Origin of the sequence: Micromonospora sp. L31 (assembly GCF_052068075.1) — a bacterium.
In the GTDB taxonomy this organism is placed as follows: Bacteria; Actinomycetota; Actinomycetes; order Mycobacteriales; family Micromonosporaceae; genus Micromonospora; species Micromonospora purpureochromogenes.
In genome coordinates, this window is record NZ_JBQHDC010000010.1 from 1 (window position 1) to 56,086 (window position 56,086).

General features: G+C 73.2%; 53 protein-coding genes and 1 pseudogene (1 of these 54 cut by a window edge). 37 read left to right on the forward strand and 17 right to left on the reverse strand.

Features of this window, described 5'->3' with window-relative positions; genetic code table 11:
• The 4 genes and pseudogenes from ACTMS9_RS23900 to ACTMS9_RS23915 form a co-directional block, all read left to right on the forward strand.
• Positions 1–282, forward strand: a pseudogene (locus ACTMS9_RS23900) (hypothetical protein); the annotation flags it as partial.
• Between the two features lie 616 nt (positions 283–898).
• Positions 899–1,828: a hypothetical protein gene (locus ACTMS9_RS23905; protein WP_441166068.1), complete on the forward strand. Its 930-nt coding sequence runs from the start codon at positions 899–901 to the stop codon at positions 1,826–1,828.
• Between the two features lie 225 nt (positions 1,829–2,053).
• Positions 2,054–3,025 carry a pirin family protein gene (locus ACTMS9_RS23910; RefSeq protein ID WP_280837675.1) on the forward strand — a complete coding sequence of 324 codons (972 nt, stop codon included), beginning with the start codon at positions 2,054–2,056 and terminating at the stop codon, positions 3,023–3,025.
• 41 nt (positions 3,026–3,066) lie between these two features.
• A complete protein-coding gene (locus ACTMS9_RS23915) occupies positions 3,067–3,756 on the forward strand; it encodes a hypothetical protein (RefSeq protein ID WP_441166069.1) in 690 nt (229 codons plus the stop codon).
• Between the two features lie 229 nt (positions 3,757–3,985).
• On the opposite strand, the gene ACTMS9_RS23920 is transcribed toward ACTMS9_RS23915, so the two are convergent.
• Positions 3,986–4,639, reverse strand: a complete 654-nt coding sequence (locus ACTMS9_RS23920; RefSeq protein ID WP_280837673.1) for a DUF1345 domain-containing protein — start codon at positions 4,637–4,639, stop codon at positions 3,986–3,988.
• A gap of 49 nt (positions 4,640–4,688) precedes the next feature.
• Positions 4,689–4,958: a DUF2795 domain-containing protein gene (locus tag ACTMS9_RS23925; RefSeq protein WP_210777755.1), complete on the reverse strand. Its 270-nt coding sequence runs from the start codon at positions 4,956–4,958 to the stop codon at positions 4,689–4,691.
• Between the two features lie 154 nt (positions 4,959–5,112).
• Between ACTMS9_RS23925 and ACTMS9_RS23930 the strand changes: the two genes are divergently transcribed.
• Complete coding sequence (locus tag ACTMS9_RS23930) at positions 5,113–5,526, forward strand: DUF2267 domain-containing protein (RefSeq protein WP_441148265.1); 414 nt, start codon at positions 5,113–5,115, stop codon at positions 5,524–5,526.
• 18 nt (positions 5,527–5,544) lie between these two features.
• On the opposite strand, the gene ACTMS9_RS23935 is transcribed toward ACTMS9_RS23930, so the two are convergent.
• The gene (locus tag ACTMS9_RS23935; protein WP_441166070.1) at positions 5,545–6,711 is read right to left on the reverse strand and encodes a CaiB/BaiF CoA transferase family protein; all 1,167 of its coding nucleotides are present in this window, start codon (positions 6,709–6,711) and stop codon (positions 5,545–5,547) included.
• 261 nt (positions 6,712–6,972) lie between these two features.
• Here ACTMS9_RS23935 and ACTMS9_RS23940 point away from each other — a divergent pair, with 261 nt between their 5' ends.
• The 5 genes from ACTMS9_RS23940 (at position 6,973) to ACTMS9_RS23960 (ending at position 10,309) form a co-directional block, all read left to right on the forward strand.
• Positions 6,973–7,992, forward strand: a complete 1,020-nt coding sequence (locus tag ACTMS9_RS23940) for a TerC/Alx family metal homeostasis membrane protein (protein ID WP_441166071.1) — start codon at positions 6,973–6,975, stop codon at positions 7,990–7,992.
• 79 nt (positions 7,993–8,071) lie between these two features.
• Positions 8,072–8,662, forward strand: a complete 591-nt coding sequence (locus ACTMS9_RS23945) for a sulfite oxidase-like oxidoreductase (RefSeq protein WP_441166152.1) — start codon at positions 8,072–8,074, stop codon at positions 8,660–8,662.
• On the forward strand, positions 8,659–9,393 hold the full coding sequence (locus ACTMS9_RS23950) for a ferredoxin reductase (protein WP_441148262.1): 735 nt from the start codon (positions 8,659–8,661) through the stop codon (positions 9,391–9,393). The genes ACTMS9_RS23945 and ACTMS9_RS23950 overlap by 4 nt, the downstream gene beginning before the upstream one ends.
• A gap of 17 nt (positions 9,394–9,410) precedes the next feature.
• Positions 9,411–9,704, forward strand: coding sequence for a DUF6510 family protein (locus tag ACTMS9_RS23955; protein ID WP_357614762.1), 294 nt, complete (start codon positions 9,411–9,413; stop codon positions 9,702–9,704).
• A gap of 83 nt (positions 9,705–9,787) precedes the next feature.
• Complete coding sequence (locus tag ACTMS9_RS23960; RefSeq protein ID WP_441166072.1) at positions 9,788–10,309, forward strand: GNAT family N-acetyltransferase; 522 nt, start codon at positions 9,788–9,790, stop codon at positions 10,307–10,309.
• Between the two features lie 94 nt (positions 10,310–10,403).
• Here ACTMS9_RS23960 and ACTMS9_RS23965 read toward each other — a convergent pair whose 3' ends face one another.
• Positions 10,404–11,849, reverse strand: a complete 1,446-nt coding sequence (locus ACTMS9_RS23965) for a M20/M25/M40 family metallo-hydrolase (RefSeq protein WP_441166073.1) — start codon at positions 11,847–11,849, stop codon at positions 10,404–10,406.
• A 114-nt stretch (positions 11,850–11,963) separates the two neighbouring features.
• Between ACTMS9_RS23965 and ACTMS9_RS23970 the strand changes: the two genes are divergently transcribed.
• Together ACTMS9_RS23970 and ACTMS9_RS23975 are read left to right on the forward strand one after the other, a co-directional pair.
• Positions 11,964–14,111, forward strand: a complete 2,148-nt coding sequence (locus ACTMS9_RS23970; protein WP_441148259.1) for an amylo-alpha-1,6-glucosidase — start codon at positions 11,964–11,966, stop codon at positions 14,109–14,111.
• A gap of 151 nt (positions 14,112–14,262) precedes the next feature.
• A complete protein-coding gene (locus ACTMS9_RS23975) occupies positions 14,263–15,561 on the forward strand; it encodes an NAD(P)/FAD-dependent oxidoreductase (protein WP_441166074.1) in 1,299 nt (432 codons plus the stop codon).
• A gap of 21 nt (positions 15,562–15,582) precedes the next feature.
• On the opposite strand, the gene ACTMS9_RS23980 is transcribed toward ACTMS9_RS23975, so the two are convergent.
• The 3 genes from ACTMS9_RS23980 to ACTMS9_RS23990 form a co-directional block, all read right to left on the reverse strand.
• Positions 15,583–16,665 carry an AI-2E family transporter gene (locus ACTMS9_RS23980; RefSeq protein ID WP_441148257.1) on the reverse strand — a complete coding sequence of 361 codons (1,083 nt, stop codon included), beginning with the start codon at positions 16,663–16,665 and terminating at the stop codon, positions 15,583–15,585.
• A gap of 9 nt (positions 16,666–16,674) precedes the next feature.
• Positions 16,675–17,481: a spermidine synthase gene (locus ACTMS9_RS23985; RefSeq protein ID WP_441166075.1), complete on the reverse strand. Its 807-nt coding sequence runs from the start codon at positions 17,479–17,481 to the stop codon at positions 16,675–16,677.
• 163 nt (positions 17,482–17,644) lie between these two features.
• A complete protein-coding gene (locus ACTMS9_RS23990; RefSeq protein WP_441148255.1) occupies positions 17,645–18,613 on the reverse strand; it encodes a DUF2267 domain-containing protein in 969 nt (322 codons plus the stop codon).
• Between the two features lie 185 nt (positions 18,614–18,798).
• Between ACTMS9_RS23990 and ACTMS9_RS23995 the strand changes: the two genes are divergently transcribed.
• Positions 18,799–19,113, forward strand: coding sequence for a hypothetical protein (locus tag ACTMS9_RS23995; protein ID WP_441166076.1), 315 nt, complete (start codon positions 18,799–18,801; stop codon positions 19,111–19,113).
• A 65-nt stretch (positions 19,114–19,178) separates the two neighbouring features.
• Here ACTMS9_RS23995 and ACTMS9_RS24000 read toward each other — a convergent pair whose 3' ends face one another.
• Positions 19,179–19,514, reverse strand: coding sequence for an STAS domain-containing protein (locus tag ACTMS9_RS24000; protein WP_441148254.1), 336 nt, complete (start codon positions 19,512–19,514; stop codon positions 19,179–19,181).
• Positions 19,515–19,572: 58 nt separating this feature from the next.
• Positions 19,573–19,971 (reverse strand): STAS domain-containing protein, encoded by a 399-nt coding sequence (locus tag ACTMS9_RS24005; protein ID WP_441148253.1) that lies wholly within the window; start codon positions 19,969–19,971, stop codon positions 19,573–19,575.
• A gap of 218 nt (positions 19,972–20,189) precedes the next feature.
• Between ACTMS9_RS24005 and ACTMS9_RS24010 the strand changes: the two genes are divergently transcribed.
• The 5 genes from ACTMS9_RS24010 (at position 20,190) to ACTMS9_RS24030 (ending at position 24,623) form a co-directional block, all read left to right on the forward strand.
• Positions 20,190–21,956 carry a SpoIIE family protein phosphatase gene (locus tag ACTMS9_RS24010; protein WP_441166077.1) on the forward strand — a complete coding sequence of 589 codons (1,767 nt, stop codon included), beginning with the start codon at positions 20,190–20,192 and terminating at the stop codon, positions 21,954–21,956.
• Positions 21,953–23,002 (forward strand): cobalamin B12-binding domain-containing protein, encoded by a 1,050-nt coding sequence (locus tag ACTMS9_RS24015; protein ID WP_441148251.1) that lies wholly within the window; start codon positions 21,953–21,955, stop codon positions 23,000–23,002. Before ACTMS9_RS24010 ends, ACTMS9_RS24015 begins: the two co-directional genes overlap by 4 nt.
• A gap of 120 nt (positions 23,003–23,122) precedes the next feature.
• Positions 23,123–23,428 (forward strand): STAS domain-containing protein, encoded by a 306-nt coding sequence (locus ACTMS9_RS24020; protein ID WP_441148250.1) that lies wholly within the window; start codon positions 23,123–23,125, stop codon positions 23,426–23,428.
• A 67-nt stretch (positions 23,429–23,495) separates the two neighbouring features.
• Positions 23,496–23,942, forward strand: coding sequence for a response regulator (locus ACTMS9_RS24025; protein WP_154937697.1), 447 nt, complete (start codon positions 23,496–23,498; stop codon positions 23,940–23,942).
• A gap of 132 nt (positions 23,943–24,074) precedes the next feature.
• Positions 24,075–24,623, forward strand: coding sequence for an ATPase (locus ACTMS9_RS24030; protein ID WP_441148249.1), 549 nt, complete (start codon positions 24,075–24,077; stop codon positions 24,621–24,623).
• A 15-nt stretch (positions 24,624–24,638) separates the two neighbouring features.
• Here ACTMS9_RS24030 and ACTMS9_RS24035 read toward each other — a convergent pair whose 3' ends face one another.
• The gene (locus ACTMS9_RS24035) at positions 24,639–25,490 is read right to left on the reverse strand and encodes a hypothetical protein (RefSeq protein ID WP_441166078.1); all 852 of its coding nucleotides are present in this window, start codon (positions 25,488–25,490) and stop codon (positions 24,639–24,641) included.
• 329 nt (positions 25,491–25,819) lie between these two features.
• On the opposite strand from ACTMS9_RS24035, the gene ACTMS9_RS24040 reads away from it, so the two are divergent.
• Complete coding sequence (locus ACTMS9_RS24040; RefSeq protein ID WP_441166079.1) at positions 25,820–26,770, forward strand: endonuclease/exonuclease/phosphatase family protein; 951 nt, start codon at positions 25,820–25,822, stop codon at positions 26,768–26,770.
• A 1-nt stretch (position 26,771) separates the two neighbouring features.
• Here ACTMS9_RS24040 and ACTMS9_RS24045 read toward each other — a convergent pair whose 3' ends face one another.
• Together ACTMS9_RS24045 and ACTMS9_RS24050 are read right to left on the reverse strand one after the other, a co-directional pair.
• On the reverse strand, positions 26,772–27,194 hold the full coding sequence (locus ACTMS9_RS24045; RefSeq protein WP_088962435.1) for an OsmC family protein: 423 nt from the start codon (positions 27,192–27,194) through the stop codon (positions 26,772–26,774).
• Between the two features lie 59 nt (positions 27,195–27,253).
• A complete protein-coding gene (locus ACTMS9_RS24050; RefSeq protein ID WP_154937691.1) occupies positions 27,254–28,204 on the reverse strand; it encodes a serine/threonine-protein kinase in 951 nt (316 codons plus the stop codon).
• Between the two features lie 227 nt (positions 28,205–28,431).
• Here ACTMS9_RS24050 and ACTMS9_RS24055 point away from each other — a divergent pair, with 227 nt between their 5' ends.
• On the forward strand, positions 28,432–28,665 hold the full coding sequence (locus tag ACTMS9_RS24055) for a hypothetical protein (protein ID WP_441166080.1): 234 nt from the start codon (positions 28,432–28,434) through the stop codon (positions 28,663–28,665).
• Between the two features lie 166 nt (positions 28,666–28,831).
• On the opposite strand, the gene ACTMS9_RS24060 is transcribed toward ACTMS9_RS24055, so the two are convergent.
• Positions 28,832–29,062 (reverse strand): hypothetical protein, encoded by a 231-nt coding sequence (locus ACTMS9_RS24060; RefSeq protein ID WP_441166081.1) that lies wholly within the window; start codon positions 29,060–29,062, stop codon positions 28,832–28,834.
• Positions 29,063–29,282: 220 nt separating this feature from the next.
• On the opposite strand from ACTMS9_RS24060, the gene ACTMS9_RS24065 reads away from it, so the two are divergent.
• Together ACTMS9_RS24065 and ACTMS9_RS24070 are read left to right on the forward strand one after the other, a co-directional pair.
• Entirely contained in the window at positions 29,283–30,023 is a 741-nt protein-coding gene (locus tag ACTMS9_RS24065) for a response regulator transcription factor (protein ID WP_441166153.1), read from the forward strand.
• Positions 30,001–31,503 (forward strand): HAMP domain-containing sensor histidine kinase, encoded by a 1,503-nt coding sequence (locus ACTMS9_RS24070; RefSeq protein ID WP_441166082.1) that lies wholly within the window; start codon positions 30,001–30,003, stop codon positions 31,501–31,503. The genes ACTMS9_RS24065 and ACTMS9_RS24070 overlap by 23 nt, the downstream gene beginning before the upstream one ends.
• Positions 31,504–31,604: 101 nt before the next feature.
• On the opposite strand, the gene ACTMS9_RS24075 is transcribed toward ACTMS9_RS24070, so the two are convergent.
• Positions 31,605–32,456 carry an arginase family protein gene (locus ACTMS9_RS24075; protein WP_441166083.1) on the reverse strand — a complete coding sequence of 284 codons (852 nt, stop codon included), beginning with the start codon at positions 32,454–32,456 and terminating at the stop codon, positions 31,605–31,607.
• A gap of 37 nt (positions 32,457–32,493) precedes the next feature.
• Here ACTMS9_RS24075 and ACTMS9_RS24080 point away from each other — a divergent pair, with 37 nt between their 5' ends.
• Positions 32,494–33,174 (forward strand): helix-turn-helix domain-containing protein, encoded by a 681-nt coding sequence (locus ACTMS9_RS24080; protein WP_441148243.1) that lies wholly within the window; start codon positions 32,494–32,496, stop codon positions 33,172–33,174.
• Positions 33,175–33,245: 71 nt separating this feature from the next.
• Here the strand turns inward: ACTMS9_RS24080 and ACTMS9_RS24085 are convergent, their stop codons facing one another.
• Complete coding sequence (locus tag ACTMS9_RS24085; protein WP_280837645.1) at positions 33,246–33,641, reverse strand: VOC family protein; 396 nt, start codon at positions 33,639–33,641, stop codon at positions 33,246–33,248.
• Positions 33,642–33,836: 195 nt separating this feature from the next.
• Here ACTMS9_RS24085 and ACTMS9_RS24090 point away from each other — a divergent pair, with 195 nt between their 5' ends.
• The 4 genes from ACTMS9_RS24090 (at position 33,837) to ACTMS9_RS24105 (ending at position 38,934) form a co-directional block, all read left to right on the forward strand.
• Positions 33,837–33,986, forward strand: coding sequence for a hypothetical protein (locus ACTMS9_RS24090; RefSeq protein ID WP_170285311.1), 150 nt, complete (start codon positions 33,837–33,839; stop codon positions 33,984–33,986).
• Between the two features lie 16 nt (positions 33,987–34,002).
• Positions 34,003–35,415 (forward strand): class I SAM-dependent methyltransferase, encoded by a 1,413-nt coding sequence (locus ACTMS9_RS24095; RefSeq protein WP_441148242.1) that lies wholly within the window; start codon positions 34,003–34,005, stop codon positions 35,413–35,415.
• Positions 35,408–37,465 (forward strand): sulfatase-like hydrolase/transferase, encoded by a 2,058-nt coding sequence (locus ACTMS9_RS24100; RefSeq protein ID WP_441148241.1) that lies wholly within the window; start codon positions 35,408–35,410, stop codon positions 37,463–37,465. The genes ACTMS9_RS24095 and ACTMS9_RS24100 overlap by 8 nt, the downstream gene beginning before the upstream one ends.
• A gap of 185 nt (positions 37,466–37,650) precedes the next feature.
• Positions 37,651–38,934, forward strand: a complete 1,284-nt coding sequence (locus tag ACTMS9_RS24105) for a citrate synthase (RefSeq protein WP_441148240.1) — start codon at positions 37,651–37,653, stop codon at positions 38,932–38,934.
• Between the two features lie 132 nt (positions 38,935–39,066).
• Here ACTMS9_RS24105 and ACTMS9_RS24110 read toward each other — a convergent pair whose 3' ends face one another.
• The gene (locus ACTMS9_RS24110; RefSeq protein WP_441166084.1) at positions 39,067–40,473 is read right to left on the reverse strand and encodes a glycosyltransferase family 4 protein; all 1,407 of its coding nucleotides are present in this window, start codon (positions 40,471–40,473) and stop codon (positions 39,067–39,069) included.
• Positions 40,474–40,788: 315 nt separating this feature from the next.
• On the opposite strand from ACTMS9_RS24110, the gene glgX reads away from it, so the two are divergent.
• From glgX to ACTMS9_RS24145, 7 genes are all read left to right on the forward strand, one after another.
• Positions 40,789–42,906: a glycogen debranching protein GlgX gene (glgX, locus tag ACTMS9_RS24115; RefSeq protein WP_441166085.1), complete on the forward strand. Its 2,118-nt coding sequence runs from the start codon at positions 40,789–40,791 to the stop codon at positions 42,904–42,906.
• Positions 42,907–42,908: 2 nt separating this feature from the next.
• Positions 42,909–45,245 (forward strand): malto-oligosyltrehalose synthase, encoded by a 2,337-nt coding sequence (gene treY, locus ACTMS9_RS24120; RefSeq protein WP_441166086.1) that lies wholly within the window; start codon positions 42,909–42,911, stop codon positions 45,243–45,245.
• On the forward strand, positions 45,242–46,975 hold the full coding sequence (gene treZ / locus ACTMS9_RS24125) for a malto-oligosyltrehalose trehalohydrolase (RefSeq protein ID WP_441166087.1): 1,734 nt from the start codon (positions 45,242–45,244) through the stop codon (positions 46,973–46,975). The genes treY and treZ overlap by 4 nt, the downstream gene beginning before the upstream one ends.
• Before the next feature lie 714 nt (positions 46,976–47,689).
• Positions 47,690–48,037: an immunity 8 family protein gene (locus ACTMS9_RS24130; RefSeq protein WP_441166088.1), complete on the forward strand. Its 348-nt coding sequence runs from the start codon at positions 47,690–47,692 to the stop codon at positions 48,035–48,037.
• A gap of 483 nt (positions 48,038–48,520) precedes the next feature.
• Positions 48,521–49,072, forward strand: coding sequence for a matrixin family metalloprotease (locus tag ACTMS9_RS24135; protein WP_441148234.1), 552 nt, complete (start codon positions 48,521–48,523; stop codon positions 49,070–49,072).
• The gene (locus ACTMS9_RS24140; protein ID WP_441148233.1) at positions 49,015–49,587 is read left to right on the forward strand and encodes a hypothetical protein; all 573 of its coding nucleotides are present in this window, start codon (positions 49,015–49,017) and stop codon (positions 49,585–49,587) included. The genes ACTMS9_RS24135 and ACTMS9_RS24140 overlap by 58 nt, the downstream gene beginning before the upstream one ends.
• 556 nt (positions 49,588–50,143) lie before the next feature.
• Positions 50,144–50,710 (forward strand): NUDIX hydrolase, encoded by a 567-nt coding sequence (locus ACTMS9_RS24145; protein ID WP_441148365.1) that lies wholly within the window; start codon positions 50,144–50,146, stop codon positions 50,708–50,710.
• Between the two features lie 3 nt (positions 50,711–50,713).
• Here the strand turns inward: ACTMS9_RS24145 and ACTMS9_RS24150 are convergent, their stop codons facing one another.
• Positions 50,714–52,135 (reverse strand): helix-turn-helix domain-containing protein, encoded by a 1,422-nt coding sequence (locus ACTMS9_RS24150; RefSeq protein WP_441166089.1) that lies wholly within the window; start codon positions 52,133–52,135, stop codon positions 50,714–50,716.
• 420 nt (positions 52,136–52,555) lie between these two features.
• On the opposite strand from ACTMS9_RS24150, the gene ACTMS9_RS24155 reads away from it, so the two are divergent.
• From ACTMS9_RS24155 to ACTMS9_RS24165, 3 genes are all read left to right on the forward strand, one after another.
• A complete protein-coding gene (locus ACTMS9_RS24155; RefSeq protein ID WP_441166090.1) occupies positions 52,556–52,735 on the forward strand; it encodes a hypothetical protein in 180 nt (59 codons plus the stop codon).
• A gap of 211 nt (positions 52,736–52,946) precedes the next feature.
• Positions 52,947–53,120, forward strand: a complete 174-nt coding sequence (locus ACTMS9_RS24160; RefSeq protein ID WP_441166091.1) for a hypothetical protein — start codon at positions 52,947–52,949, stop codon at positions 53,118–53,120.
• Between the two features lie 220 nt (positions 53,121–53,340).
• On the forward strand, positions 53,341–56,086 hold the 5' portion of the coding sequence (locus ACTMS9_RS24165; protein WP_441166154.1) for a BTAD domain-containing putative transcriptional regulator. 398 nt of this gene lie beyond the right edge of the window; 2,746 of the gene's 3,144 nt are visible here — the first part of the coding sequence; its start codon is at positions 53,341–53,343; its stop codon lies beyond the right edge, outside the window.

Genomic DNA, 56,086 nt, shown 5'->3' on the forward strand with positions numbered 1-56,086 from the left:
GAGTCGAAGCTGGAGAACCTGGGTCACCTGGGTGAGCGCAACGACCACGACTCGCAGGGCCTGTTCCAGCAGCGCCCCTCCAGCGGTTGGGGCACGGTTGAGCAGATCACCGACCCGGAGTACTCGACGATGGCGTTCCTGAAGGGTCTGAAGCAGGTCGACGGTTGGCAGGACATGCCGCTGACCAAGGCCGCGCAGACCGTGCAGGTCTCGGCCTACCCGGACCACTACGCCCAGTGGGAGAAGCAGGCCGCCGACCTGGTCGCCAAGCACTGGAACTGAGCGCGCTTCAACGACTGCTGATCGCATCTGAACGACACGCTGGCCGGCACCCCGAGCGGGGTGCCGGCCAGCGGCATATCGGCCCGGGAACCAGCCCCCTGTCCGAGCGAATCTTGGACACTTACCGTTCCGTCGGAACGACAACTGTCCAAGATCGCCCCGGACCAGACCCGACCACCCCTGTTGATCATGAGGTTGGCAGCGGTGAAGGAGATCCACTCCGCTGCCAACTTCATGATCAACGCATCTCGGTCGGGGGAGCGCGGCGCGGTCGGCGACGGCGGGCCCAGGGAGGGGTGTGGGGGCGCGAGGCCCGCGCGGAGGCTGTCGACGGCGGGGTGTGGCCCGCCGTGACCGGCGCAGGGATCAAGCCTGACCGCCCGGAGCCGGGCACGGCGGGCCACACCCCACCCACCGACCACCGCAACGCACGGGGCAGCGAGCGACACCGGCAACCGTTGCCTTCAAACGGCCAGCCCCAACCCAACGAGCCCCACCCGAAGAACGAGCCGCAAGCACCCGGCCAGCAGAAAGAGCAGGCTCGCACCCCCGGAGCGGTGATCCGTTCCGACCCGGGTTACGTACTGCCCGGCGGGGACCGTGAAAGGGGAGCACCATGGCGGAGCCGGACCGGCACGACCATCCGACGACAGAGGTCACGGGGGAGGGCCGGGAGCCGGTCGTCGTGGTGACCGGTGGGCCGCCGCCGGACGGTCCGTCCTGGCCGCGCGGCGCCCGCCTGCTGACCGCCGCCGCGATCGTGGTGCTGGCGCTGGGCGCGCTCGCGGTGACAGTCACCCTGGCCAACCCGGACCGGCTCGGCGTGGCCTTCTCCGGTGGACGGGGTGCCGCGCCGTCGGTCACCGTCGCCGCCGAGCCGGGCGGCGCGGGCGCGGTTGAGGCCGCACAGGCGGCGGAGGAGGCGCAGGCGGCCGCCGAGGAGAGCCTGACCGCGCCGGTGGCCGGCCGCCGTCGGGCGACGTTCGAGCTGGTCGACGGGGTGAGCGCGTTCCGGCTGCGTACCGCGGAACTCGGCGACGAGCTCTACCGGATCAGCAGCCCCGGTGACTCCGGGGTGGTGCCGCGGCCCGAGCTACTCGGGGACCGGGTCCGGTTGCGCCTTACCGCCAGCGGTCGGTCCGGGGCGGGATCGGTCGACGTGGTGCTCAACTCGCGGCTGGTGTGGCGGCTCCGCCTGGTGGGCGGGGTCAGCGCACACCAGCTCGACCTGGGGGAGGCCCGGCTGGCCGGGGTGGACCTGGTCGGCGGGGCGTCGCGCATCGACCTGAGTCTGCCGCCCACCGTCGGCACCCTGACGGTGCGGATGACCGGCGGCGTCAGCCAGTTCACGCTCCGGGCGCCGGGCGCGCCGCCGGTCCGGGTCCGCGCCGCCTCCGGCGCCGGCGGCGTCACCGTGTACGACGATCGGCACGACGGCCTCGCCGTCGGGGAGACGGTCAGCTCGCCGAACTGGGACCGCTCGGTCGACCGGATCTACGTCGACCTGGTGGGTGGCGCCAACCGGGTCACGATCGGCGCCGAGTAGGGGCGCGGGCCACCGACAGCGCCAACGCGATCAAGCGGCGCACCTGGAAGCGGCTGTGCTCCCCGGTCGAGAGCGCCGAAGCCGACGTTGATGCGCGCGGACCGGGATCACCGTACGGCCGGGCGAGCCGGGACGATGGCAGGGCGGCAGCGACGACGGTGGAGTGGACCACGGGAACCGGGCCACCCTCGGTGCGCGAGCCCACCGTCGGCATAGAGTCGGGCGGTGGACCGTACCGAATCGTTGCCGGCACAGACCCGACCGCCCGGCGTGGCCCCGGTCGATCCGGGCAGCGTGCTGCTGCCCGGCCACGACGTGCCGCTGGGGCGTTACACGACCGTGCGGCGGCTGCTGCCGCAGCGTCAGCGCCGGCTGGTCGGCGCGTGGTGCTTCGTCGACCACTTCGGCCCGGACGACGTCGCCGAGCGGCCCGGGATGGAGGTGCCGCCGCACCCGCACACCGGCCTGCAGACGGTCACCTGGCTGCTGGAGGGCGAGATCGTGCACCGGGACAGCCTCGGCAGCGTCCAGCCGATCCGCCCCGGCCAGCTCAACGTGATGACCTCGGGGCACGGCATCGCGCACTCCGAGCGGTCGCCCGCCACGCACCCGCCGGTGATGCACGGCGTGCAGCTGTGGGTGGCGCTGCCGGACCCGGCGCGGGCCGGCGCCGCCGACTTCGCCCACCACGCCGAGCTGCCCCGCTGGCGCGACGGCGAGCTCGACCTCACCCTGCTCGTCGGCGAGCTGCGCGGCGAACGTTCGCCGGCCGTGGTGCACACCCCGCTGCTCGGCGTCGAGCTCGAGGCCCGCGACGCGGCGACGGCGACGCTGCCGCTGCGACCCGATTTCGAGTACGGCCTGTTGGCGATGTCCGGCGCGGCGCAGGTCGACGGCCTGGACCTCGCCCCCGGCGCGCTGCTCTACCTGGGCGCCGGCCGGGACCGGCTGGACCTGCGGGCCGACGCGGGCAGCCGGCTGATGCTGCTCGGCGGTGAGCCGTTCGACGAGCCCCTGGTCATGTGGTGGAACTTCGTCGGCCGGTCGCACGAGGAGGTGGCCGCCGCCCGGGAGGACTGGATGGCCGGCCGGCGGTTCGGGGTCGTCGCCGACGACGCTGCCCCGCCGCTGCCCGCCCCGGAGATGCCGACCACCCGGCTCAAGGCGCGCGACCGGCGCGGCGACGTCCGGGGCTGACCGGCAGGCGTGTCCTGCGTCGGGGCGGGTAGTCGCGGGGCATGACCCGCAGTGTGATGACCGAGGACAGGAAGACCGAGGACAGGAAGACCGAGGACAGGAAGCGGCTGGTACGTCGGCTCGCCGGCGCCGGCCGTGGTTTCGCCGAGCAGTACGGCTTCCGGGTGACCAACAACCCGTCGAGTCTGTTCCAGCTGCTCTGCCTGGCCGTGCTGCTGGCCCGCCGGGGTGACTTCCGGCGTGCCCTGGACAGTGCCCACGCCCTGCCTGACAACGGCTGGGACAGCGCCGCCCGGCTGGCCCGCTCGCTGCACGCCGACCGGACCCGCGTGCTGCGCGAGGCCGGTCAGCGCGGCGACGTCGACGAGCTGGCGAATCTCCTGGGCGACCTGGCCCGTACCGTCGTCGAGCGGTACCGGGGCGACCTGCGCCGGTTGCGCGCGTCGGCCGGGCACGACCCGGGTCGGGAGCGGGCGCTGCTCACCGAACTGCCCGGAGTGGACGACACGGTCGCCGACCTGTTCCTGCGCGAGACGCAGGCGCTGTGGCGGGAGGTCGCGCCGGTGGCGGACAAGCGGGCGTTGACCGCCGCCCGCCGGCTGGGGCTCGGGCGTTCCGCCGACGACCTGGCCGAGCTGGCCGGCAGCGGCGAGTCGGAGCGGTTGGCGTGGCTGGTCGGCGCGCTGGCCCGGGTCGACCTGGAGCAGCGGTACGCCGAGGTGACCCGCTGAGCCACGGGTGCCGTGGCCCACAGTCTTGGCAAAATCAGCCGTACGGGTGATGTCGTATCGTATGATGATCGTGGCAGCGATGCCCGCCCGGTTCGGGCGAACATCCACCGCTTGGCGGTACGCGACCCGGTTCGGGCGTGGACCCGCCAGGGACAGGTACGCGTGGCGCCCCAGGTCGCGGTTCGTGACCCGGGGCGCCCGCCTGTTTCCCCTCGCCGAGCCTCGGACTTCACCGGGCCAACGTGGCCAGCAGGTTCACCGTCGCGGCGATGATGATCGCCCCGAACAGGTACGACAGCAGCGCGTGCCCCAGCACCGTCCGGCGCATCTCGTGGCTGGTCAGGTTGGTGTCGGAGACCTGGAACGTGGCCCCGATGGTGAACGCCACGTACGCGAAGTCGAGATAGCAGGGCTTGCCGGGCTGGTGGAAGTCCACCCCACCGTCCGGGCCGGTGTAGTAGATCCGCGCGTACCGGGCGGTGTAGACGGTGTGCACCACGCACCAGGACAGCAGCACGCTGGCCATGGCGAGCGCGCCCGAGGCGTCCCGGTACACGCCCGGCTGCGCGGTACGCGCGTTGGTCAGCACCAGCGCGACCGCCAGCAGACTGGCCAGGCAGGCGATCAGCAGCAGGACGTCCCGGACGGCCCGGTTGGGGTCCTCGTACACGGCCAGCGCCGCGGTGCGCCCGGCGTCCAGCGGCCAGAGCGTCCGCCAGACCAGCAGCAGCCAGCACAACGCTGCGGCGTCCCAGCCCACCAGCGGAGCCAGGCCGGGGGAGACCAGCGCGGCGAACAGCCCGCCGGCGCACAACCCGACCACGCCCATCACGGTGAGCTGGACGGCGGCCGGGGTGTGCCCGTGCGGCGTCCGACCGGTCACGGGTGGTACCTCGGCGGCCCGGTGGCTGCCCGCACCGCGCGCCGGCGGTTCAGATGCGGCGCAGGTGCTGCGAGACCCGCGTGTGGCGCTCCCGCTCCTGCGCGGCCCGCTGCGAGGGGCTCAGCTCCGGGGCGGCGTCGATGGCGGCGGAACGGGCCACCTCGTTGCCGTTGGCGTAGTCCACCGGCGGCAGCGCGCGCAACGCCTTGAGCACCTCCGGCGGGGCGCCCTCCCGTTCCGCCTCGCGCACCACGTCGTCCTTCTCCGCCGGGTAGTCCAGGCTGGACAGGTACTGCAGGACGTCGGTGTAACTCGCCATGGCGTGAGCTCCCTCGCCGCCTCGATCCGGTCACGACCGGCGGCGGTTACCCGTCCGGCCCCGGGTCACGCGCCGACCGGCCAGGAAATCGGCGCCGTTTCCGACGCCGCGGGCCGGGTACCCGACCCGTCCGACCCGAAGGGAGCGCGCCCCGATGAACTACGACACCTTCGTCGACCAGGTCGCCCGGCGGACCCGGACCGGCTCCGAGCAGGCCGTGCGGCTGACCCGCGCGACGCTGGAGACCCTCGCCGAGCGGCTCACCGGCGGGGAGGTGCTCGACCTCGCCAGCCAGTTGCCCGCGCCGTTGCAGCTGGTCCTCAAGCCCGGCCCGAGCATCGAGGCGGCCCAGCGGTTCGGCGCCGCCGAGTTCGTCGCCCGGGTCGCGCAACGGGCCGAGATCGACGAGACCGCCGCCCGGGAGGCCGTCCGGGCGGTCTTCACCACCCTGCGGGAGGCGCTCACCGGCGGCGAGTTCGACGACGTGGTGACCCAGCTGCCGCGCGACTACCGGCAGATGGTGGAGCCGGCGCTCACCCCCGGCGGGAGCGTGCTGCGCCGCGCCTGAGCCGGGGGACGGGACGGCTCAGGCCACCGCGCCGGCGGCCCGCAGGGCGGCGACCCGCTCGGCGTCGAAGCCGGCCTCGGCCAGCAGTTCGTCGGTGTGCTCACCGGGTCGGGGCGGGGGCCGGCGGACGGAGGTCGGGGTCGCGGAGAACCGGGGCGCCGGTGCCGGCTGGGTCACCCCGGCGTGTTCCACGAACGTGCCCCGCGCCCGCAGGTGCGGGTGCTCCGGCGCCTCGCGCCAGTCCAGCACCGGCGCCGCGCAGGCGTCCGAGCCGGCCAGCAGCTCGGCCCACTCGTCCCGGGTACGGGTGCGGAACAGCCGCGCCCACGCCTCGCGCAGCGCCGGCCAGTTGGCCGGGTCGTTCCGGTCGGGGGCCTCGTCGCCGGCGAGCGGGAAGCCGGTGAGCCGGACCAGTTCGTCGTAGAAGCGCGGCTCCAGGGCCCCGACGGCGAGGTGCCGCCCGTCGGCGCACTCGTACGTGTCGTAGAACGGCGCGCCGCCGTCGAGCAGGTTGACCCCGCGCGGGTCCTGCCACATGCCGAGCTGGCGCAGCGCGTGGATCTGGGTGCTGAGCACCGACACGCCGTCCACGATGGCGGCGTCGACCACCTGGCCGGGGGCGCCGGCCCGGACGGCGTAGAGGGCGGCCACGATGCCGAGGGCCAGCATCATCCCGCCGCCGCCGAAGTCGCCGAGCAGGTTCATCGGCGGCACCGGGCCCTCCCCGGCCCGGCCGATGCCGTGCAGCGCCCCGGTCAGCGCCAGGTAGTCGATGTCGTGGCCGGCGGTGTGCGCGTACGGGCCGTCCTGGCCCCAGCCGGTCATCCGCCCGTACACCAGGCGAGGGTTGACCGCGAGGCACTCCCGCGGGCCCAGGCCCAGGCGTTCGGTCACCCCGGGCCGGTACCCCTCGATCAGGGCGTCCGCGCCGCGCACCAGGGCCAGCACCACCTCGCGCCCGGCGTCGGACTTCAGGTCCACCGCGACCGAGCGGCGGTTGCGGTTGAGCAGGTCCTCCGGGGGGCTGAGCAGGTCGGCCGGGGTGGTGCGGTCGACCCGGACCACGTCGGCGCCGAGGTCGGCGAGCATCATCGCGGTGAACGGGCCGGGGCCGATGCCGGCCAGCTCGACCACGCGTACGCCGGTGAGGGGGCCGACCCGGGCAGTGGGGGCGTCGTCGGTCATCGCGTCACCATAGGCCCACCGGCTTCCCACGTCCCACCCCCGACCCCGCCGATCGCCCGACATCCAGCGGTTGACCAGGGCAACCAGGGCCGGCCGGACTTGGCGTACGCAGTGAGCCCGGCCTAACCTTGGCGCACGAGGGGAGTACTTCCCACGAACCATTCCGGTCAGTACGGCGGGCCCGGGCTCGCCTCGGGTGGTTGCCCGCGAAAGCGCGGGTGAAGGAGACCTCGAACATGGCACCGTGTTCGAGGAGGCTCCATGAGCGGATCGTCGTATCTGTCTGCCGCCGAGTTGTCGTCGGTGGGCTCGCCTACCCTCTGGGCGGTCACCATTGTCGGCGTGCTGGTCCTGCTGGTGCTGGACTTCCTGGTCACCCGGCGCCCGCACGAGGTGTCCATGCGGGAGGCGCTGGGCTGGTCGGCGTTCTACATCGCGCTGCCGTTGGCCTTCGGCGCCTGGATCTGGTCGCGGTTCGGCTCCCAGCAGGGCGTGGAGTACCTCACCGGTTACCTGGTCGAGAAGTCCCTCTCGGTCGACAACCTGTTCGTCTTCATGCTGCTGCTGGCCGCGTTCGCGGTGCCCGCGGCGCTGGCCCAGCGGGTGCTGCTCTACGGCATCGCCGGCGCGCTGGTGCTGCGCGCGGTCTTCATCGCCCTCGGCGCCGCCGCCCTGCAGACCCTGGACTTCGCCTTCCTGCTCTTCGGCCTCATCCTGCTCGTCACCGCGATCAAGCTGCTGCGCGACGCCCTCTCCGGGCACGAGCAGGAGGTCGACATCAACAAGATGCGGTCGGTCCGGCTGCTGCGCAAGGTGATGCCGGTGGTCGACGACTACCACGGCACCCGGATGACCATCCGGCAGCAGGGCCGCCGGGCGCTCACCCCGTTCGCCCTGGTCGTGGTCGCGGTGCTGGCCACCGACATCGTCTTCGCCGTCGACTCGGTGCCGGCCGTCTACGGCATCACCGAGGACCCGTACCTGGTCTTCGCCACCAACGCCTTCGCCCTGCTCGGCCTGCGCGCGCTCTACTTCGTCCTGCACGCCGCGCTGAGCCGGCTGGTGCACCTCAGCTACGGCCTGGCGATCATCCTCGCCTTCATCGGTGTGAAGCTCGGCCTGCACTGGGCACACGGCATCTGGTCCGGCGTACCGGAGATCCCGACGCTGGCCTCCCTGGGCGTGATCATCGGCGTGCTGATCGTCGTCACCGTCACCAGCCTGCGCGCCACCCGCGACCAGGTCCCCGGCGAGCCGGAAGTCGTCTCCGAGCGGCGCTGACCCCTTCAGCCGGGGCGGGGGTACGGCCGAACGCCCCCGGCGGGGGCGCCGCCAGTGGTACGACTGAGGGGTGGGAATCGTGTCACCGGGCTTCCAGGGCCGGCGCCGCTCGAGCGGGCCGGCCCTGCCGCCCGGGCAGTACCTGACGGAGGACTTCCCGGTGCTCTCGGCGGGTCCGACGCCGCGGGTGCCGGTGGACACCTGGGAGTTCGTGCTCAGCACCGAGACCGGCACCGAGTTCCGCTGGACCTGGGACGAGATGGCCGGGTTGCCGCAGGAGAACCTGACGGTCGACATCCACTGCGTCACCCACTGGACCAAGCTCGGCACCAGCTGGCAGGGCGTGTCGCTGGACACCCTGCTCGACGGCCTCGACACCACCGCCCGGTACGCGCTGGCCCACTCCTACGGCGGCTACACCACCAACCTGCCCCTGGACGACCTGCGCGGCGGGCGGGCCTGGCTGGTGCACACGTACGAGGGCGGGCCGCTGCCGGCCGAGCACGGCGGTCCGGCCCGGCTGCTCGTGCCGCACCTCTATTTCTGGAAGTCGGCGAAGTGGGTGCGCGGCATCCGCCTGCTGGTCGACGACCACCCCGGCTTCTGGGAGACCGCGGGGTACCACGACTACGGCGACCCGTGGCGCGAGCAGCGCTACGCCGGCGATTGAGCGCCCCGCTTTCCTGGCGGGTGGCCCGGCTGGTGGAGCGCCGGGTCGAGACCCCGTCCGCGCACACCCTGGTCCTGGAGGCGCCGGGCTGGCCCGCGCACGTCGCCGGGCAGCACGTCGACATCCGGCTGACCGCCGAGGACGGCTACCAGGCGGCCCGGTCGTACTCGCTGGCGGCGCCGGCCGACGGCGACCGGATCGCGCTGACCGTGCAGCGGGTGGACGACGGCGAGGTGTCGCCGTACCTGCTCGACACCTACGCCGAGGGCGACCCGATCGAGGTGCGCGGCCCGCTCGGCGGGTACTTCGTCTGGCGCCCCGACGAGACCGCGCCGGTGCTGCTGGTCGGCGGGGGCTCCGGGGTGGTGCCGCTGATGGCCATGGTCCGGGCCCGGCGCGCCGCCGGCAGCCGGACGCCGTTCCGGCTGATCTACTCCGTCCGCACCCCGGCCGACGTGCTGTACGCCGACGAACTGCGCACCCGGGCCCGCGACGACCAGGGCCTGGACGTGGCGTACGTGTACACCCGGGAGGCGCCCGACGGGTGGCGGGGCGCGCCGCACCGGATCGGCCTGGCCGACGTGAACACCCACGGCTGGCCGCCCGACCTCGAACCGCTCTGCTACGTCTGCGGCTCCACCGGCTTCGTGGAGACCGTGGCGGACCTGCTGGTGGGGCTGGGTCACCAGAGCCGGCGGGTGCGTACCGAACGGTTCGGCCCCACCGCGTGAACGCCCGAGGAGGCCCGATGACCGATATGTCCTACGTGGACGGCAACATGCTCGACGGTCCGCTGCGCGAGTTGTTCGCCGTCGACCTGAGCCCCGCGACCTCACGTTGCCAGTCGTGCGGGTCGCTCGGCCCGCTGGCCGGGCTGCACGTCTTCTCCCACGCGCCCGGGCTGGTCGGCCGCTGCCCGGTCTGCTCCGGGGTGATCCTGCGGCTGGTCCGGGCGCCCGACCGGGCCTGGCTGGACCTGCGGGGCGCCACCTTCCTCGAGGTGCCGATGCCGGCCGAGCCCACCTACCACCGCCCGGGCTGAGGCCGGGGGCGGTCGGCGCGTTCCGCTCGGGACCCCGGATTCCGGTTGGACAAGACCCGCCGTCGGGACCAGAGTCGTCGGGCGTGAGATACCTGCGCAGCGCCGGCCCGGTCGGCATCCGACGCCCGCGTCCCGCCGACGAGGCCGAGTTCGTCGCCGCGGCCCGCCGCAGCCGCGACCTGCACCACCCCTGGCTGACCGCCCCCGACACCGCCGAGAAGTTCGCCGCGTACCTGGCCAAGGCACGCCGCCGCGACCAGCAGAGCTTCCTCATCTGCGACCGGCCCGGCGGCGGGATCGCCGGCTACGTCAACATCAGCGGCATCATCATGGGTCCGCTGCGCGGCGGCTTCCTGGGTTACGCCGCGTTCCTGCCCTACAGCGGGACCGGGCACGCCTCGGCCGGCATCGGGCTGGTGCTGGCGCACGCCTTCGACACGTTGGGTCTGCACCGGGTGGAGGCGAACATCCAGCCGGGCAACGAGCCGTCCCGGCGGGTGGCCCGCAAGCTGGGCTTCCGGCTGGAGGGCTTCTCGCCGGACTACCTCTTCATCGACGGGGCGTGGCGCGACCACGAGCGCTGGGCGGTCACCGCCCGGGCCTGACCGGTGCCCGGTCGGGAGGTTGCCACTGCGGCGACGCGGCGCCTGCGGGGCCGGCGTGCTGGTACGCCGGCCCCGCGAAGCGTGACAGAACCCGTCAGCTCCCCGGCCGGGGGAACGCCACCGGGCTGCGGTGGCCGTCCCGGTCGACGGCCCGCACGCCGAAGAAGACGTTGTCCTTGGACAGGTCCACGGTCACCTCGGTGACGTCGCCGACCGGGATCACCCGCTGCCACTCGGCGGCGGTGGTCTCCCGCCACACCACCTCGTACCCGGCCAGGTCCGGCTCGTCGCCGCGCTGCCAGCGCAGCGTGGTGTCGTTGGTGAGGTTGGTCGTCACGATGGTGGCGCCCTTCGGGGTGCCCGGCGCCTGGGCGAGCGACCAGAGCACCGCGCCGTTGACCAGGGCGACCCGGGTGATGTAGTCGAAGTCGCAGAACTCCGGCAGGTCCCCGTACTGCACGCCGTCGACCAGCCGGACGTCCTGGTGCTGGTGGGCGAAGTCCTCGTTGGGCTCGGTGAACCGGCCGGCCGGCCAGCCCTCGCGCAGGAACGAGATGTGGTCGCTGCCGCGCAGGTAGCGGTCCCGCCGGTAGATCACCCGTACCCGCATCCCGGTGGCGCCGTTCTCGGCGACGTCGCTGACGAACCGGGCGAGCTGCCGCGACGGGGAGTCGTTCTCCCCGCCGACCGACTGCCGGGTGCTCGCCTCCGCCGGGGTCTCCGCGGTCGGCACCCCTTCGGCGAAGAGCCGGACGGCGCGCGGGTCGCGGGTGCCGTCGTCGGCCGTGCTGGACCCGATGATGTCGTTGCTGAACATCCCCTGCACGTCGACGCCGGCGGCCTTGAGCTGCTTCGCCAGGTACGCCGAGCCGTACAGGCCCTGCTCCTCGCCGGCAACGGCGGCCAGGACGATGGTCGCCTCGCTGCGTCGGGTGGCCAGCACCCGGGCCAGCTCCATCAGCACCGCCACGCCGGAGGCGTCGTCGTCCGCGCCCGGGGCGTCGCTGACCGCGTCCATGACGTCGGTGGCGCGCGAGTCGTAGTGACCGGTGATGACGTAGACCCGGTTGGGGCTGACATCGCCGCGCAGGGTGGCGACCACGTTGGTGATCCGGGTGGCGACCGGGATGCGCGGGGCCGGCTCCTGCACGTAGGACTGGAGTTCCACGGTCATCCGGCCGCCGGAGGCGGCGGCGTACCCGGAGAGCTGCTCGAAGATCCAGTCCCGGGCGGCCCCGATGCCCCGGACCGGGTCGTCCTGGCGGGAGAGGGTGTGCCGGGTGCCGAAGGCGGCGAGCCGGCGGACGATGGCCTCGATCCGGTCGCGGTCCACCTCCCGCAGCAGGGCGCGCAGCTCGCGGTCCGGGGTCTGGGGTCGGGCCGGGTGGCCGGGCCCGGCGGGCCCGGCGGCCTGCGCCGCGGTCGGCCCGATGGTCAGCGGTACGGCGACGGTGGCGGCGGTCGCGACGGCGGAGGCGGACAGGAAGGTGCGGCGGGTGGACCTCGTGGGCCGGCCGCCGGTGCTCTCGTGTGCTCCCATGACGGCATCCTCGTCACCGGATGGGTGATCTGTCCATATCTATCGTCGTGGATCGTTCGGATTCACCCGGTGCGGGTGATGCCGGCCCACCTCGGCGTTCTTACGGTGGATGACATGCCTGCCGTGCGACCCACCCCGGCCGACCCCACCCCCGGTGTGCGCACCGAGGCCCGGGAGGCCGGCAACCAGCGGGCCATGCCGCCCGAACTCGGCCCCGGCTCGCTCGCGGTGCTCAGCGGGCCCACCTTCATGTACTCCGACCAGAGCGGTGACGTGCCGCCGGGCAGCATCGGTGGCCTGGTGCACCTGGACACCCGACTGCTCAGCGGATGGGTGCTCACCGTCAACGGCGCCCGGCTGCTGGTGCTGCGCGCCGAGACCATCGACCACTACTCGGCGCAGTACGTGCTGACCAACCCCGAGCTGCCCGGCCTGCCCCCGGACAGCATGGGCATCCGGCGGCTGCGCTACGTCGGCGACGGCTTCCACGAGCGGGTGGAGATGTTCTCCTTCCGGCCGGAACCGGTCCGGGTGCAGCTGCGGCTGGCGGTCGCCGCGGACTTCGCCGACCTGTTCGAGGTGAAGTCAGTCGTGCGGGACCGCTCCGCGCGCATCACCCGCGACCACCAGCCCGGCGAGCTGTGCTTCTCCTACGCCGGAGACGGGTTCGGCGCGGAGACCCGCGTCCGGTGCTCGGTGCCCGCCGACCGGCTCGAGGGCGACGAGCTGGTGTGGGACTTCACGCTGCCGTCGCGCGAGGGCTGGAAGGTCGACCTGCACGTGCCCCTGCCGCCGGGGCTCGGCGTGGTGGAGCCGGTCCGGGGCGACATCGCCGACGTCATCCACCGGCGGGCGGACGACCCGCTGCGCCGGTGGACGGTCGAGCGGGCGGTGCTGACCAGCGACAACCCGGCGTTGGAACGGACCGCCCGGCGCTCCCGGGACGATGTGTCGGCGCTCCGACTCGACCTGGAGGTCAAGGGACAGCGGATCATGCTGCCCGGCGCCGGGCTGCCCTGGTTCCTCACCGTCTTCGGCCGGGACACCCTGATCACCGCTTACCAGACCCTGGTCGCCGGCCCGGCCCTGGCCAAGGGGGCACTGCTCGGGTTGGCTCGGCTGCAGGGGAACGAGTGCGACGACTTCACCGACGAGGAACCCGGCAAGATCCTGCACGAGGTGCGCAGCGGCGAGCTGACCCGCACCGGCACGAAGCCGTACGGGCCCTACTACGGCACGGCCGACGCCACCCAGCTCTGGCTGATCCTGCTCTCCGAGTACTGGCGGTGGACGCGCGACGACGAGACCGTCCGGATGCTGCGCGAGAACGCGCTGGCCGCGCTGCGCTGGATCGACGAGTACGGCGACCGGGACGGCGACGGCTACGTCGAGTACGCCACCCGCTCGCCGGAGGGGCTGGGCAACCAGTGCTGGCGGGACTCGCCGGACGGGGTCTGTTTCGCCGACGGGCGGATCCCCGTGCTGCCGGTGGCCACCTGCGACCTGCAGGGCTACACGTACGACGCCAAGATGCGGCTCGCGGAGCTGGCCGACTGGCCGTTGGCCGACCGGGGCCTGGCCCGTCGGCTGCGCGCCGACGCGGCGGACCTGTACGAGCGGTTCAACCGCGACTTCTGGATCCCGGAGCGGGGCGGCTACTACGCGGTCGGCCTGGACGGCGACAAGAACCGGATCGACTCCAAGACCTCGAACATGGGGCATCTGCTGTGGAGCGGCATCGTCCCGCCCGATCGCGCGGAGGCGGTGGTCCGCCAGCTGATGTCCGACGACATGTTCTCCGGCTGGGGCATCCGTACCCTGTCCCGGGAGGAGCGGCTCTACAACGCCCTCGGGTACCACCTCGGCACGGTCTGGCCGCACGACAACTCCCTGGCCGCGCTCGGCCTGGTCCGCTACGGCTACCGCGAGGAGGCCAACCGGATCTGTGTGGCCCTGATCGAGGCCGCCGAGCAGTTCGACTACCGGCTGCCCGAGGCGATGAGCGGGTTCGACCGCGAGCGCCTGCTCTTCGCCGTGCCGTACCCGACCGCGTGCAGCCCACAGGCGTGGGCGGCCGGCACCCCGCTGGCGCTGATCCGGGCCATGCTGGACCTCCAACCCGTGGACGGGCGGCTGACGGTGAACCCGGACATCCCGCCGGAGATCGGACGGATCGCCAGCGAGCGGATCCGCGCCTTCGGCCACTGCTGGGAGATCGAGGCGGTGGGGCGCAGCGGGTACGTCCGGCTCAGCGCCGCCTGACCGACCCGCGCTGCCGCCGCGCCGGTCGCTGCCCCGGCCGCGCTGCCGCCCCTCAGGTCGCTGCCCCCGGCGCGCTGCCGCCGTGCCGCCACGCAGGTCGCGGCCCCGGCCGGCACGTTTGTCGGGCGGGTCGACGGGAACGGGAGCGGGCATGACGAAACCTCGTGTGGTGATCGTGGGGGCCGGGTTCGCCGGTTACCACGCGGCGAAGACGCTGAGCCGGATCGCGCGCGACCGGGCCGAGATCGTGCTGCTCAACTCCACCGACTACTTCCTCTACCTGCCGCTGCTGCCCGAGGTGGCGGCCGGGGTCGTGGAGCCGAGGCGGATCTCGGTGCCGCTCACCGGCACCCTCCGCGGCGTGCGGGTCGTCGTCGGCGAGGCCGACCGGGTCGACCTGCAGAACCGCTGGGTCGGCTTCACCCAGCCCGAGGGCGACCAGGGCAGGATCGCGTACGACCGGCTGGTGCTCGCCGTGGGCAGCGTCAACAAGCTGCTGCCGATCCCCGGGGTGACCGAGTACGCGCACGGCTTCCGCGGCCTGCCCGAGGCCGTCTACCTGCACGACCACGTGATCCGCCAGCTCGAGCTGGCCGAGCAGGCCGAGGACCCGGGCGAGCAGCGGGCCCGGTCGACGTTCGTGGTGGTCGGCGCCGGCTACACCGGCACGGAGGTCGCCGCCCACGGGCAGCTCTTCACCGACGCGCTGCGCCGCCAGCGGCCCCGGCTCAACGTCCGGCCCCGCTGGATGCTGCTCGACGTGGCAGCCCGGGTGCTGCCCGAGCTGGACAAGCGGATGTCCGACACGGCCGATCGGGTGCTGCGCCGGCGCGGCGTCGACGTGCGGATGGGCACCTCGGTCGCCGAGGCCACCGCCGACGGGGTGAAGCTCACCGACGGCGAGTACGTGCCGACCTGCACGCTGGTCTGGTGCGTCGGGGTACGCCCCGACCCGTTCGTCGCCGAGCTGGGACTGCGCACCGAGCGGGGCCGGCTCGTGGTCGACGAGTACCTCAGCGTCCCCGGGTTCCCCGAGGTGTACGCCTGCGGCGACGCCGCCGCCGTGCCGGACCTGAGGCGGGCGGGGCAGATCTGTGCGATGACCGCGCAGCACGCGCAGCGGCAGGGCAAGCTCGCCGCGCTGAACATCGCCGCCTCGTACGGTCACGGCAGGCGCAAGCCGTACAAGCACTACGACCTCGGCTGGGTGGTCGACCTGGGTGGCAAGGACGCCGCGGCGAACCCGCTGAAGGTGTCCCTGTCCGGGCTGCCGGCCAAGGCGGTCACCCGCGGCTACCACCTGCTGGCGATGCCCGGCAACCGGACCCGGGTCGGGGCGGACTGGGTGCTCGACGCCGCGCTGCCCCGCTCGGCCACCCAGCTCGGGCTGGTGCCGGCGCACGCCGTACCGCTGGAGAGCTCGTCGCCCGAGGTGCCGGTCCGGCGGTGACCCCGCCCCGCCCGGCCGACCTCAGCGGTCGGCCGGGCCGGCCCGCGGATCGGTCGGAGCCGGCAGCTCGCGGTCGCCGGTGGGGACGAACTCCCGCAGCAGGATCTGCCCGATCCCGGCCGCCGGGATGGCCAGCAGCGCACCCACCAGCCCGGCCAGCTCGACGGCGAGCAGCACGCTGACCAGCACGGTCAGCGGGTTGAGGTGGACCGCCCGGGCCAGGATGACCGGTTGCAGCAGGTGGTTCTCCACCTGCTGGTAGACGACGAAGAAGACCAGCACCACCACGCCCGCGGTGGGGGAGTGCAGGAACGCGGCTCCCGCCGCGACGATCGCGCCCAGGGTCGCGCCGACCAGCGGGATCAGGTCCGCGACCGCGACCAGCAGCGCGATCACCGCGGCGAACGGCACCCCGGTGAGGAGCAGCACGAGGTACGTCAGGACGCCGCAGATCAGGCTGATCAGCAGGTTCCCGCTGAGGTAGCCGGTGATCGTGCGGGCGCTTTCCCGCCCGATCCGGTGCAGCCGCCGCGCCGGTCCGTCCCCGACCAGACCGAGCACACTGCGGCTGATCCGCGGTGCCTCCAGGACCATCAGGTACGCCAACACGATGATCGTCAGCAGGCCGGCGACGGTCTCCGCCACGCCCCGGACCAGCCCGACCGCCGGCTGGCGCAGCTGCCCGCCGTACTGCTGGATCTGGTCGGAGTGCTGCCGGGCGTACCCGAGCAGCCCGACGCGTTCCAGGAACTGGCCGAGGGGGCCGCGTCCGGCGCGGGCCTCCCGCAGCAACGCCGGGGCCCGGTCGACGAAACGGCCCAACTCGTCCAGCAGCGGCACCAGGATCAGCGCGGCCACCCCGGCCAGCAGGACGAAGGCGGCGAGGAAGACCAGCAGCGTGGCCAGCGCCCGGCGCCGCACCAGCCGGCGTTGCAGCAGATCGACCAGCGGCGCCAGCGCCACCGCGAAGAACGCGGCGATCAGGATCCAGACGAGGATCCGCCGGGTGACCCACAGCAGCGCCAGGCCGAGCGCCGTGGCCAGCACCAGGCCGATGACGATCAGTGAGCTGCGGGCGGTGGACCGGTCGTCGGCGGTGCTCATCCGGCGCGGCTACCCGGGCCGGCGGGCGGGAAACCCGAGGATGGCGTCGGTGGCCGGGTGGGCTCCGCCGACGAACGCGTCGAGGTCCGGGCCGTGCAGCACCCCGCCGGGCACCGGGTCGGCGGCCACCCGGGTGGCGAGCCGGCGCACCGGGAGTCGGCCAGGGCGGTGCGCGGCGGCCAGCACCACGTTGCCGTACCGGCGGCCGCGCAGCATCCGCCGGTCAGCGACCAGGCAGACGTCGGCGAAGACCGCGCGCAGGGTGGCCACCTGCACCCGGGTGAAGACCAGCGGCGGCAGATCCGTGACGTTGACCAGGTAGACGCCGTCGGGACGTAGCGCCCGGGCGACCTCGGCGACGAACTCGACGCCGGCCACGTGCCCGGGCATCCGCGCCGCCCGGTAGATGTCGGCCAGCACCAGGTCGTACGCGTCCGCCGCCGACGCGGTGGCCGCGTCCCGTGCGTCGGCGACCTCGACCACCGCCTCCGGGACCGGCGGCAGCTCCTCGGCGACCAGCCGTACCACCGCGGCGTCGCGTTCGACGACCCGTTGCGCGGAGCCGGGGCGGGTGGCCGCCACGTACCGGGGCAGGGTCAGCGCGCCGCCGCCCAGGTGCAGGACGGCACGGGGCAGCCCCGGCGGCGCGGCCAGGTCGACCAGGGTCGCCATCCGCCGGACGTACTCGAAGTGCAGGTGGCGGGGGTCGGCGACGTCCACGTACGACTGGGCGACGCCCCCGGCGAGCAGCGTGCGCCCGGTCCGGCGGGCCGGGTCGACGACCAGCTCCAGCCGGTCGTCCGCCTCGCTGTCCATGCCGGCACGCTAGCTGTGGTGCGAGGGTGGTCCATGATCGGGTGAGGTTCTCCGTCACTCGCGACGGCGTGTCGTGTCGGTTGTCGCTACCCGATCATGGCGATCGCGCGTCCCCGTGCTGGGCCGGCGGGCGCACCGCCCACCGGCCCGGCCTCCGGTCGGCTCACCAGATGCCCGCGCCGACCTCCTCGATCGCGTCGTCGACCTGGTGGGCCAGGTCCACGTCGGCGGCGGTCACCGCGTCGGCGTTGCGGCTGCGGACGGTCAGCACCGCGCTGTCGGAATCGGGGCGACCGATCTGCGGTCCGCGGCCGGTGTCCACCCGGAGCTGGTCGAGCCGGTCGAGCACCCGGTCCAGGTTGCCCGGCGGCAGCTCGATGGTCCGCACCAGCGACTGGCGGTCGCTGGACCAGTAGGGCAGGTCCGCCAGGGCGTCCCGCAGCTCCGCCTCGGTCAGCGGTGCGGCGGCGGTGCGCGGGCCGACCAGCCCGCCGCCGGGTTCCGTCGGCGTGAGCAGGTCACGCAGCCCGTCCGGCACGTCCAGCGACTCGATCAGGTCGCCGTCGTGGTCGGCCAGCGCGGCCAGGGTCGCCTCTGCCTGGTAGCGGGCCTGTTCCGGGGTGCGCCCGCTGATCCGACCCACCTCCGCCAGGAAGCCCGGCAGGTCCTGGTGCCGTTCGATGCCGTCGACCGGCACCACGTCGTGCAACTTCACTGGGACGGCCTGGAGCAGCCGCTGCCGCTCGGCCTCGTCCAGCGCCCACGCCAGCGTCAGCACCGTGGCCTCGGCACCCACCTTGGCAGTACGGAAGTCCACCCCCGCGCGCCGGCTGACCTCATCGACCAGTTCGCGGTAGCCCATCGGCTGCACGCGGCTGTCCTGCCCCGAGTCGGGCAGGGGTCGGGTCGCGGTGGCCACCGCCGTCGGCGGCGGCGCCGGACCGCCCCGGGTGCTGTCCGGCTTGTGCCGGCCGGCCGGCGGCGGACCGGACCGTCGACCCCGGTCCAGGCTGGTGATCTGCTTCGACGCGCTCAGGCTGGTGCCGGTCTCGCTCGGCTGTCGACCCTGCCGGCGCGCGTCGCGGGCCAGGGCCCGGCGGCGCTGGTTGTCGCCCTCCATCTGCTTGCGCATGGTGGCACCTCGCTCCTGTCGGGGTTCGCCTCGTCCGCCGTCGCGTTCCCACCGCCCGGCGGAAGGTAACGGGCCGAACCCGGTCAGCGGGTTCACTCGCCGGGGGTGAGGGCCGCTCACCCGCCCCGGCCGCACGATCGGGGCGGACCGGAGGTCTTCCGAGGAACGCGGAAGGGAAGGTCGTCATGAAGAGGATCGTCGAGATCGTCCCCGCCCGACCCGGCTGGTACTCCCGGTGGCAGGTCGGCCCGGAGGTCACCCGCTGCTACCCGGTGAGCCTGTGGGCACTGGTCGAGGAGACCGACGGTTCCGGCCGCGAGGTGGTGGGCATGGACTGCGCCGGCCAGTGGCCCGGATCGGACGTCAACGAGGTCGGTGGGGACTTTGTCCGGTACCTGTTCCAGACGCCCGATTCCGGTCCCCCGGAGGACGCCGAACCACCGTCGCCGACCGACCTGCGCGAGGACGGGCCGCGCCTGCAACCGGCCGTGGCCACCTAGACCATCCTCCCGGCCCCCGACCCCTGGTCCCAGGGTCGGGGGCCACCCCGACCGGGAGGGCTCCCTCAGCCCGCCTCGCGCACCTCGTCGCCGACGGCGGGCGGGTGCTCCACCGCCAGCAGCTCGGCGAGCCCGGTGCGGTCCAGCAAGTGCTGAAGCTGCGGGTTGACGCCCGCCAGCCGGACCGGACCGGCCCCGCCACGGCCGATCACCACGAAGGCGCTGAGCCCGGAGGAGTCGCAGAGGGCGACGCCGGCGACGTCGATCAGCAGCTCCCGGTGACCGTCGGCGCGGGCCTGGGCGGCCACGGCGATCAGCTCCGGCGCGCTGTCGAAGTCGAGGTCACCGGTCAGCCGTAGCCGGGCGCCGCCGGCGTCGAGCCGGGTCACCTCGATGGACAACAGCTGACTGGGCCTGCACCCATGTCCCAGCTTCGCGCGATCGGGAAACGCCCGGGGCTCAGGCGGAGGCCGTCCGGCGGGGCAGCTCGGCTGCGGCGGGCTCGGTCCGGGCGGTGGGCAGCGGCCGGGCCAGCAGACCGGTGACGCCGGTCATGTCGAGGATGGTGTCCAGGAAACGTGGGGTGGCGCGCAGCCGGATGGCCGTGCCGACCTGCTGCCCCTCGCGCCACGCGTGGACGATCACGGACAGCCCGGTGCTGTCGATGAAGAGCAGGTCGGCGAAGTCCAGCACGAGGACCGGGGGACGCTCGGCGAGGGCCCGGTCGACCTCGGCGCGCAACGGCCCGGACGTGGTGAAGGCGAGGTCGCCGCCGACGGAGATGACGGGAGCCGCCGGGTCGGAGTGGTCGACGGCCAGGCTCAGCGAGGTGGCCTCGGGTTTCCTCCCGTGGGGCACGCGATCACGCCTTTCCGCAAGGGCTGCCGGTGGGGCAGGTGCTTCTGCCGGATCGTAACAACACCCGTCCGGCTCCGCCGCCGCTGCGGATCGAGGTCCCGCCCCGGCCGTGGGGTGGCGGTACCGGCGCACCGGCGTAGGGTGGGGCGCAGAGATTGGAACATACCCGCTGTTTCCGCCGGACCGTGGGTGTCGACACGAGGAGTGGGGCTCAGCTGGTGACTGCTGCCGACGTCAGGGGCTCGGACCCGGGCGACGGACGGATCCCCAGGCCGAGTGCCCCTCGGGCTCCGGCGCGGTCGTCCGACGTCGCCGGCCGACCCGGGTTGGCGCTGCCACCGCTCTCGCCCGACCGTGGCCACCCCGAGCCGGACTGGTCGGAGGTGATCGAGCACTTCCGCGAGGGTCTGATCGTCTGCGACGCCGACGGCGTGGTGCGGCATCTCAGTCCCGTCGCCGAGCGGCTGCTGCCCGAGGTGGTCCCCGGCCGGGCGCTGGCCGCCGCCGGCGTGGCCGCGCTCACCACCGGTGACGCCGGCGAGTTCGGCCACCGCGGCCGCCGGCTGCGGGTCCGCCAGGTGCCGCTCTCCGGGGCCCGGAGCTGTCACTACGTCGAGGACGTCACCGACAGCGTCAGCCGTGCCGACGCGCTGCTCGCCGAGCGGGCCCGCTCCGCATTCCTGGCGGTCGTCGGCGAGAAGCTCGGCAATCCGTTGCATCCCGACCGGGCCGCCGCCGCCGTGGTGCGGCTGACCGTGCCCACCCTGGCCGAGGTCGCCGTCCTGGTGCTCGCGCCCCGGGCCGGTCGGGCCCGCTGGTGGCGGGCGACCCGGGGCGAGGACGAGTCGGCGGCCGTGGACAGCGGCATGTTGTCCGCCACCGCCCTGCCGACAGCGATCGCCGAGGGGCTCTGCGGCGCCGAGCCGCACGCGGTCGACTGGCTGGTCGAGCAGGCGGTGGAGGCCGGCTGGCTGCCGGGGCTGGAGGCCCGCGAGGCCGCCGCCCGGGTGGTCCCGCTGCCGGGCCGGGACGCCCCGGCCGGCGTGCTGCTGGTCGCCCGCCGCGCCACCCGCTGGTACGACGAGGACGACCTCGAGCTGGTCCGCGCCTTCGCCGCCCGGGCCGGTGCCGCGCTCACCACGGCGGTGCTCTACCGCGACCAGGCCGAGGTGGCCGACACGCTCCAGGCCAGCCTGTTGCCGGTCGAGCCGGTGACCGTCGCCGGCGTGCAGTGGGGCACGGCGTACCGGCCGGCGCAGGCGAGCCTGCGCATCGGCGGTGACTTCTACGGCTCGCACCGGCTCCCCGACGGCGGTTCCGTGTTCTTCCTCGGCGACGTCTCCGGCAAAGGGGTGGAGGCGGCCGTCTTCACCGGCCAGCTGCGCCAGTGCCTGCAGGCGCTGCACCGGGTCGAGTCGCACCCCGGCCGGTTGCTGAAGCTGCTCAACGACGCGCTGCTGGAGACCACCCTGGCGCACGGCCAGGGGCGGTTCGCCACCATGGTGCTCGGCGTCGTCCGCCCGCACCGCGACGGCGGCCTCACCCTGACCATGGCCGGTGGCGGCCACCTGCCGCCGCTGGTGCTGCGCGCCTGCGGTGAGGTCGAGACGGTGCCGCTGAGCGGCATGCTCATCGGCGTGGTGCCGGACCCGCGCATCGGCGGGGTGACCGTCCGGCTCGCCCCGGGCGAGACCTGCCTGCTCTACAGCGACGGGGTGACCGAGGCGCGCGGCGGCCGGCGCGGCGACGAGCAGTTCGGCCAGGATCGGCTGGTGACCGCGGTGACCGGCTGCCACCGGGTGCCGGCGCCCGCGCTGGCCGAGCGGGTCGAGCAGGTCACCTGCGACTGGCTGGCCCAGGGCGACCACGACGACATTGCGGTGCTGGCGCTGCGCGCCACCGGCCCCGGCGGGCGTCCGCCGCGGCACCTGCACGCCGTACCCGAGGTGGGCCGGCCCGGCGAGGAGAGGGAGACCCGTTCGTGACCGCCCCCACCACCCAGGCCGATCCGGCCCGGGCGTACCCCGAGTTCCTGGACGCGCTGGCGGAGGCGGACGAGTACGGCGCCGTCGACGTGGCGGTCCGGCTGCTCGACGCCGGGGTGCCGGCCGAGCGGGTGCTGCTCGACCTGGTCGCGCCCGCGCAGTCCGAGGTGGGGGAGCGGTGGGCGCGCAATGAGTGGAGCGTCGCCCAGGAGCACGCGGCGACCCACATCAGCGAGCGGGTGGTGGCCGCCGTGGCGGCGCACGCCAACCCGCGCCCGACTCGGGGGCGGGTGGTGGTGGCCTGCATGGACGGCGAGTGGCACGCCCTGCCGCCCCGGCTGGTGGCGGAGGTGCTGCGGCTGCGCGGCTGGCAGGTGACCTTCCTCGGGGCGAGCGTGCCCGCCGCGCACCTGGTGTCGTACCTGCACCGGCACGACGCGCACGCGGTCGCCCTGGCCTGCGCGCTGCCGATGCGGCTGCCGTACGCGCACCGGATGATCGAGGCCTGCCGCCGGTCGGACGTACCGGTGGTGGTGGGCGGGCGCGGCTTCGGCGACGACGGCCGCTGGGCCCGCACCCTCGGTGTCGCCTTTGCGCCGGACGCGCCGAGCGCGGCCGACCTGGTCGCCGACGAGCGGGCGCTGCGCCGGGTCCGCCCGGCCGAGCTGCCGCACCTCGCCGACGACGAGTACGCCAGCCTGGTGAAGCGGCGCGGTGAGCTGATCGATTCCGCGCTGGCCGACCTGCGCGAGCGGGTGCCGTCGGTCCACGGCTACACCCCCGCCCAGCTCGACTCCACGATCAGCGACCTCGGGTACATCGTGGATTTCCTGGCCGCGGCCCTGTACGTCGACGACAGCTCGCTCTTCACCGACTTCGTCGGTTGGCTGGTGGAGATCCTGACCAGCCGTGGGGTGCCGGCCGGCGCGGTCGGGCTGACCCTCGGCCACTACCACCGGCAGCTGCGCGACTTTCCCCGCGCGGCGCGGTTCCTGGCGCTGGGGGAGCGGGTCCTCTCCGCGCCCGGCGACGCCGCCCGGCGCTGATCGCGGCGGTGCCGGGCACCCTGCGTATACTTGCTCCACTGCAAGGGTTGGCCTGCGGTGCGAGCGAGAGGGACGACGTTGACGTTCACCGTCACGCACAGCCCGCGGGCTGGTGGTGGTGTGTTCCTGCGGCTCGTCGGCGAGCTGGACATGAGCACCGTCGGTCAGCTCAACGAGACAATCGACCGGCTGGCCGCCGACGGCGCCCGTCAACTGCTGCTCGACCTCGCGGACCTGACCTTCTGCGACTCCACCGGCATCGCCGCGTTCGTCCGGGGGGACAATCGGGCCGCCGCCGACGGCGGGTGGCTGCGGCTGACCGGGGCCACCGGCCGGGTGGACCGGGTGCTCCAGGTAACCGGGCTCGCGGACGTGTTGGCGTACCAACCGGACATGGCGGACCCGGCGTCGCAGGACGCCCCCTGATCGGCTAGATTTCCCCGCCAGCGGGTGACCGTGCGGTCCCCATAGCCCGAGATGAGACAGGTACACCATGGGCCAAGGCGCCGCGAACCCCGTCCGTATCCTCGTCGTGGACGACGACCCGGGTGACGTGCTGATGATCGAGGAGGCCCTGGAGGACTCCGAGATCGAGAAGGTCATCGACGTGGTCAGCGACGGCCAGGAGGCGATGGAGTTCCTCCGCCGGGAGGGCCGGCACACCGAGGCCCGCCGCCCGGACGTGATCCTGCTCGACCTGAACATGCCCCGGATGGACGGCCGTCAGGTGCTCGGCGAGGTCAAGCAGGACGAGGACCTGCGGACCATCCCGATCGTGGTGCTCACCACCTCGAACGCGGACACCGACATCGTCGGCAGCTACACGCTGCAGGCCAACGCGTACGTGACCAAGCCGATCGACCTGGACGACTTCAACGACGTGGTCCGCCGCATCGACGAGTTCTTCGGTCGGGTGGTCGTGCTCCCCAAGCGTTCCTGACCCACCCGGTGGCCCCCGCCCCGGGCCGGCGCTCAGTTGCTGAACATTTTTCCCGAACATCCTCGGCGCCGGACGGCAGCCGCGAGGATCGAACCTGGGGAAAGACGTACCAGCTGCCTGGGGGGCGACAGTATGAGGTTCTCCGTCGTTGAGACCGGCTACGACCAGCGGCAGGTCGATTCCTGCCTCGACGAGCTGGGAGTCCGGTTGACCCGGCTCGCGGCGCGGGCGGAGGTCGCCGCCGGCGCGGGTCGGGAGTGGGACCAGATCCGGCAGGAGGCGACCCTGCTGCGCGGCCTGGTCGACCGCCAGGGTTCGCCGACGGACGACGCCGCGGCGGCGGCCCGCCGCGCCGCCTCGGCGGTCGAGCGGGAGGCCGCCGAGATCCTGGCACAGGCCCGCGGCGAGCTCGACGCCGCGCGCGAGGAGGCCCGGCAGCTCCGCGAGCGGGTGTACGCCGAGGCGGTGCAGGCCCGCCGCGAGTTCGAGGCGGCGCTGCACGAGCGGCGGCGTCGGGAGGCCCGGGTGGACCAGCTCCTCGCCGGGATGGCGGCCGACGCGGTGCCGGCCGACACGCCCACCGCCGCCGCGTCCACGAGTGGTGTGCCCGCGACCCGGTCGGCCGCCGGCGCGCCCGAGGTGTCGGCGCAGCGGCCCGAGCCGGGCACCCGGGTGGCCTGAGCGCGCCGACTCAGCTCAGGTCAGCGCCGCCACCACCGTGGTCGCCCGCTGCTCGTGCCGGGCGTACGCGTCGGGGAACGCCGAGACCTGCACGGCCTGCGCGGCGGCGGTCACGCTCATCTCCCGCCAGCCGGGCACCTCGGCCAGCGCCGTGTAGAACGCCCGGGCCGCGTACGCGGGACGCATCAGCTGGGCCACCGTGCCCCACCCGCTGCTCGGGCGCTGCTGGAACAGCCCGACCGAGTCGTGGTCGGAGCCGCTGCCCTGGTGCGGATAGTCGTACGACTCGGGCAGCACGTCGCTGGCCAGGTTGTAGAGGTTGCTCTCCTGCATCGCGGTGGCGATGGCGACGACCAGGCCGCGCCGGGGCACCTGCAGCTGCACGCCGACGTCCACGATCACCTTGGCGTTGTCCATCTGCGCCTGGGTGAGGCCGGCGACCGGCCGGGGCCGCCGGGGCTTGGCCGGCTTCTTCGGCTTCGGCGTGGCCTGCCGGGTGGCCGACGGGCTGGGGCTGGCCGTGGGGATCGGCGTGACCGGGACGGCGATCGGTGAGGCGCCCCGGTCCAGCGATCGGGAGGCGCGGTCGGCGGCCTCGGCCCGGTCCGCCAGCACCTCGCTGACCGGGGTCCCGCGCGGGGCGGGGTCGTGCGCGCCGGCGAACGCCACCAGCCCGAGGCAGCAGGTCACGCCCCCGGCCAGGGCGACCCGGGCCGGGGTGGAGGCCAGTACGGCGCGCGCTCCGCGTCGGGGTGGCTCCGGGGCGCGGTGTCGGCCGATCCGCCGTTCGCCCGATGCGCCATCGACCGTACGGGTATGCGGTCGGGTTCCGGGCGGCTGCTGCTGGGGGGAGTCGTCGGCAAGCACCCGACGAGGCTAGAGAGCCCACCGCCGCTTGCCATCGGGGTCATTGGTGGCATGCGCCACAATTTGCGATGATCCGACCGGGCATTACCGGCGGTCGGTCAGGAACAGCGCCGACCTCGCCAGTCCTACTTATCCTTGATGTCGGAAAGAACCGGAGGAATCCGGCGCGACACGACCGCGCGGGCCCGAGCGACGGCACTCCGCCGTTCGGGCGACGGCTGCCGGCCGTACCGCCGACCCACCGGCCCACCGCGCGGCGGACGCCCAGGTCACCGGCGGTCGAGGTGTTGTCGCCGCCGCCCCGGCGGCGGCTCGGTACGATTCGGACGGTGACCGACAGCATGATCGACGAGCCCGTCCGCAGTGCCGCCCACCGCCCCGGTGACCGGCGCGGACTCGTCCTGATGCTGCTCGCCGTGCTGCTGGCGGCGGTGCTGGCCGGCCACCGCGCGGTGCCCAACGTGCGCGGCCTGGGCAGCCTGCTCGACAGCGCGACACCGCTGCTCGGCCTCGGGGTGCCGGTGCTCGCCCTGGCCGCACTGCTGCGCCGCTCCCGGCGGGCACTGGTGGCCGTCGCGCTCCCGGCGGCCGTCTGGGCGCTGATGTACGGCGGCGTCTGGCTGCCGCCGGCCGCCGGCAGCGGTCCGGCCGGCATCCGGGTGGCCAGCCAGAACCTGCGCGCGGGCAATCCCGACCCCGCCGGCACGGTCGCCCCGCTCGCCGAGGCCGGGGTCGACCTCATCGCGCTCCAGGAGGTCGACGACGCCGGCCGGCTCGCCGCCGACCTGCGGCAGCGCTACCCGCACCGCGCGTCGGTCTCCACCGTCGCGCTGTGGAGCCGCTACCCCATCCGGGACTCCGCCGGAGTGGACACCGGGCTGGGCTGGACCCGCGCGCTGCGGGCCGTCGTCGCCACCCCGCGGGGCGACCTCACGGTCTACGTGGTGCACCTCGGATCGGCCCGGGCCGGCGACACCGCCACCCGGGACGAGACCGTCCGCACCCTGGCCGGGGCGGTGCGCGCCGACCGCGCCGACCGGCTGCTGGTGCTCGGGGACCTGAACACCGCCACCACCGACCGGGTCTTCGACCCGCTGACCCGCCTGCTGGGCGACGCCCAGGCCGACGCCGGCCGGGGCTTCGGCTTCACCTGGCCCTCGTCGGTGCCGGTCACCCGGCCCGACCACGTGCTCTACCGCGGCCTCACGCCCACCGCGGCCGACGTGCTGCGCACGCCGGACTCCGACCACCGGGCGGTGACCGCCGGCTTCCGCTGGTGACTCAGCGCCGCCCGTCGGCGGGCGTCACGGTCAACCGGTGCCGGCTGGCGTCGCCGCTCGAGAAGGGCCAGATCCGGTCGGCGTACTCGACCAGGTCGGCCAGCTGCTCGCGGGTCAGGCCCACCGACGAGATGGAGGCGTGCACGTCCGCCCGGTAGCGCCCGTCGTCGTCGCGGCCCAGCTTCGCCTCGGCGGTCACCTGCACGGTGTGCGCCTCGTCGGTGATCTCGCCGGCCGCCTCCACCGCCGCGTGGTGCAGGCAGGACGCGAACGCGGCGGCCAGCAGCTGCTCCGGCGTCAGGCCCGTGCAGTGCGGCGCGAGTGGGGACGCCAGCGCCGTGGACCAGCCGCCGTCGTCGGTGCGTACGTGGCCGCCCGAGGCGGTCGCGGTGGCCTCGTTCAGCCAGGAACTGGGATCCGGCATCGCGTTCCTCCCGTCAGTCACCGGCCCGGGTTCCCGGACTCGATCGGGTGAAACGCCGGTCAGGCCGACCCGGTGCGGGACCAGTCGTCGAGTGCGACCGCCTCCGTCGCCTCCGTCGCGGCGCGCTCGGTCCACTCGGAGACCGGGGCGGGACGGGGCCGGGGCACCGACGCCAGCATCGGCACGTACACCCGGGCGTCCACCACCTCGGCCAGCAGCAGCGCGGCCATCAGGCTGGTCGGCCGGCGGGACGGGTCGTCGGCGAGGCACTGGCGGCACAGCTCGGCCACCTCCGGCGGCAACCCCTCGATCGGGGGCAGCGGTTCCGCCGCCACCCGTCGCCGGGCACCGACCAGCTGGGTGGCGGTCGTCCCCGCCGCGTACGGCAGGCGGCCGGTGAGGCAGTAGTAGAGGAGCACGCCGAGGGCGTACATGTCGGCCGCCGGGGTTGCCGGCTTCCGGTCGAACTGCTCGGGGGCCAGGTACGCCGGGGTGCCCACCACCATGCCGTCCGGGCTGTGGTCGGGCGCGCCGGCCGGCGTGGCGATGCCGAAGTCGAGGACCTTCACCCCGGACGGGGTGAGCATGACGTTGGCCGGCTTCACGTCGCGGTGCACGATGCCGTGCGCGTGCGCGGCGGCCAGCGCGGCCGCCACCTCCGCGCAGACCCGGACCGCGATCCGCCAGTCCAGCGGCCCGGCACGCAGGTGCGCGGCGAGCGTCTCGCCCTCGGCCAGTTCCATCACGATGTACGGCGCCTCGCGGCCGGGCAGCGTGGTCGAGGTGCCGAAGTCGTGCACGCTCGCCACGTTGGGGTGCACCAGCCGGGCGGCGTTGCGCGCCTCGGCGCGGATCCGCTCGACCGAGGTCTCTTCGCCCTGCTGCTCGGGGGACATCAGCTTCACCGCGACCGGCCGGTCCAGCACCAGGTCGTGCGCGCGCCATACCTCGGACATCCCGCCCAAGCCGATGCGCTGTGCGAGCTGGTACCGCCCGGCCAGCGTCCTCATCGACCAGCTCCTGCCTGTTTCGTGCCGCCTGCCCGGTGTGGCTGCGCTCCTTCGGAGCCGGTACCCGCGCTCCCAGCAGGGCAAACCCGTGGGCGGGTCGGCCCGGAGCGGGCTCGGGGCCACCGCCGGTGCGGTAGCTTGCCAGCCAGGGGGTCCGGCGTCCGGCGTACCGGCCGCGACGCCTGCTCGGCACCGACCCGGTGCGCCGGCGGACGGAGGGGACGCGGATGGGCGAGGTGACCGTGCGCTTCGTCGGCGGGCCGGCCCACGACCTGGTCCGGGAGGTGCCCGCCGATCCGGGCGGCGAGCCGCCGGAGCGGTGGATCATGCGGCACCCCGACGCCGAGCCGCCGCCGGGTGGCGGCGGTCCGGACCACCTCTACGCGCGGGACCGGCCCGACGGCAGCGGGGTCTGGACGATGCGGTTCGTGCGCACCTATCCGGTGGGGGCGAGCGAGTGACCGGTCACCGGCGCGCCGGGCGGTCGCCGACCAACGGGGCCGGTGCGCGGGGCGCGAGCCACACCGCGACGCACTGACCCGCCAACCAGTCCGGCCCGGCGGATCCCCGCACGCAGCGCGGCGATCGCGAGCATCGCCGCCCGGGTCGCGTCCGGCGCGGCCCCGGTCACCGCCCCGCGACCAGGTCCCGCAGCAGCGGGCCGACCGGCACCGGCCGCCCCGCCGCCCGGTGCGCCCGGTGCGCCCGGTGCGCCCGGGCCAGCTCGTCCTCGGCGCGGCGCAGCCCGGCCAGCAACCGGACCAGCGTCCGCCGCGCCTGGGGCAGCGCGGCCCGGTCGGTCACCGCGACCCGCGCCACCCGCCCTCGGTACGCCCAGCGGACCTCCTCGACCTCCATGGCCCGAGCCTGCCGTCGCAGCCTGGATCCGACGTGGGCCGGGCCTGTGCCCGCGCTGTGCGGCCCGACCCGGCGGCCGCTTCGCCCGGCGGGCCGGTTCGCCCGGCGCGACGTTGCCCGGCCCGGTACGGTCGAGCCGACCCGTGTCGGCGCGCACAGCCCACGCACAGGATGCGCACAGGGCAGCGCCAGGCACGGCGCCCACGATGGGGGCATGGTGATGGACGGGCAGGCAGCGCAGCAGCGGATCGAACTCCGTCGGCCTGACGGCGAGCCGGTCCGGGTCCTGGTGGTCGACGACGAGCCGACCCTGACCGACCTGCTGTCGATGGCGCTGCGCTACGAGGGCTGGCAGGTGCGCAGCGCCGGCAACGGGATGGCCGCGCTGAGCACGGCCCGGCAGTTCCAGCCGGACGCCGTGGTCCTCGACGTGATGCTGCCCGACCTGGACGGCTTCCAGGTGCTGCGCCGGCTGCGCGAGCAGACCCCGACCGTGCCGGTGCTCTTCCTGACCGCCCGCGACGCCGTCGAGGAGCGGATCGCCGGGCTGACCGTCGGCGGCGACGACTACGTCACCAAGCCGTTCAGCCTCGAGGAGGTCATCGCCCGGCTGCGCGCGCTGCTGCGCCGCTCCGGCTTCGCCGTGGCCGCCCGCGAGGACGCCGTGCTCACCGTCGGCGACCTCAGCCTCGACGAGGACAGCCACGAGGTGCGCCGGAGCGGCGAGCTGATCACCCTCACCGCCACCGAGTTCGAGCTGCTGCGCTACCTGATGCGCAACCCGCGGCGGGTGCTGAGCAAGGCGCAGATCCTGGATCGGGTCTGGAACTACGACTTCGGCGGGCAGGCCAACGTCGTGGAGCTCTACATCTCGTACCTGCGGAAGAAGATCGACGCCGGCCGGGCGCCGATGATCCACACGCTGCGCGGCGCGGGGTATGTCCTCAAGCCCGCGGAGTGACCCCGGCGGCCGGCTGCGCTCCTGGCTGGCCGGGCGGTCCCTGCGGAGCCGCCTGGTCGCCGCGGTGGTGGCGCTGCTCGCCCTGGTCAGCATCGCCATCGGTGGCCTGACCACGGTGGCGCTGCGGCACTTCCTGATCGCCCAGGTCGACAACCAGATCACCGCCGACGACCGCCGGCAGCAGGGGCTCCCGCCCTGGTACCGGCAGTTCGCCGAGCGGCAGCGGGCGAACGACCAGCGGGCGCCCGAGCCGCCGCCCGGCTTCCCACCCGACTCGATCGCGGTCAAGGTCGTCGACGGTGGTGTCGCGTCCGCGCGGATCCGCAGCAGCTCCGGGCCGACGGAGGCCCTCCCGGCCGCCGACGTGTCGGCGCTGACCCGGATCCCGACCGACGGGCGGCCGCGCAGCGTCGACCTGGGCGGGCTGGGCGACTACCGGGCGGTGGCCCGGCAGGCGCCCGACGGTGACGTGCTGGTCTTCGCCATCCCGCTGGCCGGGGTGCAGGAGACCGTCTGGTGGATGATCGCCGCCCAGGCGGGCGTCGCCGCCGCCGGCCTGCTGGTCGCGGGCGCCCTGGGCGCGCTGATCGTGCGGGCCACGCTGCGCCCGCTGAACCGGGTCGCCGCCACCGCCGCCCGGGTGACCGAGCTGCCGCTGGACCGCGGCGAGGTGGCCCTGTCGGTGCGGGTGCCCGAGAGCGACACCGACCCGCGTACCGAGGTCGGGCAGGTGGGGGCGGCGCTGAACCGGATGCTGGGGCACGTCGCCGCCGCGCTCGCCGCGCGGCAGGCCAGCGAGACCCGGGTACGCCAGTTCGTCGCCGACGCCAGCCACGAGCTGCGTACGCCGCTGGCCGCGATCCGCGGCTACGCCGAGGTGGCCCGGCGCGGGCGGGACCGGGTGCCGCCGGACGTGGCGCACGCGCTGCGCCGGGTGGAGTCGGCCAGCACCCAAATGACCAGCCTCGTCGACGACCTGCTGCTGCTGGCCCGGCTGGACTCCGGCCGGCCGCTGGCGGCGGAGCCGGTCGACCTGACCGCGCTGATCGTCGACGCGGTCAGCGACGCGCACGTCGCCGGACCGGAGCACCGCTGGCAGCTCGACCTGCCCGACGAGGTGCTCGACGTGCCGGGCGACGCCGCCCGGCTGCACCAGGTGATGGCGAACCTGCTGGCCAACGCCCAGGTGCACACCCCGCCGGGCACCACGGTGACCACCCGGCTGGCCCGTACCCCCGGCGGCGTGCAGATCAGCGTCGCCGACGACGGGCCCGGCATCCCGCCCGAGCTGCAGGGCGAGGTGTTCGAACGGTTCGCCCGTGGCGACAGCTCCCGGTCCCGGGAGCACGGCAGCACCGGCCTCGGCCTGGCGATCGTCGCGGCGGTGGTGGAGGCGCACCACGGGTCCGTCGAGGTCGAGAGCCGGCCGGGTCACACCGTCTTCCGGGTGCTGCTGCCGGCTTCCACAGCCGACGCATAGCCCGGTCACGGGGCCGGTCCAACCGGCCTCGCCAGGCTTGCCGGCATGGACAGTCCTGCTGTTGCGCCTGGCCATGCACCACCGCCGGCCCGCGCCCGGGGTCAGGGACTGAGGGCGGCGGCGAGGACCTCGACGAGGCGGCGCGCGTACCGCCCGTCGGGGTCCCCGTCGGCGTCGAGGTCGGCGACGCTCATCCCCAGCAGGCGGCCGGAGCGCACCAGCGGCGTGGTCAGCGCGAGCAGGTCGGCCCAGTCCAGCCCGTCGGGCTCCGGGTACGTCACGGCCGGCAGCACCCGCGGGTCGAGCACGTCGACGTCCAGGTGCAGCCAGGCCGGCCCGGCGCCCTCCGCCGCCAGTTCGCAGCCGACCGCCCCGGCTCCCCGTCGCCGCAGCTCCGCCGCCGGCAGCCGGGGGATCCGCGGGTCCACCCGGTCGGCCTCCCGGCGGGCCTCCTCGTCGCGCGGCGGGCGGTGGCCGACCAGCCGGACCAGCTCCGGCGCCACCAGCGGCGCCGCCCGGTCGAAGAGGTCCGGGCCGTGGCCGGTGAGGATGGACAGCTCCATGTCGGCGCCCTCCCCGGTCGCCGAGCCGAACCCGTCGTAGAAGTCCGGGTGACCGTCCAGGAACCACAGCCCGCTGCCGGGCGGCAGGGCGAGGAAGACGCCGAGCAGGAGGGTGCAGTCCCCGCCCAGGACCAGCGGGTGCCGGCCGGCGGCGCGGACCGCCGCCACCTGCGCGGCGATCGCCCGACTGGCCCGGCGGACCTGCTCTGCCCCGATCAGCCCGGTCGCCGGATCCCGGGTGGCATCGTCGATCCGGGCGTCGACCGCTCCGCCATCGTCGGCGCCCAGCGCGGCCAGCAGGCCGGCGGCCCGCAGCGCGCCGGGGCCGCGTTCCTCACCCCGGCTCCGGCCGGAGGAGTCCAGCGCCGCGTCCAGCACCGTCCATCGCACAGGCGCAGGTTAGCCCCGACGTGGCAGGCTGGGTGCGATGTACCGGGAACGTCGGGCGGCTCTGCGGGGCGCCGTGCTCTGGGCCGCCGTCAGCGAGGGCGCGGCCACCCGGGTGCTGCCGGACGGCTGTCTCGATCTGCTCTGGTCCAGCCGGTCCGGCCTGCTGGTGGCCGGGCCGGACCGCACGGCGTACCTGAGCGTCGCGGCGCCGGGGGAGCGGTGGCTGGGGCTGCGGCTGCCGCCGGGCACCGGCCCGGCGGTCTTCGGCGTCCCCGCCGACGAGCTGCGGGACCGTCGGGTGCCGCTCGACGCGCTCTGGGGCCGCGCGGCGGCCGAGGTCGCCGAGCGGCTGGGGGACCGGCCGACCGGGGCCGCGCTGGAGGCGGTCGCCGCCGCCCGGCTGGCCGCCGCCGGCGGTCCCGACCCGCTCGGCGCGCGGGTCGCCGCCCTGCTCGCCGCCGGCGCCACCGTCACCGCGGCCGCCGCCGAGGTCGGCCTCGGCCCGCGCGTTCTGCACCGGCGCAGCCAGGCCCTCTTCGGGTACGGCCCGAAGACCCTCGCCCGCATCCTGCGGATGCGTCGCGCCCTCGCGCTGGCCCGCACCGGCGTCGGGCTGGCCGAGGTGGCCGCGCGCAGCGGGTACGCCGACCAGGCGCACCTCACCCGCGACGTGCGCGAGCTGGCCGGCGTCCCCCCGACGACCGTGCTGCGGAGCTGACCCGCCGGCGGTCGTCTGTACGGTCGTGCAGGGCTGACCCGGCCGCGGGACTGGTCCTCCGGCGGTGACGGTCAGCCGGGCAGCGGGGCGTACAGGTCGACGCCGTTGCCGTCCGGGTCGTGCAGCACCGCGTACCGCTGGCCCCAGAAGGCGTCCCAGGGCGGCAGCTCGCCGTGGAAGCCGGCGCCGGTCAGCTCCGCCCAGTAGCGGTCCACCTCGGCCGGGTCGGCGCAGCGGAAGGCGAGGTTGACCCGGGGGCTGCCGGTCGGCGGCGTCCACCCCGGGTGGAAGGTGCGGACCATCGTCACCGCGTCCCAGGCCAGCCGCAGGCCCCCGGGGAGGGTGACCTCCACGTGGTCCTCCGCGTCCGCCTCGGGCGGGATGGCCAGTCCCAGCCGCCGGTAGAAGTCGAGACTGCGGGCCATGTCGGCGACGGCCATGCCGACCAGATCCAGGTGAAGTGCCATGGCGACACGCTAGGCCCGCAGCGGGGTCGGGGTCTTGAACGGAACGGACGGGTCGCAGTGGTCGGTGTGGGCCGCACGACCGCCTCCGGCGGCGTACCGTGACCAAGGAACAAGTCCGGCCTTATGGGTGGAAAAGCCGCATCTCGGCGTGCCCGCAGCGCCGGCCCACACGAGGGCGAGGGAAGGGAGCGGTCGGTGATTCACCTGGCCTACCTGGACGCGGGATCCGGCAGCCTGATCGTGCAGGCGGTGGTCGGCGGGGTCGCGGGGGCGGCCGTCGCCGCCAAGCTCTACTGGCGCCGGCTGGTCGACCGGTTCCGCCGGCAGCCCACCGACCGCGGCTGAGCAGGGTCCACCCCCGATGGCGGTCCCCGACACCGGGATCCGGGTCGAGCCCGGCTCCTTCCGCGACCCGGCCAACCGGGTCTTCCACGCCGGCGACGAGGTGCTGCGCGGGCTCGGCCCCGACGGCGCCCGTGACTGGCGGGCGCTCTCCGGCAGCGCCTTCTTCGCCGAGCTGCTCGCCGAGGGCAAGATCTGCGGCACCGAGCCGGTCGACGCGACCCGGTTGCCGGGCTGGACGGCGGTGCTGCGGCACGAGCGGATCCCGTTCGTCTCCCACCCGTACGAGTGGTCGTTCGCGATGCTGCGCGACGCGGCGCTGCTGCACCTGGAGATCCTGCGCCGGGCGCTGTCCGCCGGCTTCACCACCAAGGACGGGTCGGCCTACAACCTGCAGTGGCGCGGCGCCAGCCCGGTCTTCATCGACGTGGGCTCCTTCGCGCCGCTCGCCGAGGCCGAGCCGTGGGCCGGCTACCGGCAGTTCTGCCAGACCCTGCTCTACCCGCTGCTGCTCCAGGCCCACCTCGGCCTGGACTTCCAGCCCTGGTTGCGGGCCCGCGTCGACGGCATCGAGCCGGACCAGATGCGCCGCCTGTTCCGGGGCGCCCGCCGGCTGCTGCCCGGCGTGCCGACCCACGTGCACCTGCACGGCGCCATGCAGGGCCGCAACGCCCGGGCCAGCACCACCGACGTCCGGGCCCAACTGAAGGCCGCCGGCTACTCCCGCGACCTGGCCCTGGCCACCGTACGCGGCATCGACCGGCTGATCCGCCGCTTGGACCGGCGCGACGAGGGCAGCCACTGGGTCGACTACCAGCGCACCTGTAGCTACACCGTGCGGGACCGGGAGGAGAAGGAGGGCTTCGTCGAGGCGGCGGTGGCCGCCGCCCCGGCCGGGCTGGTGCTCGACCTCGGCGCCAACGACGGCCGGTACGCCCGGATCGCCGCCCGGCACGCCGCGCAGGTGGTCGCCGTCGAGCAGGACCCGGCCGTGGTGGACACCCTCTACCGGGCCCTGCGCGCCGAGGGCGAACACCGGATCCTGCCGCTGGTGATGGACCTGGCCGACCCTTCGCCCGGGGGCGGCTGGCGGGGTGTGGAGCGGGCCAGCTTCGGCGACCGGGCCCGGGCCGACGTGGTGCTCGCCCTGGCCGTCGCGCACCACCTGGCCATCGGCGGCAACGTGCCGCTGCCCGAGGTGCTCGACCAGCTCGTCGCGTACGCCCGGCCCGGCGGCCGGCTGGTGGTCGAGTTCGTCCACCCCGAGGACCCGATGGCCCGCCGGCTGCTGGCCAACAAGCCGGACGGGATCTTCCCCGACTACCGGCGTGACGAGTTCGAGCGGCTGCTGGCGGCGCGCTGTCGGGTCGAGCGGCAGCGGGAACTGCCCTGCGGCACCCGCACGCTCTACCAGGCGGTGGTGGGTGGCTGACCCGGTCCTCGCGCCGCCGGCCGACCGGCGTGACCCCGGGCCGCCACCCGCGTCAACCCCGGCCACCGTTGGCCGGTGGCGTGCCGAGCTGGGCCGGCTGCTGGAGGTGGCGGCCCTGCTCGGCCTGGTGGTCACCCAGCCCCTGCTCGACGTGCTCGGGCGCAGCCCCGACTTCTTCCTGTTCCACCGCGCCGCCCCGCGCGACGTGCTGCTGCTGGTGGCGCTGATCGCGGTGCTGCCCACGCTCGCCGTCGCCCTGCTCGGGCTGGCCACCGGGCTGGCCGGCGGGCGGGTCCGGCGGGGCGCGCACCTCGCGATCGTCGGGCTGCTGCTGGCCGCGCTCGCGGTGCAGGTGGGCCGGCACGGCACGCCGCTGCGGGGCGTACCGCTGCTGCTGGCCGCCGTGCTGCTCGGCGGCGCCGCAGCGGCGGCGTACGCCCGGTGGGGCGGGTTGGGGCGGGTGCTGCGGGTCGCCGCGATCGGGCCGCCGGTCTTCGTCGCGCTCTTCCTCTTCGCCTCGCCCGCCTCGGCGGTCGTGCTGCCCCGGGCGCACGGCGGCGCGGCAGGGGTGGCCGGGCCGGGGGAGCACCCGCCGGTCGTCATGATCGTCCTCGACGAGCTGCCGCTGGTCTCCCTGCTCGGCCCGGACGGCCGGATCGACGCCGCGGCCTACCCGCACTTCGCCGAGCTGGCCGCCGGGTCGACCTGGTACCGAAACGCCACCGGGGTCAGCGGCTGGACGCCGTACGCGCTGCCGGCGATGCTCACCGGCCGCTACCCGGCGCAGCCGCTCCCCCCGCACTACTCGCAGTACCCGGACAACCTGTTCACCGCCCTCGGCGGCCTGTACGACGTCCGCGCCCAGGAGAGCATCACCCGGCTCTGCCCGCCCAGTCGCTGTGACCAGCCGACCGACCCGGAGCAGGGGCTCGGCGTGCTGGTCCGGGAGAGCGGCAAGCTGCTGCGGCAGGTCGCCGCGCCGGTGGACAGCCGGATCGACCCGGAGGAGTCGTACCGGGAGCGGACCCGCGCCGAGGCCGGCGTGAACGCCGCCGAGCCGGTCCCGGCCGACCCGAGGTTCCGCTTCGACAGCCTGGACGACAACCAGCCGGCCCGGTTCACCAGCTTCCTGGCCGGCCTGCGCCCGTCGTCCCGGCCCACGCTGCACTTCCTGCACCTGCTGATGCCCCACGCACCCTGGACGTTCCTGCCCTCCGGGGCGCGCTACGCCGCACCCGAGGATCTGCCCAACGACGGCACCGGCTGGGTCGAGCTGGCCCGGGCCCGGCATCTGGCCCAGCTGCGCTACACCGACCGGCTGGTCGGCGAGACCCTGCGCACGCTGCGCGCCTCCGGCCTCTGGGACAAGGCGCTGATCCTGCTCACCGCCGACCACGGGGTGAGCTTCACCCGGGACTGGCAGGGTCGGGGGCTGGACGCGATCGACCACGCGGCCGGCGAGGTGGCCTGGGTGCCGATGTTCGTCCGCACCCCCGGGCAGCGGGCCGGCCGGGTCGACGACCGCAACTGGGAGCACGTCGACCTGCTGCCCACCATCGCCGACGAGGCGCACGTCCGGATCCCCTGGCGGGTCGACGGGCGCTCCGCCCGCCAGGCCCCGCGCCAGAGCGCCGAGAAGCACTTCTACGACCGGCCGGGCCAGCCGCTGACCCTGCGCGGCGGGGTGCCCACCCGGCCGCCGGACCCGGCGCCGCACCCGCTGCTCGGCACCCAGGTCGGCGACCGGCCGACCGGCGGGACGGCCACCGTGGCGAACCGGGCGGCGTTCGAGCGCGTCGACCCGGCCGCCGGCGAGCTGCCGGCGCTGGTCTGGGGGACCGTGCCCCGGCAGGTGCCCGACGGCACGCTGCTCGCGGTGGCGGTCAACGGCCGCGTCGGCGCGGTCGTGCCGGTGGTGCCGCGGGACAAGGGGGGCCGCCGCTTCGCCGCCCTGCTCCCCGACGACCACCTCTACCGCGCCGGGGCCAACCGGCTCGACCTCTACCGGGTCGGTGCCGACGGCGATCTGCGCCGGCTCACCCTGTCGTAGCTTCGTCCCCGGCGTCCGTCATCGTCGGGCTCGCCCGCGCTCACCAGGGTTTCCCAGCCGTAAGGCCGGGAATCGGGTGACGCATACCTCACCACCGAACCACGGGCGGCGGTACCCCGGGGACCGTGATTACGGTAAAAGCGAAGGCAATTCAACGAAGATTCGCCGGCGAAGCGAGGAACCACATGACGGAAGTCAAGCTCGATCACCCCGGTGGGCAGCTTTCGATGCCGGTGCAGGCCGCGGTCGAAGGCCCCGCGGGCATCGGGGTGAGCAAGCTGCTGAAGGAAACCGGGATGACCACGTACGATCCCGGTTTCGTCAACACCGCGTCCTGTTCGTCCGCGATCACCTACATCGACGGCGACGCCGGCATCCTGCGCTACCGCGGGTACCCGATCGAGCAGTTGGCCGAGAAGTCCTCCTTCCTGGAGGTCTCCTACCTGCTGATCTACGGTGAGCTGCCCACCCAGCAGCAGCTCACCGAGTTCAGCGACCGGATCCGGCGGCACTCGCTGCTGCACGAGGAGATGCGCCGGTTCTTCGACGGCTTCCCGCGCGACGCGCACCCGATGGCCGTGCTCTCCTCGGCCGTCAGCGCGATCTCGACCTTCTACCAGGACAGCCTGGACCCGTTCGACTCCGAGCACGTGGAGATGTCCACGATCCGGCTGATGGCGAAGGTCCCCACCATCGCCTCGTACGCCTACAAGAAGTCCATCGGCCAGCCGCTGCTGTACCCGGACAACTCGCTGGGCTACGTGGAGAACTTCCTGCGGATGACCTTCGGCGTGCCGGCGGAGCCGTACGAGGTCGACCCGGTGGTGGCCCGCGTGCTGGACATGCTCTTCGTGCTGCACGCCGACCACGAGCAGAACTGCTCGACCTCCACGGTGCGGCTGGTCGGCTCCAGCAACGCCAACCTCTTCGCCTCGGTCTCGGCCGGCGTCAACGCCCTGTTCGGCCCGCTGCACGGCGGCGCCAACCAGGCCGTGCTGGAGATGCTGGAGAAGATCAACGCCGAGGGCGGTGACGTCCGCTCCTTCGTCCGCAAGGTCAAGGACAAGCAGGACGGCGTGAAGCTGATGGGCTTCGGCCACCGGGTCTACAAGAACTACGACCCGCGCGCCGCCATCGTGAAGAAGGCCGCTCAGGACGTGCTCGGCCGGATGGCCAAGCCGGACCCGATGCTGGACATCGCGATGCAGCTGGAGGAGATCGCCCTCGCCGACGATTTCTTCGTCACCCGCAAGCTCTACCCGAACGTGGACTTCTACACCGGCCTGATCTACAAGGCCATGGGCTTCCCGACCAAGATGTTCACGGTGCTCTTCGCGCTGGGCCGGCTGCCCGGCTGGATCGCCCAGTGGCGCGAGATGATCAACGACCCGGAGACCAAGATCGGCCGGCCGCGGCAGATCTACACCGGCTCCCCGGAGCGGGACTACACCGCGATCGCCGAGCGCTGAGCAACCCGTACCACGAAGGCCGCCGACCCCCTGCGGGTCGGCGGCCTTCGCCGTGCTCGGGGACCGCCGCGGCCGGGGCACGACGAGGGCCGCCGGCCCCGCGCGGGGTCGACGGCCCGGTCCGGGTACGGCTCAGCGCAGGCCGGCGGCGACCAGCAGGTTCCCCTCCGGGGTCGGCGCGGACACCCGACCCAGCGTCATCCGCAGCTGGGCGCGCTCGGTGGTGAACGACGCGTCGCCGGCGATCGCGGTGGCGTACGCGGTCGCGGTCCGGTGCGCGATCGCCGACCAGCCGTACTGCTCGTGCACCATGGCGCGGGCCCGGCGGGCGAGCAACTGGGCCCGCTCGCGGTCGGAGAGCAGGGCGTCGACGGCCTCGGTGAGCCCGTCCGGATCCTGCGGGGCGAAGGTCATCCCGGTGACGCCCGGCTCGACGATCTCGGCGAGCCCGCCGGTACGGGCGACCGCGAGGGGCGCGCCGGCCGCGGCGCCCTCCAGGGCCACCATGCCGAACGGCTCGTAGATGCTCGGCACGGCGAAGCAGTCCGAGGCGGCCATCACGGCCGGCAGGTCGGTGCCGCCGAGGAAGCCCGGCATGCTCACCATGCCGGCCAGCCCGAGCCGGTGCACCTCGGCCTCCAGCGCGGCCCGGTACGGGCCGTCGCCGACGATCACCGCGCGCAGCCCGGGGTGCCGCTCGCGCAGCCGGGGCAGCCCGGCGAGCAGGTGCTGCACGCCCTTCTCGTAGACCAGCCGGCCGGCGAAGGTGACCAGCGGGCCGTCCCCGGCGAACCGGGCGCGGGCCGAGGCGACCGCGGCCACCGACACCCGCCAGCGGTGCGGCTCGACGCCGTTGGGCACCACGTCCACCCGGCCGGTGGGCACCCCGAACAGCGCGCCCACCTCGTCGCGCATGTACCCGGAGCAGACGATCACGCGGCCGGACTCGCTGGCCAGCCAGTGCTCGACGCCGTGGATGGTGCGGTTCATCTCCTCCGGCAGCCAGCCCTGGTGCCGGCCGGCCTCGGTGGCGTGGATGGTGCTGACCAGCGGGACGTCCAGGTGCTCGCGCAGGGTCATCGCGGTGTGCGCGACGAGCCAGTCGTGGGCGTGGATCACGTCGTACGAGCCGGACTCGGTGGCGCGCAGCGCGGCCCGGGTCAGGGTGTGGTTGAAGGCCATGGTCCAGGCCAGCAGGGAGCCGGTGGCCAGCGGGAAGGTCACCGGGTCCTCGGCGGCGCGGACGATCCGCACGCCGTCGGCGTACTCCTCCAGGGGCGCGCCCTCGGCGTGCCGGGTGACGACGGTGACCTCGTGCCCGGCGGCGGCCAGGGCCACCGACAGCGCGTGCACGTGCCGGCCCAGCCCACCGACCAGCACCGGCGGGTACTCCCAGGAGAGCATCAGGATGCGGCGGGTGCGCGGGGCCACCCCGGCGCCGGTGCCCTGCGGCGGGATCTGCGGGCGGTAGGTGGGGGAGGGCCGGCAGGTCCGGTCCGGTGCGGTCACGGGCTGCTCGCCGACCCGCGGGGTGGTCACATCAATCTCCGTCCATGCACGAAAGGTCGCGCCGGCAACGGTGGCGGCGGAAAGAAGGTGGTGGGGTGGCCGAGGGCCGAGCGAAGGCGCCCGCGCGGGCGCGTCCACATCAAGCAAAGGGCATGACGCGGTCCCGCGCATCTCGAAAAGGCCTATCGTGACGGAGGACACCCAAAGGTCTGTCTCGGCATCAGGTGGGTGGATATCGGGTGCCCGCCGAACGGGTGGATTGGCCGGTGCCGGCGTGGGGCATTAGCGGCGTGCGCACCCCGTGGCCCGCCCGGTGCGCTCATGATCATGGGCCGAAGGAGCGACATGCAGGTCTGGCCGGGCGAGCGTTACCCCCTCGGGGCGACCTACGACGGGATGGGCACCAACTTCGCGATCTTCTCCGAGGTCGCCGAGAAGATCGAGCTCTGCCTCTTCGACGAGTGGGACACCGGCGCGGAGCGGCGGGTGGAGCTGCGCGAGGTGGACGCGTACGTCTGGCACGCGTACCTCCCCGGGGTGGAGCCGGGCCAGCGGTACGGCTACCGGGTGCACGGCCCGTACGACCCGGCCAACGGGGCGCGCTGCAACCCGCACAAGCTGCTGCTCGACCCGTACGCCAAGGCGGTCGACGGGGATGTCTCCTGGGACCCGGCGGTCTACGACTACGAACTGGGTGACCCGGACCGGATGTCGACCACCGACTCGGCGCCGTTCATGCCCAAGTCGGTGGTGGTGAACCCGTACTTCGACTGGGGCAACGACCGGCCGCCGCGCACCCCGTACCACCACTCGGTGATCTACGAGGCGCACGTGCGCGGGCTGACCATGCGCCACCCCGGCATCCCGGACGAGCTGCGCGGCACGTACGCGGCGATCGCCTCGCCCGTCATGATCGACTACTTCAAGCGGCTCGGCATCACCGCCGTCGAGCTGATGCCGGTGCACGAGTTCGTGCACGACCATCGCCTGGTCGACCTGCGGCTGCGCAACTACTGGGGCTACAACACCATCGGCTTCTTCGCCCCGCACCACGGATACTCCGCGCTCGGCCGGCTCGGCCAGCAGGTGCAGGAGTTCCGGGGCATGGTCAAGGCGCTGCACGCCGCCGGCATCGAGGTCATCCTCGACGTGGTCTACAACCACACCGCCGAGGGCAACCACCTCGGCCCGACGCTGAGCTTCAAGGGCGTCGACAACGCCAGCTACTACCGGCTCTCCGAAGAGGACCGCCGGTACTTCGTGGACTACACCGGCACCGGCAACAGCCTCAACGTGCGCAGCCCGCACTCGCTCCAGCTGATCATGGACTCGCTGCGCTACTGGGTGACCGAGATGCACGTCGACGGCTTCCGCTTCGACCTCGCCGCCACCCTGGCCCGCGAGTTCTACGAGGTCGACCGCCTCTCCACCTTCTTCGAGGTGGTCCAGCAGGACCCGGTGGTCAGCCAGGTCAAGCTGATCGCCGAGCCGTGGGACGTCGGCCCCGGCGGCTACCAGGTCGGCAACTTCCCGCCGCAGTGGACCGAGTGGAACGGCAAGTACCGGGACACCGTGCGGGACTTCTGGCGCGGCGAGCCGGCCACCCTCGCCGAGTTCGCCTCCCGCATCTCCGGCTCCGCCGACCTCTACCAGGACGACGGGCGGCGCCCCTTCCACAGCATCAACTTCGTCACCTGCCACGACGGGTTCACCCTCAACGACCTGGTCTCCTACAACGACAAGCACAACGAGGCCAACGGCGAGGAGAACCGCGACGGCGAGAGCCACAACCGGTCCTGGAACTGCGGCGTCGAGGGCGAGACCGACGACCCGGCGGTGCTGGCCCTGCGCGCCCGGCAGCGGCGCAACTTCCTCGCCACCCTGGTCCTCTCCCAGGGCGTGCCGATGATCGGCCACGGCGACGAGCTGGGCCGCACCCAGCGCGGCAACAACAACGCCTACTGCCAGGACAGCGAACTCGCCTGGATCGACTGGGAGCACGCCGACGACGAGCTGCTGTCCTTCGTGCGGCGGCTCACCGACTTCCGGGCCCGGCACCAGGTGTTCCGCCGCCGCCGGTTCTTCACCGGCCTGCCGGTCGGCGGCCGCGCCGCCGGCTCGGGCCTGCCCGACCTGGCCTGGTACACCCCGGACGGCCGGGAGATGACCGGCGAGGACTGGGGCAACGACTTCGGCCGCTCGGTGGCGCTCTTCGTCAACGGCGACGGCATCCGCGAGCGCGGCCAGTACGGCCAGCGCCACCAGGACACCTCCTTCCTGCTCTGCTTCAACGCCCACGACGCCCCGCTGGACTTCACGCTGCCAGGGGAGGAGTTCGGGCAGCGGTGGGAACTGGTGATCAGCACCGCGGAACCGGAACCGGAGAAGACCACGATCGTCGAGGCGGGCGGCGCCATCTGCGTGCCGGACCGCTCCCTGGTGGTCCTGGAGAGGACGGTCTGACCATGCCCGACACCCCTCGACCCGACCCGACGGCGGCACCGACGACGCGGGTGGGGTCGACCTACCGCGTCCAGGTGCGGCCCGGCTTCGACCTCGACGCCACCGCCGGCCTGGCCGGCTACCTCGCCGACCTCGGCGTCACCCACCTCTACAGCGCACCCCTGCTGACCGCCACCCCCGGCTCGGCGCACGGCTACGACGTGGTCGACCACCGGGCGGTCAACCCGGAGATCGGCGGCGAGGCCGGCCGGCGGCGGCTGGTCCGGGCGCTGCGCGCGGCCGGGCTCGGCCTGGTCGTCGACATCGTGCCCAACCACGCCGGGGTGGCCCAGCCGGCGGCCAACCCGGCCTGGTGGGACGTGCTGCGCCGGGGCCGGTCCTCGGCCTACGCGGACTGGTTCGACATCGACTGGGACCGGGGCCGGCTGCTGCTGCCGGTGCTCGCCGACACCCCCGACGCCCTCGACGACCTCAAGCTCGTCGACGGGGAACTGCGCTACCACGAGCACCGCTTCCCGATCGCCGACGGCACCGGCGCGGGCGGTCCGCGCGAGGTGCACGACCGGCAGCACTACGAGCTCATCTCCTGGCGGCGTGGGGACAGCGAGCTGACGTACCGTCGGTTCTTCGCCGTCTCGGACCTGGCCGGGCTGCGGGTGGAGGACCCGGCGGTCTTCGACGCCACCCACGCGGAGGTGCTGCGGTGGGCGGCGGCCGGGGAACTGGACGGCATCCGGGTCGACCACCCCGACGGCCTGCGCGACCCCGCCGGCTACCTGGCCCGGCTGCGCGCCGCCGCCGCAGACGCGTGGCTGGTGGTGGAGAAGATCCTGGAGTACGGCGAGGAGCTGCCCGACTGGCCCGTCGACGGGACCACCGGCTACGACGCCCTCGCGGCGGTCTGCGGGCTCTTCGTCGACCCGCGCGCCGAGGGCGACTTCACCGCCCTGGACGCCCGGCTGAACGGCCGGCACACCTCCTGGCAGGACCTGACCCACGACACCAAGCTGGCCGCCGCCACCCGGCTGCTCGCTGCCGAGCTGACCCGGCTGGCCGCCCTCGCCCCGGAACTGGACCCGCAGGCCACCCGGGAGGCCCTCGCCGAGCTGGCCGCCTGCTTCCCGGTCTACCGCGGCTACCCGCCCGTGGGCGCCCGGCACCTGGCCGTGGCCCGCGCGGAGGCGGGGCGCCGCCGCCCCGACCTGACCGCCACCCTGGACGCGGTCACCGCCCGCCTGCGCGACCCGGAGCACGAGCTGGCGAAGCGGTTCCCGCAGCTGTCCGGCGCGGTGATGGCCAAGGGGGTGGAGGACACCGCCTACTACCGGTGGAGCCGGTTCGTCGCACTCAACGAGGTCGGCGGCTCACCGGCGCACTTCGGCGTGCCGCCGGCGGAGTTCCACCGCGCCGCCGCCGCCCGGCAGGTCCGCTGGCCGGCCGGCATGACCACGCTCTCCACCCACGACACCAAGCGCGGCGAGGACGTCCGGGCCCGGCTCGCCGTCCTGTCGGAACTGCCCGGACGGTGGTCCGAGCGGGTGCAGGACTGGATGTCCCGCGCGCCGCTGGCCGACCCGGCCTTCGCCCACCTGCTCTGGCAGACCGCCGTCGGCGCCTGGCCCGTCGAGCGCGAGCGGCTGCACGCGTACGTGGAGAAGGCCGCGCGGGAGGCGTCGGTCTCCACCAGCTGGGCCGACCCCGACCTGGCCTTCGAGCGCGACCTGCACGCCCTGGTCGACCGGATGTACGACGACCCGCCGCTGCACGCCGAGATCACCGCCTTCGCCGACGAGATCACCCCGGCCGGCTGGTCCAACTCCCTCGGGCAGAAGCTGGTGCAGCTCGCCATGCCCGGCGTGCCGGACACCTACCAGGGCACCGAGCTCTGGGAGAACAGCCTGGTCGACCCGGACAACCGGCGCCCGGTCGACTTCGCCGTACGCCGGGACCTGCTGGCCCGGCTAGACGGCGGCCCGCGCCCCGCGGTCGCCGCCGACGGCGCGGTGAAGCTGCTGGTGGTCTCCCGGACCCTGCGGCTGCGCCGCGACCACCCGGAGCTGTTCACCACCTACCGGCCGGTCGCCGCACCCGGGCCGGCGGGCGCGCACGCGGTCGCCTTCGACCGGGGCGGCGCGGTCGCGGTGGCCACCCGCCTCCCGCTGGGGCTGGCCCGCTCGGGCGGCTGGCGGCAGACCACCCTCTCGATTTCCGGCAACAGTGTTACGGACGTGTTCACCGGTCGGGTCTACAGTGGGTCTGAGCTGCTCCTGGATGATCTGCTGAGCACCTATCCCGTCGCCCTGCTGGCTCCCACCGACTCCGTGGAGGCTGCCGCATGACCGAGTTCACGGTGTGGGCTCCCGAGGCCGCACGGGTCCGGCTGCGCCTGCCCGGCGTGGCCGACCACCACATGCGCTCCGGCCCTGACGGCTGGTGGCGCCTCGAGGTCCCCGACGCCGGGCCGGGCACCGACTACGCGTTCCTGCTCGACGACGACGAGCGGGCCCTGCCCGACCCCCGCTCGGCCTGGCAGCCCGCCGGCGTGCACGGGCCCAGCCGGCTCTACGACCACAGCGCCTTCCGCTGGACCGACCAGGACTGGACCGGCCGGCAGCTACCGGGCAGCGTCCTGTACGAGCTGCACGTCGGCACCTTCACCCCCGAGGGCACCTTCGACGCGGCGATCAGCCGCCTGGACCACCTGGTCGACCTCGGCGTCGACATGATCGAGCTGCTGCCGGTCAACGCCTTCAACGGCGAGTACAACTGGGGCTACGACGGGGTCTGCTGGTACGCCCCGCACCAGCCCTACGGCGGCCCGGACGGGCTGAAACGGCTGGTCGACGCCGCCCACGCCAAGGGGCTGGGGGTGATCCTCGACGTCGTCTACAACCATTTCGGGCCCTCCGGGGCCTACGCGCCGATGTTCGCGCCGTACCTCACCGAGCAGAGCAACACCTGGGGCCGCACCGTCAACCTGGACGGCCCGCACTCCGACGGGGTGCGCCGCTACATCGTCGACAGCGTGCTGATGTGGCTGCGTGACTACCACGTCGACGGGCTGCGGCTGGACGCCGTGCACGCCATGCCCGACTCCCGGGCCACCCACTTCCTGGAGCAGGTGGCCACCGAGGTGGAGGCGCTCTCGACCCACCTGGGCCGGCCGCTGTCGCTGATCGCCGAGTCCGACCTCAACGACCCGAAGCTGATCACGCCGCGCGAGGCCGGCGGCTTCGGCCTGCACGCCCAGTGGAACGACGACGCCCACCACGCCCTGCACACCCTGCTCACCGGGGAGCGGCAGGGCTACTACGGCGACTTCGGCTCGCTGGAGTGCCTGACCGACGTGCTGAGCGGCGCGTTCTTCCACGCCGGCACCTGGTCCAGCTTCCGCAACCGCAGCCACGGGCGGCCGGTGGACCGGCAGCGGACCCCCGGGCACCGCTTCGTGGCGTACCTGCAGAACCACGACCAGATCGGCAACCGGGCCACCGGCGACCGGATCTCCGCCAGCCTCTCCCCGGCGCTGCTGCGGGTCGGCGCGGTGCTGCTGATGACCGCGCCGTTCACCCCGATGCTGTTCATGGGCGAGGAGTGGGCGGCCAGCACCCCCTGGCAGTTCTTCACCAGTCACCCGGAGCCGGAGCTGGCCACCGCCGTGGCCACCGGCCGCCGGCGCGAGTTCGCCGCGCACGGCTGGCCGCCGGGGGACGTGCCCGACCCGCAGGACCCGCAGACCTTCCTGCGCTCCCGGCTGGACTGGGCCGAGCTGGACAAGCCCGAGCACCGGGAGATGTACGAGTTCCACCGCCGGCTGATCGCGCTGCGCAAGAGCCGGCCCGACCTGTCCGATCCCCGGCTGGACCGCGTCGAGGTACGTCACGGCGACCGCTTCCTGCTGATGCGCCGGGGCGAGCACCTGGTGGTGGCGAACCTCGCCGGGAAGGCGCAGCGGATCAACCTGCCGGGGGTGGTGCGCACCGTGCTGCTGGCCACCGGGACCGGGGTCACGGTGATGCGGGACGGGATCGAGCTGCCGGCGGAGACGGCGGCGATCGTGGCGCTCTGAGGTCGGCGGCCTCGGAACGTGCGCGGACCCGGTTGGGGAGAACGCCAACTGTGATTGACGACGAGTTCCCTATGGTCTGTTGCCGAATTGACCTGTACTTAGATCAAGGCGCTCCGCGCGGCGCGGGGCGGGACGGTAACCGGCTCCTGCGGAGCCGCCGCCCCGGCCGCCTATGGCGCCGGGGCGGAAAGTCAGCCGGCCCGAAACCCACGCCCCGCCCCGCGCGTCACCCCCTGGGTCAGCAGGGGACCCGGTAACGAGTCCCCGGAGTTGACCGGGGCCAGGACGATAGCCTCTCCCTTCCGTCTCTTCCCACCTCGTGACGTCTCACCGCGAGGAGCGGTCTGCGGTCCGTCGGGCGAGTTGCCGAACGGAATGCGCCGGGCCGATCACGGGTCCGAGGTGTGGGAAGGAAGGGTGAAGGTGCCCGCTTCAACCTCCGTCCCTCCCCCGTCCGTCGTCTGGCATGGAGTTGCCGAACAGTTCCGGGTCCTTGGGTGGTGGGGGTGGCATGCCACCCCGCCAGCCACCGATCCAGGCAAGCCGAGCAGACCAGGGCCAGGGCGACAAGGTCGTTCGTCCGGTAGGGCGCTCCACCTTGTCCCCGTCCGGGGAGGCTGGACGGTCTACGACTGCCCGACGAGGAGATCCGCTGTTCCGAACGGCGTGGTCCCACCGCGTGAGTCGCTAGAACGTTGGCGGTACCTTGCCACCATGCGCGCAGAGGTCCGGCAGGTGCGTTTCCCAGACGTGGAATCAGGGGAGCCCTTCGATCCTTCGAACACCTCCCAGCTGGTGGAGGTGTACGTCGGGGCCGTTGGGGAGGCAGGCGAGGAGCAGTACCAGGTGACTGTCTGCACGCCTGCCGCTCTGGCTGACCTACTGCGGCGGCAGCCCTTCCTGGTAGGGCACCATTGGTTGTTCGTAGAAGAGTTCTCAACCGCAGCCGTTGAGGCGGCGCTACGCAAGCTGATCGGGAACGTCGAGGCGGCCAGCCGGCCTGAGTTTGTAGAGAAGGTCGGCCGACTCGGGCTGTGGGAGTTCGAGGACTACAAGAGCTAGGACGGACTCCCGCTCGCCCTGTCGCTGTACAGCCATTCGTACAGCCAAGCCCGTCCGCTGACGCCGACGCTGCCCGACAACCACGGACGGGCTGACCAGGAGCAGACCACCCGGCCAGGCATCCGCGATCTTCTTCTAACCCCCAGGCCGCTCCGGACCGCTCACGCCGACGCTTGACAACCGCTATTGAGACTCGTCCAGTAGGGCCCTCCACCGTGTCACCCTGGCCCTGGCCCGCTCCACGGTGTGTGGGTCGGCGGCAGACAGTGAGGATGGTGGGGTGGGTCGCCCTCGGACGCAGGTCAGTCAACGGCGGCGACCCGACAGCTGAAGATGGCTGAGGATCTTGGCCTTGACAGACGCTTTGGCATCGATAAAAATCAGCAGACCTGCCGGTAATCCTGCTCGGCGGGGCTCGTGTCGACATTCAAAGGGGAATATGTGCGGCGTCTCGCAGCGTTTTCGGCTGTTCTAGTTGTAGTCTTGGCTGCCATCGCAGTCCCGGCGTCTCCGGCATCCGCATACAATCTCTTCAATTGTAAGTTCAATGCGGGCGGGAATACGCTCAAGTGGCAGCCCGCCATCACTGATTCTAGCTACTCCGCACCTGCCACTAATGCAATCAATGCATGGAATAGCGTAAGCACGCAGTTCAATTTCACCCAGGTGACTAGCGGCGCCAACGTGAGAGTGGCTGACGGCAACTTCGGCACCGAGTGGCAGGGCTTGAGATTTGCCGGGATCATCCTTGACACGTCGCAGCAGAATCCGGTGCTGCACTCTTGCAGCGGGGGAACGTGGGACACGACGATCGTCGCCTGGTGGAATAAGTCCTACACGAACAGTTACAGCGCCCTCAAGCGCCAAGCGGTCATGGTGCACGAGCTTGGCCACGCGCTAGGCCTCGCCCACTCAAACGGAGCAAACTGCTCCGACGGGCGCATCATGGCCACCGATGTAGTAGTTCTGTACGATTCGTGCGGGTACTGGACGCCTCGGACGGACGACATCAACGGCGCAAACGCGATTTATTGATGCGGTCGCTACTTGGGTATGCGTTCTTGGTTGTAGCGCTTTTTCCCCTCGGTGGGTGTGCATCTGCCGAGGTGGAAGAATCTCCGAGTCGGCCACCAAAAATTTCGGTCGATCGCATTAACCGGCCAGGCACACTGGCTGATCTGCGGGGCGGCAGCGTCGCGGTCGTTACCGGGCGTCCAGTCTCGCGCACAACCGCGACATCCCATGGCTTCCCGATCACTTTGACCACTGTGGAAGTAGAAAAGGTAATTGTCGGGTCTTGGGGAAAGAAGCATGCCCTGGTAAGTCAGCTCGGCACTGAGCAGTATGTGTCGGAAGATACGTCGCCGCTGTTGCAGCTGGACCAGAGTTATCTGCTGTACCTGAACATCGAGAATGATCCAGACGGAACCAAACGTACAGTCATCACTGGCGCTGATGGCGTATACAAGCTCAAGGGCAAGGTTTATGAGTACGCGGGTGGCCCAGGTAGTTCGCTGCCGAGCACGATCGAGCTGGACGATGTTATCTAGAAATCCAGCATGCCGCCTGCCCGACGGCCGCCGTTTGCTCAGGTAATCCTGACGTCGCTGCTCAGTGCCGTCTGAAGCCCTGCTATGAGCGGGACGGACGCGCGCTCGTCGTAGAGGCGGGCGCGCGTCTGTGCTTCCGATGGGCGAGGACGGCACCCTGCGGCCGCAGCACGCCCAGCGACTGCGGCACTGGCCAGGAACGACCGGAGCCCAGAACGGCTCGGATTGCTGCCGTCAGCCATTAGTCAGCAGAGGCTCGGTGCCAGCTGGTAACGGATGAGCTCCGACGGTGGCCAGGGCGCCCGCGACGACACCTGACGGCATCAGTTGGAGCGCGACGGCAGGCGAGATCGACATTCACACCGAAGAGGTCACTGGTTCGTTCCCAGTGCCGCCCACGCAGGTCAAAGGCCACTCCTCGGGAACGGGAGGTGCCTTTCTGCTGCCGTACGGCACCTTAAGCACCAATTGCCGAGGCGTCGCCGGCCGTGGCCTCATCGGGCAGCCGTCGTGGGCGGCTGACCGGTGTAGCGGCGGTGTGTCGATACTGGTCCCCATGGCGGAGGAGCAGGCGACGGAGCTGACCCGATGGACCATCCACGGTGAGCGGGTCGTCGACGACACTCGGCGGGCGCGGCTGAGCATCGCTGAGGTGGAGTTGCCCGACGGCGTGCGGTTCGAGCAGTACGTGATCCGGGCGCCCCGGTCGGCGATGGTCGCCGTCTTGGACGAGCGGCAGCGTCTGCTGCTGATGCGGCGGCACCGGTTCGTGTTCGACCGGTGGGTGTGGGAGCTTCCCGGCGGCTATGTCGATGATCGGGAGCAGCCGGTGGCCTGCGCGGTTCGTGAGGTGGAGGAGGAGACGGGCTGGCGTCCGCACGAGGTGGAGCCGCTGCTGTCGTTTCAGCCGTGGGTGGGTTCCGCGGACGCTGAGAACCTGCTGTTCCTCGCGCGCAGGGCGGAGTACACGGGCGTTCCGGTGGACGTGAACGAGGCCGAGCAGGTGGCCTGGATCCCGCTGGCCGAGGCGCGCGAGCTGGTGACCAGCGGCGAGATCGTCGGGGCTGGCACGGTGATCGCGGTGCTTGAGCTGGTCGCGAGGCAGGCGCGGGGCGCGTTGTAGGCGTCAGGTCCGGGCGCCGAGGACCGCGTCGACGCGGCGGATGAACTGCCGGACGGTGGGCCGCTGGCGGTGGGGCGCGAGCTGGGCTTGCAGATCGCGTACGTAGCGGACAGCTCGGGCCGACTGAAGTCGCGAGGTGAGCGACAACGCGTCGGTTCCGATGGCGCAGGCCCGATCCGGCTCGCCCCGCTGCGCCTGGACAGTGGCGAGCAGAGCGAGGTTGAAGGCTTTGCCGCGAACATAGCGCTCGTCCATCCGCAAGGAGCGGGCGGCGAAGCCCTCGGCCATGGCCGGCTTGCCGAGCGCGTGCAGGCAGTGACCGAACTTCGCCGACAGGTAAGCCTCGTCGAAGTAGCCGAGCCACTGGGGCTCACTGCTTCGGTCGGCCCGGTCGAGGGCCTGTTCCGCCAGATGGAGGGCAGCCGCACACGCCCGTCCGTCCTTGGTCACAGCATGCCCGTGGGCCTCCATGACGGACGCCTCCGCGGTCAGGACGGTGAGCCCGGCGCGCTGTGCCGTCTCCCGTGCTGCCCGCGCGAGGTCGACGCCCGTCGTGCCGTGCCCGAGGTAGGTGGCCTGGTGGCTCATGGCGGACAGGATCTCGGCCCCCAGGCCGGGATCGCCGGCGGCCCGGGCCAGGTCCAGAGCGCGGGTCAGGTAAAGCTGCGCCACCCCGTGGTCGGCCATGTCGTACGCCTGCCAGCCGGCAAGCTGCGTCAGCTCCGCAACCGCGCTGAGGAGTCGCCGCCCCGTCGCGGCGTCGTAGCGTCCGTCGCTGAGCAGCGGTGTGACCTCCTGATGGAGGTACCGGGTGAGGGCGGCCCGGGCGTGGCCGCCGCCGTACTGGTTGTCCAGCCGGCGGTAAGTGCCGGTCAGCTCCCGGATGGTGTCGATGTCAGGCTGGCCGACAACCCGACGGCCACCCTGCTCGACAGCTGGCGCGGCGGGTGCGGTGAACCAGCGCAGGGCCGGCAGTGTGTACCCGGCGGAGGTGAACGCCACCTGCCGGATCACATCTCGACGGTTCACATCGCCTTCCCACAACTGCACGGCGGCGCGGACCTCCTCGCGCCAGGAACGGTAGACCGGCTGGTCACTCTGCCGCTCCCACGCTGGCGAAGCCATGCCCAGGAGACATGACGGATCCTGCGGGGCGAGCCCCAACGCCATTCGGGCCTGGTCAGGCATCCGGCAGCCTTCGGCGATGCGTTCCAGCACGTCGATGGACGTCACCTTCCGTCCCGCCATGACGCGGCTGACGTACCCCTGCTCCAGGCCGACGGCCGCACCGATCCGGGTCTGGCTCGCCCCGGTCAGTTGGCTGACGCGCCGAAACAGTGCGCCGACGTCACGTCGGGTCAGAGCATTGCGGACTACGGCGTCGGACCAGACGTCGTCCGGAATCCGAAGCGGATCGAGCAGCACACCGGCTCCCAGCGTCGCGGACTGACTACCCAAGGTGCTCACCGCGGAGCCTAACGGCGAAGACGCGCAGGTCGAGGGACGTCATATCACCGTGACATGACTGCTCGACATGGTCGGCGACCGCTGCCGGACAGGACAGTCCAAGCATGCTCTTGACCGGCCGGCCTCCAGTGGGCAGTCGCCCCGCACCGTGTGTTGTGCCCCGTGGGGAGGCACCGTGAGGGCGGCCCGCAGGGAGCCATCGCGCCGAGTCTCGTACGACGAGTATCTGCTCGCCGTGGCGATGACTTTGGCCCGCCACAGGCCGATCTGGTCGTGGCGGAAGTGGCGACACGTCTGCCACTGCGGCGCCGAACTTCCGTGCCGCGCCCAGCACCACATCCCGATCAACAGAGGTCACTGGCCGGTGAAGGATGAGCGGTGAACGACAATCAGGAGCAGCAGATCCTTGCCGCGCACCTGCCAGGGGCGGCCGGGATGTGCATCGGCTGCCGCATCTGGTGGGCTCGGATGACGCCGTATCCCTGCTGCCAGGTGCAGTGGGCAACCAGCCGGCAGGCCCGGTCGATGACCACACACTTCCTCGGCTGGGTGCGGTGACCACCCACGGACCCGTACTGCCGATCTGGAGTTGCGGAGGATGCGACGGCCCTTGGCCCTGCCCGACCCGCCAGCGCGAGTTGCGTGCGGAGTTCGACGGCGCGCCGGTGTCCCTGGCCCTCTACATGGGTGCCCAACTGGTTCGCGCCTCGGAGGATCTGACCTGGATGCCAGCCGGTAGCTTGCACCGGCGCTTCCTTGGGTGGGTGCGGTGAGCATCCTGCGGGTGGGTGACGAGAAGTTCCACTACAGCGACGGGTCGCACAAGTGGATCCCGCCGGACCCGGACTACGAGCAGGAGGTCTGGGACGAGCAGGTTCGCCAACACAAGTACCGGCACCTGACAGGAGAGCGACCAAAGGTTCGCCTGCAGCGGCTCGTGTGAGTCATAGCTGCGTCGGATTGAATGGCACCCTGCCAGGCGGAGGCGGGCGCTTTCATCGATATGCCTCTATGTCTTGCTTGGTGTCGAGTATGAAGGCAGGAGGCACGTCTGGGTGCTGGTCCCTTCGGAAGGAGCGACGATTGAAACATGCCCTGCGCCGCCTGCCAACGGCGGCGATCGTGGCGCTCTGAGGTCGGCGGCCCATGGCAAGATCTGCTGCGTGCAGATCGGGATGCTCGGATCGTTCGAGGTTCGCACGGACGACGGGGCCCTCGCCGACGTACCGGGCGCGCGGCTGCGCGGGCTGTTGATCGCTCTCGCGCTCGAACCCGGTCGGGTGGTCCCGAAGGCGACGCTCGTCGACTGGATCTGGGGTGAACACCCGCCCGCCGACGCGACGAATGCCCTGCACCGCCTGGTCTCCCGGCTGCGTAAGGCGCTGCCGGAAGGATCGGTCGAGGGGCAGCCGGACGGCTACCGGTTGACGGTGGAACCCGACGCCGTCGACGCCGTGCGGTTCGAACGCCTGGTCACCGCGGGCCAGGTCCGCGATGACGACCATCCACGGCGGGTACGACTGCTGCGCGAGGCCCTCGCTCTCTGGCGCGGTGCGGCCCTGCAGGACGTCGGCCTCCAGGGCAGTGCGGCGTTCGACGCGGCGGTCACCCGGCTCGAGGGGCTGCGCCTGAGGGCCTTGGAGGATCGGTTCGATGCGGAGGTCGACCTCGGCCACGGTGCGGAGCTGGTCACCGAGCTGACCGACCTGGTGGCCGCGCATCCGGTGCGCGAACGGCTCGTCGCCGCGCTGATGCGTGCCCTCGTGGCGGCCGGTCGGGGCAGCGAGGCGCTGCTCGTGTACCAGCGCACCAGAGAAGCCCTGGCCGACACGCTGGGCGTCGACCCCGCACCGGAGCTGTCCGCCTTGCACGTCGCGCTGCTGCGGGGCGAGGTGGGACGGCGGGAGGAGAACCGGAAGACCAACCTGCGTGCCGAGCTGACCAGCTTCGTCGGCAAGGACGGTGACGTCGCCGCGGTGCGCGAACTCGTCGCCGACCATCGGCTCACCACCCTGATCGGGCCGGGCGGCTCGGGGAAGACCAGGCTGGCCACGGAGACCGCGCGCACGCTGCTCGGCGACCTGCCGGACGGGGCCTGGCTGGTGGAGCTCGCCGCCATCGGCGCCGACGGTGACGTGGCGCAGTCGGCGCTCGCCGGGCTCGGCCTGCGGGATGCGCTGCTTGGCGAGGCACCGAACGCGGAGCCGACGGACCGGCTCATCGCCGCGATCCGCGAGCGCGAGGCGCTGCTGATCCTGGACAACTGTGAGCACGTGATCGAGTCGGCGGCGACGTTCGCTCATCGAGTGCTCGGGGAGTGCCGGCGGCTGCGGATCCTGGCGACGAGCAGGGAACCGCTCGGCATCACCGGTGAGGCGCTGTGGCTGGTCGAGCCCCTGGCCCTGCCGGCGAGGGACGCCAGCCCCGGCGAGATCGAGTCCGCGCCGGCCGTCCGGTTGCTGCGGGACCGGGCCGGCGCGGTGCGCAGGGATCTCGCGGTCGACGCCCACACGGTGTCGACGATGGTGCGCGTCTGCCGGGCGCTGGACGGGATGCCGCTGGCGATCGAGCTGGCCGCGGCCAGGTTGCGCACCATGTCCGTCGACCAGCTCGCCCACCGGCTCGACGACCGGTTCCGCCTGCTGACCAGCGGCAGCCGTACCGCGTTGCCGCGGCACCGGACGCTGCGCGCGGTGGTCGACTGGAGCTGGGAGTTGCTCACCGACGCCGAACGGACGGTCCTGCGCAGGCTCTCGGTGTTCTCGGGCGGGGCGAGCCTGGAAGCGGCCGAGCGGGTCTGCGCCGGCGACGCGGTCGAGCAGGAGCAGGTGCTCGAGCTGCTCACGTCGCTGACCGAGAAGTCGCTGCTCGTCGCCGATCGCGGCAGCGCACCGCGCTACCGGATGCTCGGCACGATCAAGGAGTACGCCGGGCACCGGCTCGCGGAGGCGGGGGAATCGGACCTGGCGCGCCATGCGCATCTCGCCTACTTCACCGAACTCACCGAGACCGCGGAGCCGCATCTCCGCCGCGCCGAGCAGTTGGAATGGCTCGCCACGCTCGGTGTCGAGCACGACAACATCAGTTCGGCGATGCGTGGTGCGCTCGCGGCCGGCGAGGCGCACGCGGCGATGCGGCTCGCGGCTGGCGCCGGCTGGTACTGGTGGCTCAGCGGGCACAAGGCCGAAGGCATCGAGCTGATCACCGCGGCCACCAACACGCCTGGAGAGGTGGCCGATGAGATCCGGGCCACCGTGTATGCGCTCGTGGTGCTGTTCGTGAGCGCCGGGCGGGGCGACGAACACCATGCGGAGGAGTGGATCCACAAGGCATACCGGTTCCGCCAGCGCAGTCAGTCCCGTAATCCGCTGCTGGGACTGGTCGTCCCACTGGAACGCATGTTGCAGGCGCCGGACGCGTTCCTGTCCGCGTGGGAACCATTGCTGGACGACGAGGACCCCTGGGTACGCGCACTGGCCCGGTTCCATCTCGGCAAGATGCGGATCATGCTCGGCCAGGGCGGGCGGGACGCGGATGCGTATCTCGAGATGGCGCTCGCCGAGTTCCGCGCGATCGGCGAACGGTTCGGGATCTCGATCGCCCTGGCCGAGCTGGCGGACCGTATCGCCGTGCGCGGCGAGTTCGCCCGTGCCAGCGAGCACTACGAACGGGCGATCGCGGTCGTCACCGAAGTCGGTGCCATCGAGGATGTCATCCGCATGCGGTCGCGACAGGCTCAGTTGTACTGGCTGCTGGGGGACAAGGACTCCAGCGCGGCTGCCATGGCCGAGGCGCACCGGTGCGCGGAACGGGTCACCTGGCCGGATGCGCTGGCCGAACTGGCCCTGTCGAAGGCGGAACTCGCCCGCTGGCGCGGCAACGCCGAGGAGGCGTACGAGCAACTCGGCG

What these genes read in the sequence shown, in the direction of transcription:
- ACTMS9_RS23965 (WP_441166073.1), bottom strand. Translation starts at nt 11,849, where the DNA reads ATGGGAGCACACGAGAGCACCGGCGGCCGGCCCACGAGGTCCACCCGC.
- ACTMS9_RS23985 (WP_441166075.1), bottom strand. Translation starts at nt 17,481, where the DNA reads ATGGACAGCGAGGCGGACGACCGGCTGGAGCTGGTCGTCGACCCGGCC.
- ACTMS9_RS23980 (WP_441148257.1), bottom strand. Translation starts at nt 16,665, where the DNA reads ATGAGCACCGCCGACGACCGGTCCACCGCCCGCAGCTCACTGATCGTC.
- ACTMS9_RS23930 (WP_441148265.1), top strand. Translation starts at nt 5,113, where the DNA reads ATGAACTACGACACCTTCGTCGACCAGGTCGCCCGGCGGACCCGGACC.
- ACTMS9_RS23940 (WP_441166071.1), top strand. Translation starts at nt 6,973, where the DNA reads ATGAGCGGATCGTCGTATCTGTCTGCCGCCGAGTTGTCGTCGGTGGGC.
- ACTMS9_RS23935 (WP_441166070.1), bottom strand. Translation starts at nt 6,711, where the DNA reads ATGACCGACGACGCCCCCACTGCCCGGGTCGGCCCCCTCACCGGCGTA.
- ACTMS9_RS24045 (WP_088962435.1), bottom strand. Translation starts at nt 27,194, where the DNA reads ATGCCGGATCCCAGTTCCTGGCTGAACGAGGCCACCGCGACCGCCTCG.
- ACTMS9_RS23915 (WP_441166069.1), top strand. Translation starts at nt 3,067, where the DNA reads ATGACCCGCAGTGTGATGACCGAGGACAGGAAGACCGAGGACAGGAAG.
- ACTMS9_RS24025 (WP_154937697.1), top strand. Translation starts at nt 23,496, where the DNA reads ATGGGCCAAGGCGCCGCGAACCCCGTCCGTATCCTCGTCGTGGACGAC.
- ACTMS9_RS24130 (WP_441166088.1), top strand. Translation starts at nt 47,690, where the DNA reads ATGCGCGCAGAGGTCCGGCAGGTGCGTTTCCCAGACGTGGAATCAGGG.
- ACTMS9_RS24085 (WP_280837645.1), bottom strand. Translation starts at nt 33,641, where the DNA reads ATGGCACTTCACCTGGATCTGGTCGGCATGGCCGTCGCCGACATGGCC.
- ACTMS9_RS24030 (WP_441148249.1), top strand. Translation starts at nt 24,075, where the DNA reads ATGAGGTTCTCCGTCGTTGAGACCGGCTACGACCAGCGGCAGGTCGAT.
- glgX (WP_441166085.1), top strand. Translation starts at nt 40,789, where the DNA reads ATGCAGGTCTGGCCGGGCGAGCGTTACCCCCTCGGGGCGACCTACGAC.
- ACTMS9_RS24055 (WP_441166080.1), top strand. Translation starts at nt 28,432, where the DNA reads ATGGGCGAGGTGACCGTGCGCTTCGTCGGCGGGCCGGCCCACGACCTG.
- ACTMS9_RS24060 (WP_441166081.1), bottom strand. Translation starts at nt 29,062, where the DNA reads ATGGAGGTCGAGGAGGTCCGCTGGGCGTACCGAGGGCGGGTGGCGCGG.
- ACTMS9_RS23970 (WP_441148259.1), top strand. Translation starts at nt 11,964, where the DNA reads ATGCCTGCCGTGCGACCCACCCCGGCCGACCCCACCCCCGGTGTGCGC.
- ACTMS9_RS23925 (WP_210777755.1), bottom strand. Translation starts at nt 4,958, where the DNA reads ATGGCGAGTTACACCGACGTCCTGCAGTACCTGTCCAGCCTGGACTAC.
- ACTMS9_RS24070 (WP_441166082.1), top strand. Translation starts at nt 30,001, where the DNA reads ATGTCCTCAAGCCCGCGGAGTGACCCCGGCGGCCGGCTGCGCTCCTGG.
- ACTMS9_RS24050 (WP_154937691.1), bottom strand. Translation starts at nt 28,204, where the DNA reads ATGAGGACGCTGGCCGGGCGGTACCAGCTCGCACAGCGCATCGGCTTG.
- ACTMS9_RS23905 (WP_441166068.1), top strand. Translation starts at nt 899, where the DNA reads ATGGCGGAGCCGGACCGGCACGACCATCCGACGACAGAGGTCACGGGG.
- ACTMS9_RS23975 (WP_441166074.1), top strand. Translation starts at nt 14,263, where the DNA reads ATGACGAAACCTCGTGTGGTGATCGTGGGGGCCGGGTTCGCCGGTTAC.
- ACTMS9_RS23990 (WP_441148255.1), bottom strand. Translation starts at nt 18,613, where the DNA reads ATGCGCAAGCAGATGGAGGGCGACAACCAGCGCCGCCGGGCCCTGGCC.
- ACTMS9_RS23955 (WP_357614762.1), top strand. Translation starts at nt 9,411, where the DNA reads ATGACCGATATGTCCTACGTGGACGGCAACATGCTCGACGGTCCGCTG.
- ACTMS9_RS23995 (WP_441166076.1), top strand. Translation starts at nt 18,799, where the DNA reads ATGAAGAGGATCGTCGAGATCGTCCCCGCCCGACCCGGCTGGTACTCC.
- treZ (WP_441166087.1), top strand. Translation starts at nt 45,242, where the DNA reads ATGACCGAGTTCACGGTGTGGGCTCCCGAGGCCGCACGGGTCCGGCTG.
- ACTMS9_RS24105 (WP_441148240.1), top strand. Translation starts at nt 37,651, where the DNA reads ATGACGGAAGTCAAGCTCGATCACCCCGGTGGGCAGCTTTCGATGCCG.
- ACTMS9_RS24080 (WP_441148243.1), top strand. Translation starts at nt 32,494, where the DNA reads ATGTACCGGGAACGTCGGGCGGCTCTGCGGGGCGCCGTGCTCTGGGCC.
- ACTMS9_RS24145 (WP_441148365.1), top strand. Translation starts at nt 50,144, where the DNA reads ATGGCGGAGGAGCAGGCGACGGAGCTGACCCGATGGACCATCCACGGT.
- ACTMS9_RS24095 (WP_441148242.1), top strand. Translation starts at nt 34,003, where the DNA reads ATGGCGGTCCCCGACACCGGGATCCGGGTCGAGCCCGGCTCCTTCCGC.
- ACTMS9_RS24065 (WP_441166153.1), top strand. Translation starts at nt 29,283, where the DNA reads ATGGACGGGCAGGCAGCGCAGCAGCGGATCGAACTCCGTCGGCCTGAC.
- treY (WP_441166086.1), top strand. Translation starts at nt 42,909, where the DNA reads ATGCCCGACACCCCTCGACCCGACCCGACGGCGGCACCGACGACGCGG.